This window comes from Mesorhizobium sp. P160187, assembly GCF_057766425.1.
In genome coordinates, this window is sequence record NZ_JBYMDX010000005.1 from 1 (window position 1) to 57,671 (window position 57,671).

A 57,671-nucleotide genomic window follows, 5' to 3' on the forward strand; every position below is an offset into this window, starting at 1 on the left:
GATTCGAACCACCGACACGCGGATTTTCAGTCCGCTGCTCTACCAACTGAGCTATCTGGGCCTCGCCGGCAAACGAGACATCGCCTGACCGGATTTCAGGAAAGCGCCGTGGGGCACCCCTTGAAAGCGCGTGGGTTATAGCACGGGAATCCGGCCTGTCCAGCGCCTAAGCGCTGATTTTCCGGGGCAATTGTCGCAGACAATACCGACGCCGGCAAAGCAGCAATCGCGTAAGGTCGGCGAAGTGGAATTGCGCGGCCGGCACCGCCCAAACCCTACTTCGGCTCGTCGCTCTCGTCCTCGTCATCCCGCGCGGTGATCACATAGGCGCCCTTCAGCCAGCGGTTGAGGTCGATGTCCTTGCAGCGCTTCGAGCAGAACGGATAGGTCTCGCGCGCCGACGGCTTGCCGCATTCGGGGCAGGGGCGCTTCGGGCGCAGTGGTGTGACCTTATCGTCCAGGCTCATGGCCGCGCGGTATGCCAGCTGGTGTGGACCTTGAAGCCTTCGCCCGAAAGCAGCGCCACCGTCTCGTAGAGCGGCAGGCCGACGATGTTGGTGTAGGAGCCGACCAGCTTGACGACGAACGACCCGGCGAGACCCTGGACGGCATAGCCGCCGGCCTTGCCGCGCCATTCGCCGGAGGCGACATAGGCGTCGATCTCCTCGCGCGGAAGCCGCTTGAAGCGTACCCTGGATTCAACCAGCCTTTGGCGCAGCTTGCCGCCCGGCGTAATCAGGCAGATGCCGGAATAGACCCGGTGCGAACGGCCCGAAAGCAGTCCAAGGCAATTGGCGGCGTCGTCCAGCGTCTCGGCCTTGGGCAGGATGCGGCGTCCGACCGCGACCACCGTATCGGCGGCCAGCACGAAACTTGGCGCATAGTCTTCCTCGCTTTTCAGCGAGGCCAGCGCCTTCTCGGCCTTTTCCTTCGACAGCCGCTTGGCCAGCGAGCGCGGATGTTCGGCGCGCAGCGGCGTTTCGTCGACATCGGCTGGCAGCACGCGGTCCGGCTCGATGCCGGCCTGTTGCAACAGTTCGATCCGGCGCGGCGAACCAGAGGCAAGCACGAGCTTCTGCAGGATGCTCATCGCGGTTCGCGCGGGACTGTTACTTGAAACGGTAGGTGATGCGGCCCTTGGTCAGGTCATAGGGCGTCATCTCGACCAGGACCTTGTCGCCGGTCAGCACACGGATGCGGTTCTTGCGCATGCGGCCAGCCGTATGGGCGATGATCTCGTGTTCGTTTTCGAGCTTCACCCGGAACATCGCGTTGGGCAACAATTCCGTCACGACACCCGGAAACTCGAGGACTTCTTCCTTCGGCATTCGATACCTTTGCTTGGATTGCAGTTCCGGCGCCCTGGAGCGCCCAGGCCGGAATTTCGGCGGAACCTATATGATAATCGTGCGCTTGTGAACACGCTTAGATCGCGTCATATGCGACGCGCTCCAAGCTTTCGTTTTATGCATGTCGTTGTCTCAAAACCGGGACCGCTTTTGAGCGACATGCATCAATCCGCCGCGTTTTTTACCTCCGGAAGCAGAAAACGTCGGCTGATGCGCGCTTTCAGCCGTTCTCTCACGTCGCGATAGCTGGCCATGATCTGCTCGCGCCTGCCGCCGACATCGGTCGGATCCGGCATCGGCCAGTATTCGACGTCGACGGCAAGCGAGCGGGTGAGTTCGAGCGCGGCGTGGTGGGCTTCCGGCGCCAGGGTGACGATCAGGTCGAAATAATCGTCCTCGAGATCGTCCATCGAGCGCGGCTGGCGCTCGCCCAGCGTCAGGCCTTCTTCGGCCAGCACCGCGTCGACGAACGGATCGCGCTCGCCCCTGTGCACGCCGGCAGAGGCGACGAAAGTGGCCGGCGGCAGCATGCGCCGCGCCAGCTGCTCGGCCATCGGTGAGCGCACGGCGTTCATGCCGCACAAAAACAGGATCGAGCGGGGCGCCCCAGTCAGGTCTAACCCCGCCAGTGCAGCACGCAGACCAGCGTGAACAGCCGCCGCGCCGTGTCGAAGTCGATGTCGATCTTGCCGGCCAGCCGGTCCATCAACGTCTGCGAGCCTTCATTGTGCAGGCCGCGCCGGCCCATGTCGATCGCCTCGATATGGCTCGGCGTCGAGGAGCGGATGGCGTCGTAATAGCTTTCGCAGATCAGGTAGTAGTCCTTGACGATGCGCCTGAGCGGCGTCAGCGACAGGATATGGGTGACGACATCAGCACCATCCTCTCGGGCGACCGCAAACACCAGCCGGGATTCGGCCAGCGACAGCTTCAGCCGATAAGGCCCGGCGCCGTCATCATTGACCGGCTGAAAGCTGTTCTCCTCGATCAGGTCGAAGATCGCCACCGCGCGCTCATGTTCGACATCGGGCGTCGAACGGCCGATCGACTCGTCGAGCTCGACATCGATCAGCCTTGCGCGGGTTTGATCGCCGTCCGCCATCGCCGCCTACATGTTCAGCCGGATGGCGACGGAGCGGCCATGCGCGTCGAGGCCTTCCGCCTTGGCCAGCGCAATCGCCGCCGGCGCAAGTGCTCTCAGCTGCTCCGGCCCGAGCTTCAGGATCGAGGTGCGCTTGACGAAATCGAGCACCGACAGGCCCGAAGAGAAGCGCGCCGAACGCGCCGTCGGCAGCACGTGGTTGGAGCCGCCGACATAGTCGCCGATGACTTCGGGCGTATGGCGTCCCAGAAACACAGCACCCGCATTGCGCATCCTGGCCAGGAAGCCTTCGGCATCGTCGATAGCAAGCTCGACATGTTCCGCGGCGATGCGGTCGACCAGCGGCAGCGAGGCCTCGATGGTCTCCACCAGGATCACCGCACCGAAATCGCGCCAGCTGGCAGCCGCCGTCTCGGCGCGCGGCATGCTCTGCAGCTGCCGCTCGACCGCCTGTTCGACGGCCTTGCCGAAGGCCGGATCGTCGGTGATCAGGATCGACTGCGCCGACACGTCATGCTCGGCCTGCGCCAGAAGATCAGCGGCGATCCAGTCGGGATCGTTGCTGCCGTCGGCCACCACCAGCACTTCAGACGGTCCGGCGATCATGTCGATGCCGACCGTGCCGAAAACCTGGCGCTTGGCGGCGGCGACATAGGCATTGCCGGGCCCGACGATCTTGGCGACCGGCCGGATCGTTTCGGTGCCATAGGCAAGGGCGGCAATCGCCTGCGCGCCGCCGACGCGGTAAATCTCTGAAACGCCTGATATATCGGCGGCCACCAGCACCAGCGGATTGATGATGCCGCCCGGCGCCGGCACGACGATGACGATGCGCTCGACGCCCGCCACCCTGGCCGGCACGGCGTTCATCAGCACCGAGCTTGGATAGCTTGCCGTGCCGCCCGGCACATAGAGCCCGACCGCCTCGATCGCCGTCCAGCGCGAACCCAACTCGACCCCGGCGGCATCGGTATAGTGATCGTCCTTGGGCATTTGTCGCTCGTGATGGGATCGGATGCGGTCACGGGCAAATTTCAGCGCCTCGACCGTCTGCGGATCGGCGTCTTTGTAGGCCTGCGCGATGTCGTCCTTCGACACGGCGATGCCGAGGCTATTGAGGTCGGCCTTGTCGAATTTCAGCGTGTAGTCGACCAGGGCAGCGTCGCCCTCGGCACGAACCCGCGCAATGATGGCGCGCACGGCAGTGTCGACGTCCTCCGATACCTCCCGCTTGGTGGTCAGGAAGGCGGCGAAACGCTGCGCGAAACCGGCATCGGACTGGATAAGCGTAATGGCCATCGGCTGCGTCTAGATCATGGTGAGATTTGGTTGAAATCTCATCATGATCTAGCCCTTTGTTGGAGCGTGATCTCTGGACAAACGATTCCCGTTTTGTCCAACAAAAACCGGCACCCACTTTTTGGGATCATGCTCTAGACCCTATGCACCGGACGCGAGGTGGCTTCCCAGGCGCCGCCTATGTCGGCAAGCCGTGCCTCGATGCATTCGACGTCGAGCATGATCGCGCCGCCGCCGGAAAAGACCAACTCGACGATGCCGGCCGGCTTGCTGATTTCGATAAAGCTGATTGCCAGAAGCGACAGCACCTCGGCCGGCCGATCGCGGGCAATGCCGCTGGTCTTGGCGCCGAGCACGCGGTCGAAATGCAACACCGCCTGGCGCCGCTCATTGTGCTTGCTGAACAGTCCGGATTTCGCCTCCCAGACGAAGCGGTTCATGGTCAATATGAAACGCTTGGCCGAAGGCAGGTATTCGAGGTCGGAGACCTTCATTACGGCGTCCTGGACGTGAGCCGAGACGATGCTCAGATCCTGATCGTCGAGCGCAATGAGTTTGAGGGCTGCCATGCCGAATGCACACCTGAAAGTTGGTTTCAGCCTTCTGTTAGGCGGTCTTTCCGGTCCGTGCAACCGCGACACAAATTCAACCCGAGGCTAGCGCCTCGGGTTTGAAGTGTTGGCGGTGAATGAAGGCAGCACCAGACGCCTGTCTGTCTGAAGCAACTGCCGTGCGGTTAAGCTGAAATCCGCTCGATCACCGCGCCGCAATTGGAGAGCTTTTCTTCCAGCCGCTCAAAACCGCGGTCGAGGTGGTAGACGCGGTTGACCGTCGTTTCGCCTTCGGCCGCCAGACCGGCGATGACCAGCGACACCGAGGCGCGCAGATCGGTCGCCATCACGGGTGCGCCCTTCAGCTTGGCGACGCCGTCGACGATCGCCGTTTGGCCGGACAGCGTGATGTGGGCGCCGAGCCGGGCCAGTTCCTGCACATGCATGAAGCGGTTTTCGAAGATGGTCTCGGTGATGCGCGACTTGCCCTTGGCCATGGTCATCAGGCCCATGAACTGCGCCTGCAGATCGGTCGGGAAGGCCGGAAAGGGCGCCGTCATGACGTCGACCGGCGAAATGCCGGCGCCGTTGCGCCGGACGCGAATGCCGGAATTGGTCGGCGTGATCTCGGTACCGGTCTGGGCAATCACATCCAACGCGGTCTGCAGCAGCTCGGGGCGGGCGCCTTCGAGCACGACATCACCGCCGGTCATGGCCACCGCCATGGCATAGGTGCCGGTCTCGATGCGGTCGGGGATGACGCGCACGCGCGCGCCCGACAGCGACTCGACGCCATCGATGGTGATAACAGGCGTGCCGGCGCCGGAAATTTTGGCGCCCATGGCGTTGAGGCATTCGGCGAGGTTGACGATTTCGGGCTCGCAGGCGGCGTTTTCCAGCACCGTCTCGCCCTTGGCGAGCGCTGCCGCCATCATCAGCACATGGGTGGCGCCGACGGAGACCTTCGGGAACACATAGCGATTGCCGACGAGGCGGCCATTCCTGGTCTTTGCCAGCACATAGCCGGTGTCGACATCGATGTCGGCGCCCAGCACCTGCAGACCTTCAAGGAACAGATCGACCGGCCGCGTGCCGATGGCGCAACCGCCGGGGAGCGACACTTTCGCCTCGCCCATGCGGGCCAGCAGCGGGCCGATCACCCAGAACGACGCCCGCATCTTCGACACCAGCTCGTAAGGCGCGGTCGTATCGACGATGTTGCGGGCCGAGAAATTGATGGTGCGCGAATAGCCCTCATTCTGCTTCTCGCGGCGGCCGTTGACCGAATAGTCGACGCCGTGATTGCCGAGAATGCGGATCAGCTGCTCTACATCGGCCAGATGCGGCACGTTTTCCAGCGTCAGCGTGTCGTCGGTGAGCAGCGAGGCGATCATCAGCGGCAAAGCGGCGTTTTTCGCGCCCGAAATCGGAATGCTTCCGGCGAGCTTATTGCCGCCGACAATTCTGATGCGATCCATGAGAGAATGTCCCCTCGGCCCGAAAGGCCGGTTTTCGTCAGTTTGCGTATCGGCCCGTCTAGACCATTGGCCGGCTTGGTTCAAGATTCCTGAGCCCGTTGGCCAAGTTGGCCGGCCAGTGTGGCCGATATCGGTCAGTCCTTGTGCATTTTTTCAGCAGCCGCCAGGCCTTCCGGGCGCTGGTCAGCGTCACCGGTGCGCCGCGAACGCGCTTGCGTCTTGCGCTTCATGAGATTGGCGCGCAACTGCTCGGCCAGACGGTCCTTGCGGTTAGTCCCGTCCTTTTTTGCCGGATCAGCCTTTTTCGGTGGAATTGTCTTGTCGTCCATCGTTCCGTCCCGCCCGCGACTGGCAGGGCCTGCCGTTCAAGGGATAGCTAGCATTGTGGCGCCGCCATGTCAGCGAAACTTGTCTGGCAAAGCCTTTCACAGACGCCTTGCGCTTGCCGGTTCTATATGGCAGAAGCCCCGCCATCAGCGGCTGCGGTAGCTCAGTGGTAGAGCACTCCCTTGGTAAGGGAGAGGTCGAGAGTTCAATCCTCTCTCGCAGCACCAGTTCATTCCTTCGATTTTAAAAAGATGCGTCGCGAAGTCGGGGTCTCGTTGCGGACCAAAAAAGCCGGCTGACGCAAAAGTGCCAATCCCGCGCATCCAACCGTGGCCCCCTCGCCCGGAAACATTGAGAGAAAGAGGCTCTACGGGCCGGACGACTGCTCAACAAGTCCGGACCTGTCAACTCATGAACAGGCCGGACTGGCCGTATCCGGCATGCTGAACACTACCGCTCGCACGCTGAAAGCCAGCCGCCTCGTACGCATGACAAGAACACAGCTCGCCCAAGGACTTGCCATCGGCCGGCCATCATGATGCCATCTCGCTTGCGGAAGATAGCGTCGGGTTTGGGGTAGAGAATGCTCTTTGGGCGAACAGCAGGTGCGACAGGGCGCATGTGCGCGGCACTTGCCGCGGCACTGGTGTGCCTATGCGCGTTTGGCCCCGCTTTGGCTGAAGAGCCGAAGGCGCTGAAAGGCGTCGCGCTCATCATCGGTCAGTCCGACTACCAGCATGTCGGCAAACTGCCCAATCCGGAAAACGACGCCCGCGCCATCGAGGAGATGTTCGACAGGCTCGGCTTCGAGACAAATGTCGCCACCAATCGCGACGCACGCAAATTGCGGCGCGATCTCGAAGGCTTCGTCGACGATGCCGAGGGCGCCGATGTCGCCATCATCTACTATTCCGGCCACGGCATCGAAGCCGGCGGCGAGAATTATCTGGTCCCTGTCGATGCCGATATCTCGGCGCTCGACAATGCCGGCGAAAAGCTGGTGCCGCTGTCGTCCATCGTCGCCGAACTGAAGGCCAAGGTGCCGGTCACCATCGTTCTGCTGGACGCCTGCCGCAACGATCCGTTCCCGCCGGGCACGCTCCTGAAGCTGGCGCCGGGCGACGAAGGCAAGCCGATCGGCGCCGGCGGTCTCGGCGAAACGCGCGGCGTGGTTTCCCTGAAAGGTGGCGCCGAGGCCAAGGGCTCGGTCGACGACAGCCTCGGCCAGGTCATCGCCTTTGCCGCCGAGCCCGGCAAGGTTGCGCTGGACGGTCCGGCCGATGGCAACAGCCCCTATGCGGCGGCGATCCTGCGCCACATCGACACGATGGGCGGCGAGGAATTCGGCACCGTTTTGCGCATGATCGGCGAGGAGGTCTATCTCAAGACCAACGGCCAGCAGCGGCCCTGGGTCAATGAGAGCCTGCGGCGGCTGCTCTATTTCGGTACCCCCGCCGAGGCGCCGAAAGGCGACGAGGGGGAAATCCTAAGGGAGCGGCGCCAGCTCCTGCTGACCATCTCGACGCTACCCGATCCGGAGCGCCGCCAGATCGAAACCATAGCGCGTGACGGCAAGGTGCCGATGGATGGGCTCTACGCCATGCTGAAGGCGCTCGGGGTCGACATACCCAAGGATCCGGCCGAACTCGACAAATTGCTGCGCGGCCAGACCGAACGGCTGAAACACGTGTTGGCTGAACGCGAGACTTTGAAAAACCCGGACCCCGAAATTGCCAGGCTATCGAAACTCGCCGAACAGGCGGTTCAGGAAGGCGCGCTCGAAGCGGCGCAGAAATTCAACGAGCAGGCCAAGGCCCGCATCGGCGAACTTTCGTCTACGGACGACCAGGCCGAGGCCGAGCTGAAGGCAAAGCGGCTGGAATTCGCAAAGGTCTTCGCCAGCAGTGCCAGGACTTATGAAATCTCCTTCAACTTCAAGGAGGCGGCGCAGGATTACGCCAAGGCCTTCGAGCAGGCTGCCAAATGGAGCGACGAAGACGCGTTCTACTACAAGGCGGCAGAGGCCAACGCTCTGTCGGAACAAGGGGACTTCTCCGGCGACAATGCGTATCTCGCCCAGGCCCTGACAGCCTATGAACAGGCATTGACCTATGTCACCCGCGAAAAGTTGCCGCTACTTTGGGCGGCCACCCAGAACAATATGGGCGCCACGCTTGCTACGTTGGGCGAACGGGAAGCCGGCCGCGAAAACCTCGACAAGGCAGCTGCCGCCTATGAGCAGGCGCTGACCGTCTATACGCATGACGCCTACCCTGACGACTGGGCATCGACCTATGGCAATCTGGGCACGGTCTACTGGCGGCTCGGCCAGCGCGAGAACGGGACGGCACTGCTTGAGCGGGCAGTCGCGGCCTTCCGCTCGGCGCTCGAGGTACAGTCGTCGAAAAAACTGCCGCTGGAATGGGCGGCGACGCAGAACAATGTCGGCATCGTGCTGTCCGAGATCGGCGAACGCCAGACCACATCGGACAGTTTTCGCGCCGCAATCGAAGCGCATCGTGCGGCGCTGACCGAATACAGCAGGGAGCGCGTACCGCTCGACTGGGCGCTGAGCCAGGTCAATCTGGGGGCCGCGCTCTACCGCCTCGGTGAGCGCGAAAAGGATATCGCGACCATGCAGCAGGCGGTTGCTGCCTATCAGGCGGCGACCGGCGAAATGACCAGGGAACGCGCGCCGGCGCAATGGGCGACAATCCAGAATAATCTGAGCACGGCGCTGGAATCGATCGGAACCATTAACGGCGATGTCGCCACGCTTGAGCAGGCGCGCGACGCCGCCCTTGCATCGCTTACGGTTTGGACGCGCGAGCACGCCGCGGCGAGCTGGGCCAACGGCCAGCTGACGCTCGGCAACGCCTTGCAGCGCCTCGGCGCCAAGCAGAAGAACAAGGAACTGCTGCTGCTGGCAGCCACCGCGTACCAGGCCGCTCTGTCCGAATATCCGCGTGAGAAACTGCCGCTCGACTGGGCTTCGCTGCAGCAGAATCTGGGATCGGTCAACGACACGCTCGGCGATCTCGATACGGGAACCGATTACTACATTCAGGCGGTGACCGCGTATCGTAAGGCATGGGAGGTCTATACCGCAACCGCCGCGCCGGGCGAGTTCGCTTCGATTGGTTACAGCCTTGCAGGCACGCTATCGAACTGGGGCGAACGCGCGGGGGACATCTCGACCCTGCGGCAGGCGATCGATGTCTACGGTCAGGTGCTCAGGGTTCGCACCCGCGACAAGGACCCAGCCAATTGGGCCAAGACGGAATTCCGCCTCGGCTGCGCGTTGATGATGTCAGGCAAGCTGGCCTCTGACGATCAACTGCTGCAGCAATCGGTCAACGCGCTGCGGGCGGCGCTCGACGGGCAGACGAAAGGCGGTGATGTCACGGAGATCGGCCAGACGCGGCGCGTGCTCGGCCAGACCCTGTCGATCCTGGGCGACAATACATCCAACCTGGACTTGCTGGCGCAAGCAGCCGACATGCTGGAAGCCGCGCTCCCCGCCTACTCCAAGGACGCCGACCCGGAGGAGTGGGCCAATATCAATTACGACCTCGGCTTTGCCCTCTACAGCCAGGGCCGGATTGGTGGCGACGCCACGTTCTACGCCAAGGCCGTGGAGAGCTTCGAGACGGCAGCGCGGATCTACGACGGTTTTCCCAACCGCATGCAATGGGCGCGCACCAAGGGCGATATCGGCAATGCCTTGCTGATGGCCGCGGACGGCAAGGACGTCGAGTTGCTCACCCGCGCGATTGCCGCCTATGACGCAGCGCTCAGCGTGGTAACGCGCGAGAATGCGCTGGCTGTCTGGGAGAACAATCAGAACAATCTCGCCGGCGGGCTGTCGAGTCTTGGTTACTGGGCGAACGATGTCGGCAAGCTGAAACGAGCCGCTCAGATCTACCGCGACCTCGCCACGGTGCGAACGATCGCCCGCGATCCCGATCTCTGGATCACCAACCAGACCAGTCTCGCGCAGACGCTGAGCATGATCGCGGCCCGCGAGCCTTCGGCTGAATTGTACGAGGAGACGATTGTCGTCAACCGGGCGCTTGCCGAGCAGCTCGGTCGCGACCGCGATCCCGAACGTTGGGCCAATGCGCGCAACGAGATGGGCTATGCCTTGACCATGGCCGGCCGCGCCGAAAACAATGTCGCGCATTTCGAGGAGGCGGTGTTGGTCCTGCGCGAGGCGATCGTGGCGCAAAAGAAGATCAATTCGGTGCCGGCTGTCGCCTTCACGCAGGACAGCCTGTGCGACGTGCTGGTTGATCTGGGCGCCGCCCACAAGGACAAGGCGATGGCACAGGAAGCGATCGCCGCATGCCAGGACGCGCTCGTCATCTTCCGTGACAAGAAGATGGACGATCTCGCCGCCGGTTCCGAAAAAAACCTCGCCGAGGCACAGGCGTTGCTGGCCGAGTTGCATTAATCCGAGCCCGCGCTCCCGGATGCGGGCGAATGGTGGGCACGCCAGCGTTCACGCTGTTGTGCAAGCAAATGTCACCGGCTCGCCATGGCATGACAGAGATGCGATGTGGCAGTATCGGCTTGTGCGCCGGTCGCCACCCGTCATTCAGGGCGACAGGTAATCATATTCCGTTGGAGCGCCAGATGACCCTATTCACCCGCCGCGGGCTTCTGAAAACGGCTGCGGTTGCCGGCGCTGGCGGCGTCGGGCTGGCAGCAATGACCAGGCTCAGCGGTTGGGCAGCTGTCACACCTGAGCCGGTGGTGCTCAAGACGGCAAAGATCCAGGCCAGGTTCATGGATGCGGGCGAGACCCGGGATGTCCTGACGTATGGTGAATCAGGCATGCCGCCTGTACTGCGGATGAAAAAAGGCGAGCCCTTTGCCGCGCGTCTCGTCAACGCCATCGACGACCCGACGACCATCCATTGGCACGGCATTCGCGTTCCAAACAAGATGGACGGTGTTCCCTTCCTGGTTCAGCCCTACGTCTACACCGGCGATCATTTCGACTACGCCTTCACCCCGCCCGACGCCGGCACGTTCTGGTATCACCCGCATTGCAACACGCTGGAGCAGATGGGCCACGGCCTGACGGGCGTGATCGTGGTCGAAAACCCGGGCGATCCGAAATTCGATGCGGAGGCAATCGTCAATCTGCGCGACTGGCGCCTCGGCGACGACGCGCAGTTCATCCAGCAATTCCGGCCGCGCGATGCCGCAAAAACCGGAACCTATGGCACGGTGCGCACCGCCAACTGGCTCGACCAGCCGCAATTCGACGCGCCGGCCGGCGGGTTGGTGCGGCTGCGGGTCGCCATCACCGATGTCACCCGCATCTACGCCTTTCGCGTCGAGCGTGGGGAGGCCGCGGTCATCGCGCTGGACGGCAATCCGGTGCCGCAGCGTTTTGCGCCCGATGCTTTGCTGCTCGGACCGGGGCAGCGCATGGAGCTCGCCATCCGCATGCCTGACCAGGAGGGCGCGATCGTCAGCCTGGGCGACATCAGAGGCACCAAACCCAAGGTCCTCGCCACCTTGCGCGCCACCGGCAGCTCGCTCAAGCGCGATTTGCGCGACCTCGCACCGCTGGAAGCCAACCCGGTGCCGGAGGTGGATCTCGCCAGCGCGAAACACATCGCGCTCTCGCTCAGCGCCACGGCGGAAAACGTGCCGAGCGACAGCATATGCGGCACGCTAGGCTACTCCTTCTGGGCCATCAACAAGGTACCGTGGCCGGGCGACACGCCGGACCCGACCGCGCCTTTGGCCGAGCTGAAGCTCGGCAAAAGCTATGTCATCGACATGGAGAATTTGACGCCGCAATCGCATCCGATGCATCTGCACGGCATGAGCTTCAAGGTGCTGTCGTCGTCGACACGCCAGGTTCAGCCGGTCATCTCCGACACCTATCTCATGCAGCCCAACGAGAAGGTTCAGCTCGGTTTCGTCGCGGACAATCCCGGCGACTGGCTGCTGCACTGCCACATCATCGAACATCAGAAAACCGGCATGACGAGCTATATCAGGGTGGTTTGACGCCGAGGCGGGTCAATCAGCCTCTACTGGGGTTGGCCTCACCTGCCGGGCCTGTTGCCGGAGAAATTGCCGCCGTCCGCTGGTTTCGTTGGCAAAGCGGGGCCGTTCCCTGCTATTCCCGCCTGCAATCAAGAAGCCGTGGACACGCTTGCATGACCAATGTCGCCCTGACCGGACTGGCCCGCGATCTCGCCAGGCGCGCCGCCGAGGGCCGCCCGGTGCGCATCGGCGTCATCGGCTCCGGCGAAATGGGCACCGACCTGGTCACGCAAGGCATGCTGATGCCCGGTATCGAGATCTGCGCCATCTCGACGCGGCGTCCGCACACGGCGCGCGACGCCATCCGCATCGCCTATGGCGACGAGGCGATGGCGGTCGAGGCCGACATGGGTTCGAAAGTCACCGCGGCGATCGAGGCCGGGAAAATCGCCATCACCTCGAACGAGATGCTGGTCACCAATCCGCTGATCGACGTCGTGATCGACGCCACCGGCAAGCCTGGTGTCGCCGCCGATTTCGACTTGAAGGCGATGGAGCACGGCAAGCATCTGGTGATGATGAATGTCGAGGCCGACGTCACGATCGGCTGCTACCTCAAGCAGCAGGCAGACCGGCTCGGCGTCGTCTATTCGGTCGGCGCCGGCGACGAGCCGTCGAGCTGCATGGAGCTGATCGAGTTTGCCTCCGCGCTCGGCTACACCATCGTCTCGGCTGGCAAGGGCAAGAACAACCCGCTCAACCACGATGCCGTTCCGGATGACTATCGCGAGGAAGCCCTTCGCCGCAACATGAACCCGCGCATGCTGGTCGAGTTCGTCGACGGCTCGAAAACCATGGTCGAGATGTGCGCCATCGCCAACGCCACCGGGCTGGTGCCCGATGTGCCGGGCATGCACGGGCCCAAGGCCGACCGCGACCAGCTGGCCAAGGTGCTGATACCGCGCGCCGATGGCGGCATCCTGTCGAAGAAGGGTGTTGTCGACTACACGATCGGCAAGGGTGTGGCGCCGGGCGTCTTCGTCATCGTCGAGGCGACGCATCCGCGCATCGTCGAGCGCATGGACGATCTGCATATCGGCCACGGCCCCTATTACAGCTTCTTCCGGCCCTACCATCTGACCTCGCTGGAAGTGCCGCTGACGGCAGCGCGTATCATGCTCTACGGCCGCCCCGACATGGTGCCGCTGCCGAAGCCGGTGGCCGAGGTCTGCGCGGTCGCCAAGCGCGATCTCGCCACGGGCGAGACCTTCGATGCCATCGGCGAGACTTGCTACCGCTCCTGGACCATGACCGTCGAAGAGGCGCGCGCCAATCTGGCAGTGCCGGTCGGCCTGCTCGAAGGCGGCAAGGTGCTGAAGCCGGTCAGGAAGGGCGAGCTCATCACCACCGACAACGCCACACCCGACCGCACGACCAGGCTGTTCGCTTTGCGCAAGCTGCAGGATGAGATGCTGCACGGGAGCTGAGATTGGATGACAGGCCAGTCGGGCTGGCCTTGTCATGACAACTCCCTATGTTGTAGTGGCACCGAACGGAGGCTTCCAGGATGAATCTCCAGATCAGAGACCCGCGCGCCCGTGACCCCGCCCGGCAGCTTGCCGAAAAGCGAAAGATTTCAATGACCGAGGCGGTGATCGAGGCGCTCGAATCCGAGCTTCAGCGCGAACGTGAACGAGTTCCGCTGGCTGAGCGGCTGGCCGCCATATCGAACGATCTGAAGGCCAAGGCGGGAAGCGGCGGCAGGGATTTGACTAAGGATGAGATCGACGAGATGTGGGGACATTCCTGATGTTCATCGACACCTCGGTGGTGATCGCTGTCCTCGCCGGAGAGGAAGACGCCGCCGATTGGAGCCGCCGGATCGGGCAGGCCTCGATACGGATAACATCTCCGCTGGTCGTGCTCGAAGCGGCGATGCGGCTTTCGTCGAAGTTGGTGGTGGAGCCGCTCTCGCCGAAAGGGCAATAGGAGACTTCCTGCTCGAAGCCGCGATCGAGGTGGTTCCGATCGAAAGAGGTGATGCCAAGCTCGCGATCCAGGCTTTTTCGAACTATGGCAAAGGTCGCGGCCACCCAGCTCAGCTCAATCTCGCTGACTGCCTGTCATATGCCTCGGCAAAAAGCCGTGGGATGCCCTCGCTCTACAGAGGGAAAGGCTTTTCCCACACCGATCTGGCCTGATCCTACTCCCCCAGTTCCACGATTCGGTCAGCAGCTTCGTCAGCCGCTCCCGCCCAGCAGGCCAAATGCTGCCGCGGTCGCGCCATGGGGCTGTTGACCTGCTCGCGCAACACGCCTGATCATCGCGCTCGTGCTGACGACGCAGACCATCGGCTGCCATTGTATGATCCATTCATATAGTCTGTCTTTTTGATCCGGGTTTTTCAAACGATGCCGAGATGCCAATCTCCGAACGATCAGTTGAACCCCATTGAGGTTGAAATCTTGCAAACCATTTGGACAAGACGCGAAACAATGAAAACCCTTCTGGCAACGGGCATGGTTGCCATGCTTCAGCCTCTGGCTTTTGCAGCCAAGGCCGCCGCCAAGCTGGAATGGACCTATTTTCAGGCTGACGAGGAGGGTTTCCGCCGCACGCCGGTGCTGCTGACCGGTGAGAAGGAAGCCATCCTCCTCGATGGCGGATTTACCCTGTCGGATGGCCGTGCGGTCGCGGATGCGATCAAGGCGACCGGCAAGACTCTGACCACGATCTACGTCAGCTGCAGCGACCCTGACTATTATTTCGGCCTGCGTCCCGTCGCGGATGCTTTCCCCGGCGCCAAGATCATCGCGGCCGCTGCGACGGTGGCGGCCATCAAAGCCAATGTGCAAGCCAAGCTGGATGTCTGGGGCCCGCAGCTCAAGGACAATGGACCGAAGGTCCTGGCGGATGTCGTCATTCCCGAGGCATCCGATATCACCTCACTTGAAATCGAAGGAAACAAGATCGAGATCGTCACCGTCGCCGATCTGAAAGACCGGCGGTATCTCTGGGTGCCCAGCCTTGAAGCGGTGTTCGGCGGCGTGCTGATCTCGTCGGGCGTACATGTCTGGGTTGCCGACGAGCCAACCGTAGACGACCGCAAGAAATGGATTGCCGCGCTCAACGAAATCGCGTCCCGCAAACCCAACATCGTGGTGCCGTCCCATCAGGTAGCCGGTGCACCGGACGGTCTGGCGGCCGTGGAATTCACCCGCGCCTACCTCGAAGCTTTCAATAAGGAAGCCGAAAAAGCGAAATCCAGCGTCGAGCTGATTGCAGCGATGAAGCGGCGCTATCCCGATCTTCTTGACGTCTCGTCCCTGGAACTGGGAGCAAAGGTTGCCAAGGGTGAAATGAAGTGGGGCTGATGAGGTTGGCCCGGGGCTAAGGCAGGAGCACACGGGCCACCTACAGCCCTGACGTATCGCGAACGGGTTACTTCCCCAATTCCACCGACCGCAGCCGTGCCGCTTCGACTGCTTCGGTCAGCAGCTTCGTCAGCCGGTCTTCGCCCATCAGCACGGCAAGGGCGGCTGCCGTGGTTCCGTTGGGGCTGGTCACCTGCTGGCGCAGGACGCCGGGCTCCTCGCCGCTTTCGGCAGCGAGTGCAGCAGCGCCATAGACGGTCTGCATGGCCAGCAGCCTGGCGGTCTCGGTCGGCAGCCCGGCCTTCTCGGCTGCAACCGTAAGCGCCTCGATGAAATGGAAGATGTAGGCCGGACCGGACCCCGAAACCGCCGTCACCGCGTCCATCAGGCTTTCGTCGTCGATCGTCGTCACCACACCGCTCGCCGACAGCAGCTCGGCAACGAAACGCCTGATGTCGTCGGTCACCAGCGGGTTGGAATAGACCACCATCATGCCCTTGCCGATCGCGGCCGGCGTGTTGGGCATGCAGCGGATAACAGGCGCGAGATGGCCGAGGATGTGCTCGAAGGTGGCGACCGGCGTGCCCGCGGCGATGCTGACGAAGGTGGCCCTGCCGTCGCCGAAGCGCTTGTAGGCGGCGGTGACGTCGCGGATCACCTGCGGCTTGACGGCGATGACGACGAGGTCGGGCTCTGCGTCGGCGGGGATGCCGTTCGCGCCCGCGGCGACACTGCAACCGAGGTGCTCGGCGCGCTTGCGCAATTCGGCATTGGGCTCGACCACGAACACGGCTTGCGGGGCAAGCTTGCCGGATTTCAGCCAGCCCGCAAGCATGGCGTAACCCATATTGCCGCAACCGGCGAGAACAAGCCTGATCGTCATTGAGAGCCCTCCGAGACAAGGGTTCTCCTTAGACGCTAGCGGGCAGACGGGAAAGCCCCTCAAGGGGTGCTGGATCAGGCCAGCCGGTCAAGGTCGCCGGCGTACCGCGATCGGCCGCAGCGACACTTGCCGCAAGCCAAGCACGCCGAGCACGAAGAACAGCCACACCGGGTCGCCGCGATGGAAGAAGAAGCTTTCCAGGAACGCGTTCAGCGCCGTGAACAGCACCACCATCATGAAGAAGTCACCGAGATAGATGTTCTCCTTGCGCGGCGGGATGCGCATGTAGTCGCGCAGCGGCGCGATCAGGAAAGTGTAGACGGCAACGCACAGCGCCGGGATGCCCATCAGCACCGCAATGTCGAGATAGCCGTCATGGCCATGCACGATCGTCCGGATGTCCCAGGCCCGGTCGAAGGGCTGGTCCTGGCTCAGCAGCAGCGGCGTGCCCCAGAAGCTTTCATAGCCGTAGCCGGTCCAAGGCTTCTTCGCCAGCATCTCGCCGGAGAACTCCCACAGCGTCGTGCGCCCGGTATAGGTGAGGTCGGGGAAATAGGTGGCCGCCAGCTCTTTCACCGGCGGGATGAAGACGATGCCTAAGGTACCGATGGCCGTCGCAATGATCGCCAGTGCAAACAGGATCGGCGTGCCGAACCGCATGCCGATCAGGCCCGGCAGCACGACGATCAGGATCGAGAACGGCACCAGGCCGGCCGTCGTCTTGGAGCCGGTGTGCAGCATGAAGATCATCGCCGCGCCGAAGATCGCCACGCCCCAGAACTTCTGGCCGCGCCGGAAGAGATAGAGGCCGGCGAAGCTGAAGCAGGCCATGATTGGTCCGGCAATGTTCTTGTGGGCGAACACACCACGCCACAGGCCGGCATGTTCGGGCTCCTGCGAATCGGCCGTATGCAGGGCCTCATGCGGAAAGACGATGAGGCCGATATAGGACAGGCCGATAACGACGATCGCGCAGAATATGATGACTTTCGAAAAACTGTCGGCGTCGCGCGGCAGCACCAGGACCGTCGCTATCGTCAGAACGCCAAGCAGCGTGAAGAAGGCCGCGCGCATGGCCGAGGACGGGTCGGTCGCGTTGATGACCGAAAGCATGAAAAAGCCGAGCATCAGGATCCAGGACGGGCTGAGCAGCGAGCGCACCATCTTGGGGTCGGCGAACGTCAGCAGTGAGAAGGTCGAAATGGCGCCGAGCGAACTGAAGCCGAGCTGGTTGACGATGTCGCCGCCGTTGCCGGTCAGTTCCGCGCCTGCCGGCTGAAACGGCCGGAACGACACGATGATGACGGCAAACAACAGCGCGGCAATGGCCGTCGCCACACTGTTGCGGGTGACGATGCCGCCCAGCAGCAGCTCGTCAGTTCTTCTCAGGCTGCCTGTATTGCTCATTGGCGTATCCGAATTCGGCAAGCACGCGGCCGAGCGAGACATAGACGGGGTAAAGCGCCGTCGACAGCGATCCTGTCCGCGCCAATTTGATTGCGCCGCGCACGGGCGAGGCTATCAGCAGCGCCAGGCTTTTTGCAAACACCTTGGCGCCGGCGAATGGCGTGCCGGCGCGCTTCTTCTTTTCGACCAGCGTCGAGATTACACCGTTGCGTAAGGATCGGGAGCGGATCCAGTCAGCCTCGATGCGCCGGGCTGGAACGCCTTCGCGCACCTTTGCCTCGGCGCACCAGCCAAGCACGAAACCTTTCTGCGCCGAGCGGCTGAGGAACTCGGTATCGCCGCCGCCCATGAAGTTGAACCGCAGGTCGAGGAAGGGTGGCCCCATGATGGTGAGCACATTGCGCCCGACCAGAAGGTTGCCAGAGGAATAGAGTGCGGCCACGCGCCCGGTCTGGCGATAGGGCGGCGCAAACACCGGGTGCTCGGCCCATTTGGCGTGAGCAGGATCGGTAAACACCGGCACTTGCGGGCCACCGACAATGTCGGCGCCAAGCGTCTCCGCCGTCCTGCACATGCGCTCCAGCCAGTCCGCGTCGGCGATCTCGTCATCGTCGATGACCAGCAGGTGGCGGAAATCCGGAAAATGCAGGATCGCCGTCTGCCAGCCAGCATTGTAGGCACTGCAATTGCCCCGCTCATGCGCGATGATGACCATGCCCTTCATATCGTCGCGTTCGAACAGCGGCACGGCCGCCTGGGCGCCCTCACGCGCCTCGGCCTCGTTTTCGATGACGATGACGGCGAAGCGCCGGCTGGTTTGCTGTGCCTTGAGCGACGCCAGCGTTTCGAGCAGCAGTTGCGGCCGCTTGAAGGTCGGCAGCGTGACGACGGCTTCCATCGTCTCTGCGGCAAGCCCCGGAGAGCGTCCCGCAATCGATACCGAACCGTCCGATGGCAAAGGGATCATCCGCTCCAGCCGCATGTTTTGAATCTGGCTTTCGATAACACCGCGACGATAACGTTTCGTTAATCACCTTTCGCAGCGGCGCCTGCCGGTCCGCGCCTTTCAGCCGTTGCGTTGCGTGATTTAATCAAGGGTTCACCCAGCTTTGCTAGTGGCTGACGCCTGGATAGGTGAGATGCATCTGCTGTTCGCCACATCGATCGTGCCCGACGGCGCTCTCGCTTCGGGCTATGAGATCGCCAACGCTGCGATCATCGCCGCCTTGCGGCGCGCCGGCGTGCGCGTCACCGTCATCGGCTTCATCTGGCCGGGCAAGGCGCCCAGCGACCCCGAAAACACCATCGTGCTCGGCGCCGTCGACGTGCGCACGGAACGCGCCTCGGCGCGGCAGAAGCTCGCCTGGCTTGGCAAGGCGGTGCTGTCAGGGCTCACCTTCGCTTCCGTGAAGCTGCGCGCGGTTTCCGACAGCGAAGTCCGTGCCGCGATCGAGCGCGCCGGTCCCTTCGACGGCTATGTCCTGAATTCGGTGCAGTTCGCCGGCGCCTTTGAAAAACTGTTCGCCGACCGTCCCTCGATTTTCGTCGCCCACAATGTCGAACATGGTTCGGCCAAAGAGAATGCGGCAGCAGCAAACAGTCGCTTCCAGCGCCTGCTGTTTGCCCGCGAGGCCAGGCTGCTCAAGACCATGGAGGAGCGGCTCTGCCGCCGGGCTCGCTTCGTCTTCACGCTGGCCGAGGAAGACCGCGCCGCACTCGGCCTTGCCAGCGACGACCGCTCGGCGGTGCTGCCGCTGGTGACCACTGCCACGGCCCCAAAGCCGGTCAAGCCGCGCCGCATCGATTGCGACGCGGCGCTGATCGGCACCTGGACCTGGCAGCCGAACCGCATCGGCCTCGACTGGTTCCTGGAAAAAGTCGTGCCGCATCTTCGCCGGAGTTTTCGCATCAGGGTCGCCGGCAACATGCCGTCGGATATCACCTCTGCCCATCCCGGTGTCGAATTTGTCGGCCGCGTGCCCGACGCCCAGGATTTCGTGCGCGGCGCCGCCGTCATTCCACTGATCAGCACCGCGGGCAGCGGCGTTCAGCTCAAGACCATCGAAACCTTCGAACTCGGCCTGCCGTCGGTCGCCACCAGCCGTTCGCTGCGCGGCATCGATCATCGCCCGGCAAATTGTTTCATCACCGACGATCCGGCCGCCTTCGCCGGCGCGCTGGAGGCAGCTGCGGCCGATGTCAGGGATGTCGATGGCAGCGCCTTCCATCGCCGGCAGATTAAGGCGCTGGATGCCGCCATCAGGCTCGGCCTGGAAAAGCTTGGGCCGGTGGGGAAGGAGGTGTTTGCATGAACATGCACACCGCCCGCGCCGCCTTCGGGCTCGATACGCTGAAGACGATCCTTGGCATTTCGGTCCTTGCCATCGGCTGGGATGACGCGATCGCGCTGCTCACTCGTCTGATCGCCGAGCGGCGCTTCACCAAGGTCAGTTTTCTCAACGCTCACAACGCCAACATCGCCTCTACCGATCCGGTCTTTGCCGAGGCGCTCGACGATTTCCTCATCCTGCCTGACGGCGTTGGCGTCGATCTGGCGGCAAAGCTGCTCTACGGCGCGCCGTTCCCGGACAATCTCAACGGCACTGATCTCATTCCGGCCTTTCTGCAGGCATCGGCGAGGCCGCTGACCGTCGGGTTGCTTGGCGCCACCCGCGCCAACGCCGAGGCGGCGTCGGTCAGGCTGGCCGCGCTGGCGGTGCAGCACGAATTCGTCGTCATCCATGACGGCTATTTCTCCCCCGCCGAAGAGCAGGCGATCGTCGATCGCATCGAGGCATTGCGGCCCGACGTGCTGCTTGTGGCCATGGGCGTGCCGCGCCAGGAATTGTGGATCGCCCGTCATATCGATGCCCGCCACTGCACGCTGCCGATCGCCGTCGGCGCGCTGCTCGATTTTCTCTCCGGCACGGTGCCGCGGGCGCCTCTGTGGATGCGCCAGCTGAGGCTCGAATGGTTGTTCCGTCTGTGCATCGAGCCCGGCCGGCTGTGGCGCCGCTACGTCGTCGGCAATCCGGTGTTCCTGCTGCGTGTCGTCAGGCAGAAATTCTCGCGTCGGCCCGAGCCCGCCGGAGAGTTGCGGTGAACAGCCGCGTCGTGCCGAGCCCTGCAGCCGAGACCGGTGCCCTGCCGCAAACGCCGACGGCGGCGGTGGTGACCGCCAGCTATGCGCCGGATTTCGAACGCTGCCGCCTGTTGTGCGAGACCCTCGACCGCCATGTCTCCGGCGTGGCGCATCATTACATTCTGGTCGAGCACCGCGACGTGGCGCTGTTTCGCCAGTTGGAAAACGACCGCCGCAGCGTTGTCGACGAGCGCGACCTGCTGCCGCGCTGGCTGCGTGTGTTCGACGATCCGATGAGCCTCTTTCGCCGTCGCATCTGGCTCAGTTTCAAGACCCAGCCGCTGCGCGGCTGGCATGTGCAGCAGCTGCGCCGCATCGCCATCGCTGCGCATGCTGGAGAAGACGTGCTGGTCTTCTGCGATTCCGACGGCGCCTTCCTCAAGCCATTCGATCTGAGCGCCTTCTGGCGCGACGGCAAGGTGCGGCTGTTCCGGCGCGACGGCGTGCTGTCGAGCGACGGTCACGACGAGCATCGCATCTGGTCGCGCAATGCGGCCTCGGCGATTGGTATCGATGCATCCGAGGTTTCGAACCACGACTATATTTCGACGCTGATCGCCTGGCGCCGTCAGACCGTGACGGCGATGTGCGCCGAGATCGAGAAGGTGCACGCGCGCGGCTGGGTCGAGGTCATCGCTTCAGTGCGCCGGTTCTCCGAATGCATGATCTATGGCCGCTATGTCGACGATGTGCTGAAGGGCGCTGGCCATTTCCACGGCTCGGAGGAATTCTGCCGCGTGCACTGGACCGGCGAGGCGCTGTCGGATGACGAATTCCGCAGCTTCGTCGCTGCCATGGCACCGGGGCAGGTGGCGATCGGCATGCAATCCTTCATCGGCACCGATATCGGCCGCATCCGCCGCTTGATCGGATTGGCTTAGACTGCCTTGGCGGGCTTGCGCAGCGCCGAATAGGTCAGCAGCGCCGAGGCGAGATAGAGCAGCAGGAAGACGACATTGAGCGATACGACAAGCATGGGCGTGTCGGCAATCGTGGTCAGCACATAGGTCAACAGCACCGCCTTCAGCCCCGCCAGCAGGCCGAGGTTGAGCGCCCTGAGCGCGGTCTGGCCGCGCGCGAACAGCAGCTCGGCCTGGTATTCGACCAGGTTGCGCAGTCCCGGCACGCCGATTGCCAACGCCACCAAGGGCGCCGCCTCGGCGACATTCCGGCCAAGTGCATTGGGGAAGAAATGCAGCACGATGCCGAGTGCGGCCAGCGCCAATGTCGACACCAGGAACACGCCGGCTTCGATACCGCTCTTGACCCGCAGTCGCGACAACAGCTCCGGCGCCCGCATCATCTTCTGCACCAACATCATCGAGAAGGTGCGGATCGGTATTGCCGTCAGGTCGACCAGCCGCATGATGATGGCATAGATACCGGCCAGATGCGGCCCGCCGATCGCCAGCACGAGCAGCTTGTCGAATTCCGACTGCAGGTAGAACAGCACTTCGGCTCCTGCAACATAGATCGAATCGGCAAGCCGCCTGAGATAGAGCTCGGTGCGCAGCCTCAGCCGCTGGCGTGGATAATAGAAGCCGAAGGCCAGCAGCAGCGAGGCGGCGTTGGCGCCGATGTAGAACAACGACCAGATCCAGACGCTGTGCTGGCCCGATAGCATGAACAGCACGGCGCCCAGCGCGCGGAACGCCGTGGCCACGATCGACAGCACGGCGGCGCGGCCGAATTTGCCGAGCCCGTTGTTGACGATCAGCACCACCTCGACCGGCCGCCACAAAAGCGCCTCTGCAAAGACGATTGCGGCAAAGACGGCCAGCGGAACGGTGCTGGCGAAGAAGATCAGGTAGACGCCCCACGAGGCGGCCGCCAGCAGCGGCAGGGACACGGCGCCAAGCAAAAGGAAGCCGGCGGTGAAGGTGCCGATCAGATTGGGGCGGATGGTGGCTGTGCGGTAAAGCGCCGAGATGAAGCCGAAGGCGAGGATGCGCGACAGCATGACGCCGGCCGCCGAGGCGGTGGCGAACATGCCGAACTCGGCAATCGACAGCGTGTTGGCAAGTGCAATGAAATAGGCGAGCGAGAACACCAGCCGCCCGCCGGCGCCGCTGATCGCTGAAAGATAGTCGCGAACCAGCCCCCGTCTTTCGGCGAGGAAGGTGCCGATGCGGGCGAGTGTCCGCCTTTGCGGTATGTCGCTGGCCTGCGTCATATCGAGGAAAGCCGTAGGCCGGAAAGCTTAACGTGCGGTTCTGACGCCATTTTACAGATCCCGGCAATGCGTGGCGAAGCGAGAAACTTTCACTTGCAGACTTCGGAAATTAACCTTTTGTTTCCCATGCCTGTTTAGCGTGACTTAACGATTGGCCGACCGCCGCTCCTGCGCCGTCGAAGGTAAAGTTTCGAGACAATGGTCGACAGGGAAAACCGTGAAGACTGGAGGCGCGAGCGCTCCCTCCTGGCGCTCGGCAAAGCCGTGCGCGGCGATGAGGCGGCGGATGCGTCGGCGGTCTCGATCGGTGACCGGGTGGATCCGTCATGGCGCGAGGACGCCGCCACGCGTCACCGCATAGCCCGCTCGCAACGCGAGGCGCGGTCGAATCCGGCGCCAACGTCACCGCCCGAGCCGCCGCAGTTCCAGGCCGACGGCGAACCCGTTTCGGCCGCCAGCGCGCGTGAGGAGCCTGTTTCCGGCCGGCGTCAGCAGCACGCCGCCTATGAGCTCCGCTCTTTCCACGAGCAGCGACCGGACCGCGACGACGATGACGGGCAGGAATGGAAGCCGCTGATCGATCCGCTCCAGGTCGTCCGCGGCATTAGTCGTTCCAAGTTGCTGATCGTCTCGACGACGATATTGGGCACGGTGCTCGGCGTCGCCGTCGCCGTTTCGACACCGAAGAAATACGAAGCCACCACACAGATGGTCATCGAGCCAGGCGACCTGAAGCTTTCCGACAACGATCTCACCCAACCGGTCGGGCAGCCCGATGCGGCGCTGGCTGTTGTCGAAACCCGCATCAAGATGGTGACATCCGGCAAGGTCCTCGACAAGGTCGTGGCCGATCTCAATCTCGTCGACGATCCGGAATTCAACGGACAGGGCTCTGGCGGCCTTGGCGTCCTGTCGCTCATTCGCTCGATACTGTCGCGCCAGGATGGCCCTGGCGGCGCCGGTGAAGTGCGCCGCCAGGCGCTGGCGGTCGGCAATCTGGCCAAGAGCCTGTCGGTTGAGCGCAGCGGCAAGAGCTTTGTCGTTTCCATCAGCGCCACCACTCAAAGCGCCGACAAATCGGCGAAGATAGCCAATACGACGAGGGACGTTTTCCAGCAGGAGGCGGCGCAATACCAGTTCGGGATGGCCGGGCGCGCGACGGACCAGCTGACGGCCAAGCTCGATGACCTGCGCAAGGATGTCGAGACAGCGGAGCGCAAGGTCGAGGATTTCAGGGCCACGCATGATCTCGTCGACGCGCAGGGCCATCTGATCAGCGACGACCAGATGCTGAAGCTCAACGAGCAGCTCTCAGTCACCCGGGCCCGCACGCTGGAACTCAATGCCCGGGCGGCGTCGGCGCGTTCGCTGGACGTCAATTCGGTCATCAACGGCACCTTGCCGGAAGAAATCAATTCCAACACGATGAGCGAACTGCGCGCGCAATATGCAGTTTTGAAGCAGGAGGCCGACCGCGCCGCCGTGCGTCTGGGACCGCGTCATCCCGAATACCGGGCGCTCAGTGCCCAACTCGACGGCTCGCGCGAGCGCATCGCAGGCGAACTGCGCCGCATCGCCTCGTCGCTGCAGGTCGACTTGAAGCGCTCGGTCCAGCTTGAGCAGGATCTCGCTTCCCGCCTGGCTCAGGCAAAGGTCCAGAGCGGCGACGTCAACAGCGATCTGGTCAGCCTGCGCGAACTGGAGCGTGATGCCACGGCGAAACGCTCCGTCTACGAACAGTACCTGCTGCGCGCCAAGGAGACCGGCGAACAGCAAAACATCAACACCACCAACATCAATCTGATGACCCCCGCGCAACCGCCGCTCGAACCCAACGGACCGTCGCGGGCTGTAATAGCGATGGCCGGCCTGCTGCTCGGGCTTGCTTCCGGCATCGGTGTCGGCGCCATGCGCGGCGCCTTTGCCAGCCTGCGCGGCGCTGCCAATTCGCGTTCGCGCGGCAGAATGGACGAGCGCCGCCCTCCGGTCGAGGACAAGGTCTATCGCGCGCCGCTGCCTGTGGCGCCGCCACCGGCAGCACCTCCGGTGTTGCCGACCGCGGCCGCTCCCGCCCGGAGCCCAGGTCTGTTCGACGGACTGTTCTCGGCGATGCGCAAAGCCGCGCCGGGTAGCGGGACGTCAGGCGAACCCGTCGAGACCTACCGCGCCCAACCAGCCGCCGAATATACAAGGCCGGTGCAGGAGCCTGTGGGCTATGGCCAGCCGGACTTCCGGAACGAGGTTCCGCACGCCAATTCCCCTGCGCAGCAGCCTGGCTACGCGCAGCCTCGTCAGCCGGCTGACTATGCCTATTCGCAGGCTCAGCCGATGCCCGCGGCGTCCGGGCCGTGGTCTTCTCCGCAGCCCGCTGGGGCGGCGCCGGAAGACCAGCAGGCGCAAATCGACGATATCCGCGCCAGCCTGCGCGAATTTCGCGAAGCGGTGCGCGAACTCACCGAAAGCCGTTCGCACCGCCGCTATTTCTGAGCAATTCCAGGAAAAGTGTGAAACGGTTTTCCCGGGAAAAGCGCGTAGCGCGCTTTCCCTTGGGAATTGCGTCAAAACAAGAAATAGAGCGGTTCAGCCTTTCCGTGAAAGGATGAGTCGCTCTGAGCCCGTCAGCACAGAATAAAAGCTGCCGGTTTCGAGTTTACGGCATGTGACGGCGCTTTGACGGGATTGCTTAGGCCAAATTTCGTGACAATGCCGCGCAGCATGGCGCCCAAAAAGCGCTGCCGTCGGGCTTTACCCGAATGGGCGGAACGTTTGGAACAACGACATGCACAAGCAACGTTCAAGGCGCGCGCCGCGCCTTGGCTGGATGATGTCGAGGATGGTTCATGGCCGAAGTGATTGACGGAAAGATCGTCGCCGCAGACGTGGTTCAGAAGGTCAAGGCCTTGACCGAGGACCTGGTCGCCAAGGGAAAGGCCCAGCCCGGCTTAGCGGTGGTCATCGTCGGCGAGGATCCGGCAAGCCAGGTCTATGTCGCGTCGAAGTCGCGCACCGCCAAGGAATGCGGCTTTCATTCGCTGCAGCACACGCTGCCGGCCGACACGTCCGAAGCGGCACTGCTGAAGATCATCGGCGAACTCAACGCCGATCCGGCCATCAACGGCATTCTGGTGCAGCTGCCGCTTCCCGCCCATATCGATGCCGGCAAGATCATCCAGGCCATCGCACCGCAAAAGGATGTCGACGGCTTTCATTTCATCAATGTCGGCAAGCTCGGCACCGGCGAACTCGAAACAGCCTTCGTGCCCTGCACGCCGGCCGGCTCCATGCTTTTGATCGAACGCGTGCGCGGCAAGGATCTTTCCGGCCTCAACGCGGTCGTCGTCGGCCGCTCCAACATCGTCGGCAAGCCGATGGCAAATCTGTTGCTTGCCGCCAACTGCACCGTCACCATCGCCCACAGCCGCACCAAGGATCTGCCGGCGCTGGCCCGCACAGCCGACATTCTGGTTGCCGCCGTCGGCCGGCCCGAAATGATCAAGGGCGACTGGGTCAAGCCCGGCGCCACCGTGATCGATGTCGGGATCAACCGCATTGCCGCACCCGAGAAGGGCGAGGGCAAAACCCGCCTCGTCGGCGATGTAGCCTATGCCGAAGCGGCCAAGGCCGCCGGCGCCATCACCCCCGTGCCCGGCGGTGTCGGACCGATGACCATTGCCATGCTGATGGCCAATACGTTAGCCTCAGCCTACCTTGCGGCCGGCTTGAAGCGGCCTTCCTTCTGACCCAGAAAGCAGCTTCTTTGCCGAACCTTACTATACCCTCTGAACGGCCGGTCGTGGATGATCCCGTTCAAGGGGGCCGGCAATTCGCGTTCCTGCTGGTCGACAAGTTTTCGATGTTTTCGCTGGCAGCGGCGATCGATACCTTCCGCTCGGCCAACCGCCTGCTCGGCCGCGATTTCTATGGCTGGACGACGGTCTCGGCCGACGGCGATCCCGTCATGGCCTCCAACGGCCTGCCGCTCAAGATCGACTATGCCGTCGCCGATTTGCCGCCCGTCGATATCCTATTCGCGTCGGTGGGCCTGTCGGTCGAGTTCCCCGGCAAGAGCAAGGTGCTGGCGGCGCTGCGCAGCTGGGGCCGGCGCGGCAATGCGCTCGGCGCGCTGTCGGTGGGCTCTTACCTCCTGGCCGAAGCCGGTCAGCTCGAAGGCTATCGCTGCACCATCCATTGGGAAAACCGCGCCGGCTTCGTCGAGCGCTTTCCCGACATCAATTGCACCGGCAACGTCTTCGAGATCGACCGCAAGCGCTACACCTGCGCCGGCGGCACCACCTCGATCGACCTGATGCTGGAGATCGTGCGTGGCGACTTCGGCTCGAACCTCGCCAACGGCGTTGCCAACCAGTTCCAGCATGAGCGCATCCGCTCCGCCGGCGACCGCCAGCGCGTCGGGCCGGAGCGCGACCTGACCGGCAAGTCGGAGAAGCTAAGGCGCATCGTCGAACTGATGGCCGACCATCTCGACGAGCCGCTATCAGCCGTGCAGCTTGCTAAATCGGCGGGCCTGTCGGTGCGCCAGGTCGAGCGCTTGTTCCTGCGCCATTTGAGCGTCACGCCCGGTCGTTACTACATGCGGCTCAGGCTTGAGCGGGCGCGCGAACTGCTGCGCCAGACCAACATGCCGATCCTCGACGTGGCCATTGCCACCGGCTTTACCTCGCACTCCTATTTCGCGCAGAGCTATCGGCTGCAGTTCGGCCGTCCGCCTTCCGAAGAGCGGCGCACCACCTACTGATTTCGTGCTACCAGCTCTGCCGGTGCCGATCCTGTTACACTGCAACCGTTAGAAGCATGATCCCAAAAAGTGGGTGCCGGTTTTTGGAAAAGATCGTGCTCCAACAAAGGGTTAGATCATGATGAGATTTCATCCAAATCTCATCATGATCTAGTAACCCGCTCCAGGCTTGTGTCCGGACGCGCTGTCAAATAGCTTCCGGCGCGGATCAGAGGGCGGCCTCAAGGAGATTTCGATGGCGGGACTTTTGCGGAGCGTCGCTGCGGCGCTGCTCCTTTTGTCGATGACTTCGCTCGGCTTTGCCGCCAATAGGGTTATCATCATTCTTGACGCTTCAGGCTCGATGTGGGCCCAGATCGACGGCAAGCCGAAGCTCGAGATCGCGCGCGAATCGCTGAGGACCGTACTGCAGTCGGTCCCGGGCGACGACGAGATCGGCTTAATGGCCTATGGCCACCGCGAAAAGGGCAGCTGCGACGACATTGAGCTGATCGTGCCGCCGCAAGCCGGCTCGGCTAGCGCCATTTCGGCCGCTGCCGACAGCCTGAAATTCCTCGGCAAGACGCCGCTGACCGCAGCCGTCAAGCAGGCGGCCGAAGCTCTGAAATACACCGAGGACAAGGCGACCGTGGTTCTCATCACCGATGGGCTTGAAACCTGCGAAGGTGACCCGTGCGCGCTGGGCAAGGAACTGGAGGCCTCAGGCGTCGATTTCACCGTCGACGTCGTCGGCTTCGGCCTGACCGCTGACGAGGGCAAGCAGATCGCCTGCCTTGCCGACAACACCGGCGGCAAATATATCCAGGCCTCGGACGAGAAGGCGCTGCAGGAAGCACTGGTCGAAACCGTCGCCGCGCCGGCTCCGGCGCCGGCACCCGAACCCGCTCCGGCGCCTGCCCCTGAACCGGCAAAGCCCGAATTCAATTTCATCCCGAGCGTGGTCATGGCGGAAGGCGGCGATCCGATCACCGACGGCAATGCCTGGGAGGTCTACAAGGCCAAGCCCGATGGCACGCGCGGCGAGGCCGTCACCACCCAGTACAACAACTACGAGGCCAATCTCGAGCCGGGCGACTATGTCGTCGTCGCGCGCGCCGACGAAGCTCGGGCGGAACAGAAGGTCAAGATCCAGGCGGGCCAGGTCTACAAGCCGCTCTTCACCTTGAACGCCGGCACCATGCTCATCCATCCGAAGCCAAGCCAGGGCGCCGAGATCAGTGACGAAGCCCATGTCGACTTCGCCTTCCCGGGCGGCAGCACCACCCACTATGGCGACACCAGGATCATCGTGCCGGCTGGTGAGCAGAAGGTGACGGTTGCGATCGGCAGCGGCTCGGTGACCGAGACCATCCAGCTCGCCGCCGGGCAGACTGTGGAAAAGGACATAGTCGTCGGCGTCGGCCATGCCGCCGTCAACGCCTACTACACCGCAGGCGGCGACAAGGCTGACTCCTCGGGCATCAGCGTCCAGATCGTCAAGGCCAAGAAAAAGATCGACGGCTCGCGTGACGATGTCGCTCACTCCTATGGGCCCGACAGCAAGTTCTGGCTGCCGCCGGACGACTATGTCGCGGTCACCTCGCTTGAGCTCGCAACCGTCGAGCAGCCTTTCAGCGTCAAGGTTGGCGACGTCAAGGACGTCAAGGTGACGCTCGATGCCGGCGTGCTGGTGATGTCGGCGCCGGGCGCCTATTCGATCGAGGTGCTGTCGTCGAAGAAGGATATCCAGGGCAACCGCAAAGCGCTCGGCCTGAACTATGGTGACACCTGGCAGCAGACTATCCCAGCCGGCGACTATGTCGTCCTCCGCCACATGTCCGATCAAGGCCATGACAAGGAAATGCCGGTGACGGTCAAGGCCGGCGAACGGAGCGAGATTACGGTTCAGCCGTAATCGCCATCCATCCCTCACCAAAGGGTGGCCTCAAACCGAGCTCGAGCCGCCCTTTTTACAAAATAGGCAATGATGCCTCAAGCCGTGCCGAAAGCACTGGCGCCGTGGTCGGCGCGGCCGACCAACTGGCGGAAACCAGCGAACAGCTCGCGGCCGAAACCGAACTCGTTGCCGATGAGATCGATGTCGGCCGTGCGGCGCAGCGCGAGCTCGGGCCCCGGCACCAGCACTTCCAGCGTGCCGGCATCGGCGTCGAGCCGGATGATGTCGCCGTCATGGATCCTGGCGATCGGCCCTTCCTCGACCGCTTCCGGCGTTACATGGATCGCCGCCGGCACCTTGCCGGAAGCGCCAGACATGCGCCCGTCCGTGACCAGCGCGACGCGCTGGCCACGATCCTGCAGGATGCCGAGCACGGTGGTCAGCTTGTGCAGTTCCGGCATGCCGTTTGCCTTCGGGCCCTGGAAGCGGATGACGGCGATGAAGTCGCCGGTCAGCGTGCCGGCCTTGAAGGCTTCGTTCAGTCCCTGCTGGCTGTCGAACACCTTGGCCGGCGCCTCGATGACGCGGCGTTCCGGCTTCACGGCGGACGTCTTGATGACGGCGTGGCCGAGATTGCCGGCGAGCACCTTCAGGCCGCCGGTCGGCTGGAAGGCTTTCTTGAACGGCGCCAGCACCTTCTCGTCGCCGCTCTGCAGCGGCGAGGCTTCACGCACGACGCCGCCATCTTCGCCGAGCCGGGCCTCGACCGCATAGGGCCTCAGGCCTTCGCCCCATACCGTCTGCACATCCTCATGCAGGATGCCTTCGTCGAGCAATTCGCGGATCAGGAAGCCAAGCCCGCCGGCGGCGTGGAAATGGTTCACGTCGGCAAGCCCGTTCGGATAGACGCGCGCGAGAAGCGGCACCGCTTCCGACAGGTCGGAAATGTCCTGCCAGGTCAGCGTGATGCCGGCCGCCGCGGCCATGGCGATGAGATGGATGGTGTGGTTGGTAGAGCCGCCGGTGGCGTGCAGGCCGACGACGCCATTGACGAAAGAGCGCTCGTCGATCATGCGGCCGACCGGCGTGTAGGCGTTGCCGAGCGCGGTGATCTCCAGGGCTCGCCTGGTCGCCTCGCGCGTCAGCGCGTCGCGCAGCGGCGTGCCTGGATTGACGAAGGACGCGCCGGGCGTATGCAGGCCCATGATCTCCATCAGCATCTGGTTGGAATTGGCGGTGCCATAGAAGGTGCAGGTGCCCGGCCCGTGATAGGATTTAGACTCCGCTTCGAGCAGTTCTGCGCGTCCGGCCTTGCCCTCGGCATAGAGCTGGCGAACCTTGGCCTTCTCGTCGTTGGGCAGGCCCGTCGTCATCGGCCCGGCCGGCACGAACACCGCCGGCAGATGGCCAAAGGTGAGAGCCGCGATCACAAGCCCCGGTACGATCTTGTCGCAGACGCCGAGATAGACGGCGGCGTCGAACATGTTGTGCGACAGGCCGATCGCCGCGGACATGGCGATCACGTCGCGCGAAAACAGCGAGAGCTCCATGCCGGGCTGTCCCTGGGTCACGCCATCGCACATGGCGGGCACGCCGCCGGCCACTTGCGCGATGCCGCCAACTTCCTTCGCGGCTTCCTTGATCAGCGCCGGGAAGGTTTCGAAGGGCTGATGCGCCGACAGCATGTCATTGTAGGAGGTAATGATGCCGAGGTTCGGCACCTTGTCGGCGCCGAGCGCAAGCTTTTCAGACGGGCTGCAGACGGCAAAGCCATGCGCGAGGTTGCCGCAAGACAGAACCCCCCGGTTGGCGGCGCGGCTGGAGGTCTCGGCGATGCGGCCGAGATAGCGCTCGCGGCCGGCTTTCGAGCGTTGGCGGATGCGTTCCGTGATGGCTTCGATGTCGCGTCTGGCTGTCATGGTCGGTCCTTTCGAGCCCCGGAAGAACGTCCTCCACCGTCTGCCGGGACTGCTTTGCGTGAAATCAGGGTGCCCAGAACACCTCTACCGGGGTGGGTGCCGCTTCGAGCACTTTGCGGATGGGCTTTTTCGCACCCGGTCCCATCGCACCGTCGAAGGCGGTGCGCTTGTCCTCGCCTTCTATATGCAGCGCGATGAAGCCGGCGTCGACGATCCGCGCCAGCGGCAGCGTCAACCGGGGTTCGCCGGCGCTTGCCGCGTGAACCGGCAGCACGATCCTTGATGAGGCCGGGTCGAGCAAATCGCCGAGATTCTCGGCGTCGGGAAAGAACGAGGCGGTGTGGCCGTCGCCGCCCATGCCGAGCACGACGACATCGAGGGGCCAGGGCAGAGCCTTCAGCGCCGCATCGTCGGCCGCCGCGGCGGTCTCGATGCTTGCCGCCTCATGGTAGAGCGGCACGAAGTGCGCGGCAGCCGCCTTGTTCTGCAGCAGGTTGGCCGCGACCAGCCCCGCATTCGAGCGCGGCGAGGAGGCCGGCACGAACCGTTCGTCGACCAGCGTCACCGTCACCTTGTTCCAGGCGATCGGAATGGCCGAAAGTGCTGCAAAGAACTTTGCCGGCGTGGTGCCGCCGGAAACGGCAAGCAGGGCCGTGCCGCGCTCGTCGATGGCCTTGGTCAGGCGCGCCGCGACATTGCCGGCAAGGGCTGCCGCCAGATCCTGGCGCCCGGCAAAGCCGTTCCAGTTATAGACGGGCTCGCTCAATTGCTTTCGTGCCATGTCCGCCCGTCGCGTTCGATCAGCGCAATCGAGGCCGAGGGACCCCATGTGCCGGCCGTATAGCCTTGCGCCTCCTGCCTGGCGCTTTCCCAGGCGTTCTGGATCGGGTCGATCCACTTCCATGCCGCCTCGACTTCGTCGCGGCGCATGAACAGCGTCTGGTTGCCGCGGATAACATCCATGATCAGCCGTTCATAGGCGTCCGGCGCGCGACCGTCGAAAGATGTTGCAAAGCTCATGTCGAGCGGGATCTGGCGCAGCCGCATGCCGCCCGGGCCTGGATCCTTGATCATGATGAACTGCTTGACGCCTTCGTCGGGCTGCAGCCGGATCACCAGTTGGTTGGCTGAGATCGGCCCGGCGCTGTCGCCGAAGATCGAATGCGGGATCGGCTTGAACTCGATGACGATTTCCGAAACGCGGGTCGCCAGCCTTTTGCCGGTCCGGAGATAGAACGGCACGCCGGCCCAGCGCCAATTGCCGATCTCGGCCTTGATGGCGACGAAGGTCTCGGTGGAGCTGTCTTTGCCGAGTTCCTCGACATAGCCTTTCACCGCGCCGCCTGCAGAGGCGCCGGCGCGGTACTGCCCGCGCACGGTGTGCTTGGGTGCCTCATTGCCGTTGATGCGCTTCAGCGCCCGCAGCACCTTCAGCTTCTCGTCGCGCACGGCATCGGCATCCATCGACGATGGCGCCTCCATGGCAACCAGGCAGAGCAGCTGGAGCATGTGGTTCTGCACCATGTCGCGCAGCGCGCCGGCCTTGTCGTAGTAGGTGACGCGGTCTTCAAGACCGACGGTCTCGGCCACCGTGATCTGCACATGGTCGATATGGGCAGAATTCCAAAGCGGCTCATAGAGCGCGTTGGCAAAGCGCAGCGCCATCAGATTCTGCACCGTCTCCTTTCCGAGATAGTGGTCGATGCGGAAGATCTGGTTTTCGTGAAAGTCGTCTCCAACCACGTCGTTGAGCTTGCGCGCCGAATCGAGGTCGCGGCCGATCGGCTTCTCCAGCACGATGCGCGAATTCGGCGTGATAAGATTGTGGGCTTTCAGCTGGTGCGAGATGTCGCCGAACAGCGCCGGCGCAACCGCCAGATAGAAAGCGCGAATGCGGTCGCTTTCGCCGATCGCCTTTTTCAGCTTGTCGAAGCCGGCACCCGTCGTCGCGTCGGCCGACACGTAGGACAGCCGGGCAAGGAATGTCTTGAGTTCCTCGGCGTCGATGTCGGCCGGCTTCACATGCTGGGAGATCGCCTGCTTAGCGAAAGCCTGGAATTCCTCGTCGCTCATTTTCGAGCGCGAGGTGCCGATGATGCGCGTCGGCTCGGAAAACTGATGGTCGCGCTGGCGGTGGTAGAGGGAGGGGAGCAGCTTGCGTTCCGACAGGTCGCCGGTGCCGCCGAAAATGATGAAGTCGAAAGGATCGACGGGAATGATCTGGCTGGTCATGGTGTGTCCGCTTTGACGCCGCTCGCTGTGACGCGGCTGGATATAATCTAATCGATTTAAATTATCCAGTGCCATGGTGTCACATCAAGGACAAATCACTGCATATTGATTCGGTCCAAATGTGCCTTGACACTGGCTGCCACCCGGAGGCTTTTCATCAAGCGATGGATCCGGGAGCCTTCGCGCCTGCAACATAAAGCGGGAATGTGACGAAAGCTAATGCGTGTCGCCCAGAAGTGCGAGGCGGTTCTGGGAGATAGACACGCATCGAACAAAAAGGAAAATGCGCTTGCGGGGTGGTCTTCAATGAGCGGGAAAAGCATGCGTCTTGAAAACAAGGTCGCCGTCATCACTGGTGCTGCCGCGGGCTTCGGCGAAGGCATGGCCAGGCGATTTGCCGAAGAGGGTGCAAAGGTCGTCGTCGCCGACCTCAACGCCAGGGGCGCCGAGCGCGTTGCCGCCGAAATCGGTGACGCCGCGATCTGGACCCAGACCGACGTTTCGCAGCGTTCCGAATTCGACGAGATGGTCTATGCCGCAAAAAGCGCCTTCGGCCGCATCGATATCATGGTCAACAATGCCGGCTACACCCATCGCAATGGCGACATGCTCGACGTCGACGAGGCGACCTTCGACCTGATCACTTCAGTCAACATGAAGGCGATCTACCACGCCGCACTTGCCGTGGTGCCTATCATGGAGCGGCAGGGCGGCGGCGTCATCCTGACCACGGCTTCGACCGCCGGTTTGCGGCCGCGTCCGGGGCTCACCTGGTACAATGCCTCGAAGGGCTGGGCGATCACCGCGACCAAGTCGATGGCGGTCGAACTCGCGCCCAAGAACATCCGCGTGAACTGCCTTTGCCCGGTCGCCGGCGAGACCGGTATGCTGGAGAAATTCATGGGCACTGACACGCCGGAGATCCGCGAGAAATTCCGTGCCTCGATACCGCTCGGCCGTCTGTCGACGCCGCTCGATATCGCCAACGCTGCGCTTTGGCTTGCGTCGGACGAAGCCGCCTTCATCACCGGTGTGGCGCTGGAGGTCGACGGCGGCCGCTGCATTTGAGCAATTCGGGAAGTACCTCGCTGTTCGCAATGCATGGCAGACAGAGCAACGTCGGCAAAAGTTCGCATCGGTGCGCCGGCCGGCCGAGGAACGAACAGTTGACGTCGTCACGCCGGACCCCAGTTTGACTTCTCGATCCCCCGAAAGGCATAACGGGATCGTGGATAGTGTTGGCGGGTGATGAAGATCAGGCAGCAGAAAAGTCGCTACGATCTGGGATGGCGGCTGCGGCTTTACCTGGCCACGCGTGCGCGGGCACAAAGCAAGGCGATTTTCATCGGCATTACCGGAAGCTCCGGCAAGACCACGGCGGGAAGCCTGCTTGGACACATCCTGGCCGGTCATGGTTCGGTCCATACACAGGTTCTGGCCAACACGATGAAACTATTGGTCTCGACGCTATCCAGGCGAATGGGAAAGGGCGGCAAAACCGACTACGTCGTCTTCGAGGCTGCTGCATTCGGCCCGGATACAATGAAGCCCATGGCCGAATTGCTTCGCCCCAACGTGGCTGTTGTCACAATGGTCCGGCTGGAGCATCGGGCCAGTTTCAAGACTGTGGAAAACGTCGCTCGAGAAAAGAGCGCCCTGGTCGCGGCGCTGGAGCCGGGCGGCTTCGCGATGCTCAATGCCGATGACCCTCTTGTGATGGGCATGGCCTCGGCGAGCGATTGCCGTTCCGTCACATTCGGCACTTCGGAGCAGGCGGATTATCGCGTCAGCGATATCGAGGCCGCCTATCCCAGGCCGTTGCGATTCTCGCTCCACTGGCGCGGCGGTGTGCTCGATATCGAGACGCCGTTCCCCGGCGAGCATTTCTGGCTGCCGACTTCAGCGGCGGTGGCAACTGCTCTTGAACTGGGCGTGCCTGCGCAGATGGTCAAGGACAGAACCGCGACGTTCCAGCCTCTGGAAAATCGCGGCCAGGTGCTCGTCCCCGCGGGCGGCCCCCACTTCATTGTGGATGCCGCAAAGGCGCCCTGGCATTCGCTGAGCCTTGCCTTCGACATGGTAGCCGGATCGACATTCGGGCGAAAACGTATCGTTCTTGGCCAGCTATCGGATTTTTCCGGCTCGAATAACAGATATGCCCAAGCCTACAGCAGCGCGCGCGAGATTGCAGACCAGGTGATTTATGCCGGCGATCATGCCCATCGCTCCAAGGCGAACCAGGCAGATCGCGACAGCGGCCGCTTCATCGAATTGCGCACGGCCAGGGAAGTGTCGGACTACATCGCCCAAGCCGCGCAGCCTGACGAGTTGATCCTGCTCAAGAGCTCGTCCAATCTGCACCTCGAGCGTGTCGCACTTGCCTGGACCCACGACGTCCAGTGCTGGGTTTCGGTATGCGGCAAAACCGAGGGATGCGAGCAATGCGGCCTCTATGAAGTGCCGTTTGAGCAGCACCGTGAGTTTGTGGCGCAGAGAAAATCGAAGCGCCGCAAGCACAGACTGCTGCGGCTCCTCGGTCGCTAGAATCTTTGGCTCAAGCACGCCAGCGCCCGTTTGACTCTGGAACTTGGCACGACGCATATTAGGCTGGGCTAAAAGCTGGCGGGGTGTGAAACTGGAATTGCTGAAAATTCGCAAGGACTTGGGCTGGGCGCTGCGACGGCTGCAGGCGCGCTGGGTGCGGGCGCGTAACAAGGCGACGTTCATCGGCATTACCGGCAGCTCCGGCAAATCCACATCCACCAGCCTGCTTGCACACATACTGGCCGCCCAAGGCAAGGTGCATCTACAGGCCCAGGCCAATACAATGCCTGCGCTCATCCGAACGCTTTACAAGCGCCTGAGGAAGGCCGGCAAAGTCGATTACGTCGTTTTCGAAGCCGGCGCTTCCGACTTCGGCACGATCAGCGCCATGGCGCAGATGCTGAAGCCGAGTGTGGCGGTGGTTACGATGATCCGTCTGGAGCATTTCGGCAAGTTCAAGACTCTGGAAGCTGTGGCGGGAGAGAAGCGGGCGCTGGTCGGGGCACTCCAACCTGATGGACTTGCGGTTCTCAATTGCGATGACCCACTGGTGATCGGCATGGCGTCTGGCGCGAAATGCCGGATTGCGACCTTCGGCCAGTCCGGCGAGGCAGACTACCGCGTGAGTGACGTGCATGCCGCGTATCCGGAATTGCTGCGGTTCACCCTTCATTGGCGCGGTGGCAGCCTGAATATTCAAGCGCCTTTTCCCGGCGAGCAATTCTGGCTGCCGACTGCAGCGGCTGTTGCCGCCGCCTTGGAACTTGGCGTCCCGCCAGAGCAAGTCGTAGCGAGAACGGCATCGTTTGCACCACTGCCCAACCGCTCTACGGTGCAAGAGGTATCCGCGGGTCCGAAATTCCTGGTCGATACGGCCAAAGCGCCCTGGCATTCGCTCAACATTGCCCTGGAGATGATTGCAAAGGCCAAGGGTGCTCGCAAGCGCATTGTGCTGGGGCAGATATCCGACTACGCCGGCTCGTCGAGGAAATACGGCGCCGCCTACAACATCGCGCGCGAAATCGCCGATGAGGTCATTTATACCGGCGACAATGCGCATCGCTCGCGCGCCAGCCAGGCCGACCGCGACAGCGGCCGTTTCATTGAGCTTCGCACTGCCAAGGAAGTTTCGGATCATATCAAACGGACGGCAGTCCCAGGAGAACTGATTCTGCTGAAAAGTTCGTCCAACCTTCATCTGGAAAGGATCGCGCTCGCCTGGACACACGACGTCAAATGCTGGGTCCCGCTATGCCGCAAGTCGGAAAGCTGCCAAATGTGCGGCCTCTATGAGGTGCCGTTCGAGGAACACCGGGATTTCCTGGCGAAGCGCAAACTTGCTCGCAGGAGACACCGTTTCAGGTGGTTGCTCGGCGGCTGACCAGATCTGGCGGCTTGCGTCTCAAACCCCGGTCTTGATGTAGCTCTTGTAAATCCAGCCGCGCTTGCCGTTGTAGACGATCTGGCACCATTTCTTGCAACTCATCACCTGCACCGACGACTTGGCGGGCACGGTCCCCATGGCGGCGGCGTTTTTCTGCGGACCGCTGCGCATTGTCACCGCCCTGAGGATGCGTCCGGTGCCGGCGGCAGCAGCCACCTTCTGTGGCTTGGCCTTGGCCTGGGTATCGTCCGTTGCGGCGGAAGATTGCTCGTCTGGAAGTTGCGGTTTTGGCGTCGGTATGGCGGCGGTCTCGGCGTCGTCGTCATTGGCGGGAGCAGCGACCTTTGACAGCTGCGTCGTGGCGTCGCTCTGCGCCGCCGGTTCTTCGAATGCCGCGGCATCGGACGGTTTGGCGGCAGCCTGCTCGGCAGGCGCCTGATCGGATGGCGTCGCGGCAGGGTCGCTGTTGGATTGCGCCGCAGTCCAGCGCGGATCGTTCGCCGACAGCGGCGGCATGGCAGCCCCACCGGCAGCGACCGTCGATGAAACTGCATCGCCCTTGCGCGCGGCTTGTGGCGCCGCTACCGCGGCGGCCGTGGCCGCGACCGGGGCAATCTTGGTCGTCTTGACCGGAAAAGTCGGAACGTTCTGCTGTGTGCTGGCGATCGCTTGCCGGTCGCTGGCCGGCAACGCCAGCCAAAGCGCTATGCCCGCCACGCCAAGCAGCGCTGCGGTGCCGACCGCGGCGATCACCAGATGCGAATTCGTGCGCACCCCCTGCCAGAAGGAGGGCCGCATGTCATAACCGAATTGCATGGCGAACCGCCGACGTTCCGGCGCGCCGAAACTGAAGGGCTCGTTCACTCTTGCCACCTCCAAAAGATGAGCCGGTGTTCTTTCGATCGGCGCCGGCAGCCCGGCATTCGATCGGCATCGGTCCCAACAACAAAGCGGGCAGGCCCGCAGAAATCCCCGTTCAATCGCCCAGAACCGGCATCCTTTGCCCTTGATTGTGGCATCAGTGCGCCGTCAGGGGAATTGTGCGCTCTTGTTAAGGATTCTGCAACGTCTCGCTGCGGCAACCAACAGCTCAATAGAATCAGCTCAGTACCAGCCACGGCTGATATGAGATACTTTCCCTATATTCGGTCCCTCAGGGCAAACCAGTTCAGTGCCAAGAACAATAATGGCGTTCTAAATCGCCGGCCGCCGGGAAAAGCCGGGATGTTCAGGTCCTCGATCAGCTTCAGTCTGTCGCGGTTGCCGGCGACGGTCTGGGCATAGAGCTTGCCGAAGAAGTTCGACAGCATCACGCCGTGGCCGGAATAGCCTCCGGCCGAGATCACATTGGGCATCACCTCGCGCACGAACGGTTTCCTGGGCATGGTGATGCCGACATAGCCGCCCCAGCCATGGGTGATCTCGACATCGCTCAGTTCCGGATACAGCTCGGCTATCTGCCGGCAGATATGGACATGGATGTCCTTCGGATCGTTGACGCCATAGACCTCGCGCCCGCCGAACAGCAGCCTTCCATCCCTGGATTTGCGGAAATAACGCACGACGAAACGCGAATCGTCGACCGCCTCGCCCCCCGGCAGCACTTTCGAATCGACGCCCAGCGGCACCGTCGCGCCGATGAAGGAACCGATGGGCATGATGTGCGCGGCACTCACCGGCTCGAGCGTGCCGCCATAGGCATTGACACCGATCAGGCATTTCTGGGCGGTGATGGTGCCTCTCGAAGTCGTCACCCTGACCTTGCCGCCGCTGGAGGTAACACCGGTCGATAGTGTCTGCTCGAACAGGTGCGCGCCGGCCGCTGCCGCGACCTTTGCCGTGCCGATCACCAGCTTCATCGGGTGGATGTGTCCGGTGCCGGTGTCGCGGGTGCCGCCGAAGTAGCGTGTGGAGCCCAGCCGTTCGGCCGTTTCCCTGGCATCCATGAAGGCGATGTGCGGATAATTGAAGCGGCCGGCCATGATCTCGGCATGCGCCTTGTAGTCGTCGAGATAACGCGGCTTGTGCGCCACGGACAACTGGCCGGGCATATAGTCGATGTCGATCTGGTTAACGGCGGCGAATTCGAGCAGGTGCGCTTTCGCCTCCTCGGCAAGGTCGAACAGCGCCTTGGCGCGGGAGAAGCCGTATTCGGCCTCCATCTCTTCGGCCCAGGCGCGCTGGCCCGTGCCGAGCTGGCCGCCATTGCGCCCTGAAGCGCCGTCGCCGAAGCGATGCGCCTCGATCAGAACGACGTCGGCTCCCGCCTTCGCCAAATGAGCGGCCGCCGACAGCCCGGTGAAGCCACCGCCGACGACGACGACGTCGCAGCTGCGGTCGCCGTCCAGGGCAGGGTACTCAGGGCGTGGTCCGGCTGTGTCTTCGTACCAGGAGCGACCGGGGGAGATAGGTGATTGGTAAGGCATGGGGACACCAGCCAATGGTGAATGGTGAATGGTGAATGGCTGCGAGACGCACGTCGTCTGCGCTCATCCATCCAATATGAAACTACTCACCATTCACTATTCACCATTCACACGACGAAGTCGCCGCTCACACGTTGAGCAACAGATACTCCCGCTCCCACGGGCTGATCACTTCCATGAAGGTCTCGAACTCCGCCCGCTTGATCGCTGCATAGGTTGCGGCAAAGGACTTGCCCAAAAGGGCGCACAGCTCCTCGTCGCCCTCGAACAGGTCGACGGCTTCGAGCAGGCCGCGCGGCAGGTCGATCTCATCGGCGTTTGCGGTGGTCAGCACCGGAGGCTCGGCCTTGATCTTGTTGGTGATGCCGATCAGCCCGCAGGCAAGTGAGGCCGCCAGCGCCAGATAGGGGTTGGCGTCGGAAGACGGGATGCGGTTTTCGACACGCCGCGCCGCCGGATCCGAGCGCGGCACGCGGAACGCCGTGGTGCGGTTGTCATAGCCCCATTTGTTGTTGACCGGCGCCGAGGCCGACTGCGTCAGCCGGCGGTAGGAATTGACGTAGGGAGCAAACATCACCAGTGCGTTCGGCACATGCTTCTGCATGCCGCCGATGAAATGGAAGAAGTCGTCGGTTTCCGAGCCGTCCTTCGCCGAAAAGATATTCAGCCCGGTCTTCTTGTCGATGATCGACTGGTGGATGTGCATGGCAGAACCTGGCTGGCCCTGGATCGGCTTGGCCATGAAGGTGGCATAGATCTCATGCTTCAGCGCTGCCTCGCGAATGGTGCGTTTGAACATGAACACCTGATCGGCGAGCTCGACCGGATCGCCGTGACGCAGATTGATCTCGAGCTGGCCGGCGCCTTCCTCGTGGATCAGCGTGTCGATCTCCAGGCCCTGGCTTTCGGAGAAATGGTAGATGTCGTCGATCAGTTCGTCGAACTCGTTGACGCCGGCGATCGAATAGCCGGCTCCGCCGCCGATTGGCCGCCCGGAACGCCCGACTGGTGGCGTCAATGGGTAATCCGGGTCGGGGTTCTTGCGCACCAGGTAGAATTCGATCTCGGGCGCCACCACCGGCTTCAGCCCGCGCTTGTCATAGGCTGCTACCACGCGCTTCAGGACGTTGCGCGGCGTGAACTCGACCGAACGGCCATCCTGATGGACGAGGTCGCAGATGACGGCGGCCGTCGGGTCTTCTTCCCACGGCACCACGGTCAACGTCGACAGATCCGGCATCAGCTTCAGGTCGCCATCATCCTCCGGATAGTGGAAACCGTTGCCGTCCTCGGGATAGCCGCCCGAAATCGTCGTCATGAACACTGCCGATGGCAGCGCCAGCGAGGTGTTGGAAGTGAATTTCTTTGACGGCATCATCTTGCCGCGCGCGACGCCAGCCTGATCAGGCGTGATGCATTCTATGTCTTCGATGCCGCGCCATTCCAGCCAGGCGCTGACTTCCTTCCAGTTCTTCACGCCGCGTTGATTTTTCACGAAGGCAGGCGTTCGGACGCGTCCTCCGCGGGTCGACGGACGGACTTCCTTTTTCGCAGGCGGCATCATTCACCAGTTTGGGTTGCAATTATCACAGTATAGCTGTTGCCGGTGATGGAAGGGAAGGGGAGCTGCCTGTCTTCGCCTTCCTGGTTGAAAATCGCGCCACGCAGATTAGGGTCAACCTCCCGCAGATCGAGCAGCAGAAGACACCGTATGCCAGGCAAATTGACCACGATCGGCTTCGACGCCGACGATACCCTATGGCAGAACGAACAGTTCTTCCGCCTGACCGAGAAGCATTTTGCAACCCTGCTCGCCGACCATGGCGATACCGAGCACATTTCGGCACGGCTGCTGGAGGCCGAGAAGCGCAACCTTGCCGTCTACGGCTTCGGCATCAAGGGCTTTACCTTGTCGATGATCGAGACGGCAATAGAAGTGACCGAGGGCCGTGTGCCGGGGTCGACCATTGCCGAAATCCTTGCCGCCGGCCGCGACATGCTGGGACATCCGGTCGAGGCTTTGCCGCATGCGCGTGAGACCGTGGAAAGGCTTGCCGGCGCCTACCATCTGGTGCTGATCACCAAGGGCGATCTGTTCGACCAGGAGCGCAAGCTGGCGGCGTCCGGCCTTGGCGACCTGTTCGATGCCGTCGAGATCGTCAGCGACAAGAGCGCCGCCACCTATGCCAGGATCTTTGGCCGCCACGGCAGCCCGCAGGACAGCATGATGGTCGGCAATTCGCTCAAGTCGGACGTGGTGCCGGCCATCGAGGCCGGGAGTTGGGGTGTGTATGTGCCGCACGAGCTGACCTGGGTGCTCGAACACGTCGAGCCGCCGGTCGAGGCACCGCGATTTCGTCAGCTTGTCGATCTTGGCGAACTGCCGGCTTTGATCGAGAGCATCGGCAAGGAAGGCTGACCGCCCCGCACGCGTTCGGGCGGATTGCGATCAGCCGCGCCCGAGACTGATCAGCCGGTCGACCACCGGCTGCAGCCTTTCGGTGGTGATCGGCTTGGTTACCACCACATCTACCACGCTCGACAGGCCCAGGCTGTCGGGCGTGCCGGTGTTGGTTGAAAGCAGGATCACCTTGGGGAGCGACCGCCCAGATGTCCGCCGCAAGGCGTCGATGGCCGCCATCAGCGCGCGGCAGTCCTCGTTGTCGGGGCCGCCATCGAGAACGACGGCGCCCGGAATGAGGGTTCGCAATGTCTTGGCCGCCATTTCGGGCGACTCGGAGATCGGCTTCAGTCCGGACTTCTCGACGATCTTCGACACCACCACCCGGTTGATCGGCGATTTTCCAACGACCAGCACGTGGGAGAAATCCGTTGATATCTCGGAGTTCGCGTCCCTGCTTGACGAATTCAGATGTTTGGCGGTGTCGGTCTCGCGGTTCACAGGGCACATGGGCGGGGCGGGCACTCGGCGCTGCTTCAATGCAGGGTTGAAATCCGAGAGCCAATTGGCGTGAGATCGCCCGCCATGTCAAGCTGAAATGACGGACCTGCGAAATATAGCCGGAAATATTAAACCCCGGAGACAAAGTCTGTTTTCGAACTGTAGTTAAGTTTACGCTCAAAAGCGAAAGTCACCCGCGCTGAAAACCCGCGGGTGACGTTGAAATCGGCCAGTGAGCGGCGGGGCCCATAAGTTCCACAAGCACAAAGCTTCCGTAAGGGAAAGATCAGCCGTGACTCTTCTGCGTGACGATCACCGGGATCAGCAGGTCGCCCCAATTGCCGTCGCCGCCATGATGCCGGGCCGAGCGCACCAGTTCCACCGAGACGCCGGCCTCGACTGCCTTCATCACCGATTGATTGAGCCTGTGCAGGTCGTTGGCCAGCATGCGGATGGTCGCCTGTTGGTCGACACTCATCGTGGTGGACTGCTCGTCTGCACGTTCCTTGACGCGGCTTATCGATGCCATTTTCTTCTCCCTTGCCCTTCGGGCGTTTCCTCTGTTGGTTATGTCGATCGGTTCATTCCGCTGCCGGCTTGAACTGGGCGTGCTCGGTGGATTCATGCATGGCGGTGGTCGAGGACTGGCCGCCGCTGATCGCCATCGACACGGCGTCGAAATAGCCGGTGCCGACCTCGCGCTGGTGCTTGGTCGCGGTGTAGCCGTGGACTTCCGCCGCGAACTCGGCTTCCTGCAGTTCGGAGTAAGCCGCCATTTGCCGCGCCTTGTAGCCGCGGGCCAGTTCGAACATGCCGAAGTTGAGCTGGTGGAACCCGGCCAATGTGATGAACTGGAACTTGTAGCCCATGGCGCCGAGCTCGCGCTGGAACTTGGCGATCGTCGCGTCGTCGAGGTTCTTCTTCCAGTTGAACGACGGCGAGCAATTATAGGCGAGCAGCTTGCCCGGATGATGCCTGCGCACGCCTTCGGCGAATTTCTTGGCCTGCGCCAGATCGGGGTTGGATGTTTCGCACCAGATCAGGTCGGCATGCGGCGCATAGGCAATGGCGCGCGCGATGCACGGTTCGATGCCGTTCCTGACCTGGTAGAAGCCTTCAACCGTGCGGCCGGCATCGTAGTCGACGAAAGGCTGGTCGCGCTCGTCAATGTCGGAGGTCAGAAGCTTTGCCGCTTCCGCATCGGTGCGTGCCACGACTAGCGTCGGCGTGCCCATCACGTCGGCCGCCAGACGCGCCGCGTTGAGGTTGCGGATATGCGCGGCGGTCGGGATCAGCACTTTGCCGCCGAGATGGCCGCACTTCTTCTCAGAGGCCAGCTGGTCCTCATAGTGGACGCCGGCAGCGCCCGCCTCGATGAACGCCTTCATGATCTCGAAGGCGTTGAGCGGTCCGCCGAAGCCGGCCTCGGCATCGGCGACGATCGGCGCGAACCAGGTGTCGACCGACAGGCCGTTGCCTTCCGAGGTCTCGATCTGATCGGCGCGCTGCAGCGTGCGGTTGATGCGCTTGACCAGTTCGGGCGCCGCATTGGCGGGATAGAGCGACTGGTCCGGATACATGGCCGACGCGGTGTTGGCGTCGGCGGCGACCTGCCAGCCCGAGAGATAGATTGCCTTCAGCCCGGCACGCACCTGCTGCATCGCCTGGTTGCCCGACATGGCGCCGAGTGCATTGACGAAGTCTTCCTCGTGGATGAGCTTCCACAGCCGGTTGGCGCCCATTTCGGCAAGACTCTGGCGTATCTGGACCGACCCGCGCAGCCGCTTCACATCGTCCGGCGAATAGGCTCGTTCGATGCCGTCGAAGCGGCCTTCGGGCGCGGATGGGACAAGATTGTAAAAATCAGTCATTGGTCACTCCAGATCAATCGATGCCAGTGTCTTGAAACGCCGCGCCCCTGGGATGGTGTGCGTCGTCTGTGTGTGACATCATTTACATTGCGCCGTGACGAGAGCGAGGAAAACCGCCATTTCCGGTAGAAAATAAGAGAAAACCTGTGTTGTGTTTGACTGCTTGCCGCTGTAAATCTGTCATGATTGTAAAAAGATAGTGCGCCGTTCATCGCTCGCAAGTCGTGTAAATTCCTGTCAAGGAAAGCCGGTGGCCGACCAGAAGATATTCGCCGGGCCGCGCATCCGCCGCATCCGCATCGCCAAAGGCCTGACCCAGACGGCGATGGCCGAGGGGCTCGGCATCTCGCCGTCCTATCTCAACCTGATCGAGCGCAACCAGCGGCCGCTGACGGTGCAACTGATCCTGAAGCTGGCCTCTGTCTACAAGGTCGACCCGCATGAATTGCAGGGTGAGGCGAGAGGGTCGATCTCGGCCTTGAAGGAAGTGTTCGGCGACCCGCTGCTTGCCGGTGAGCTGCCGGGCGACCAGGAACTGATCGAACTGGCCGAGGCAGCCCCCAACGCATCGGCTGCGATGATAAAACTGTTTCGCGCTTACCGCGAGCAGGCCGAGCGGCTGTCCGATCTCAACGAGCTTCTGGCGCGCGAGGGCCGCGCCACGGCGCTGTCCGGTGCGCGGCTGCCGATCGACGAAGTGCACGAGATTTTCGAGCGCCGGCCGAACCATTTTGCAGCACTGGAGGAAGAGGCCGAGGCCTTCACCTCGATGCTCGACCCCGGCGACGATCTGTTCGGCGCGCTGAAGGCGTGGCTGAAGCGCGAGTATGGCATCGTCGTCAAGGTTCTGCCGGTCGCCACCATGCCGAACTGGCGCCGCCGTTATGACCGTCATTCGCAGCGTCTTTTTCTATCGGAGCGGCTGTCGCCGTTCGACCAGTTGCGCGAAGTCGCCATGGAGGCCTGCCTGATCCGCATGACGGTCGCGATCGCCGGCGAAATTCAGGCGCTGAAGCTCGGTACGGACGAAGCCCGCCGGCTCGCCCGCTTCGAGTTCGGCCGCTACGCCGCCCATGCCTTGATGATGCCCTATCAGGCCTTTCATGCCGCCGCCGTGCGGGCTCGTTACGACATCGATGTGCTGCGCTCGCGTTTCGGCGTCTCCTTCGAACAGGCGGCGAACCGCCTGACCATGCTGCAGCGTCCTGGCTTGTCCGGAGTGCCGTTCTTCATGCTCGAGGTCGACAATGCCGGCAACCGCTTCCGCAAGGCCGGCGGCCAGGGCTTTCCGCAAAGCCGCTTTGGCGGCGGCTGCCCGAAACTGCCGGTCCATGCCGCTTTCGCTTCGCCTGGCCAGATCCTGGTCGAGGCGGTGGAAATGCCCGACGGCGCCGAGTTCCTCTGCATCGCACGCACGCTCGAGGGGCCGCAGGGTTCGTTCTCCGAGCGCCCGCGCCGCACCGCGCTGCTGTTGGGCTGCGATATCGGCTTTCGCGACGAGATCGTCTATGGCGCCGGGCTGCCGGCAAAGGCCGGACAGGGCGCCGCCACGCCGGTCGGTCCCGCTTGCCGGCTGTGCGAACGCATCGGCTGCCTCGCCCGCGCCGAGCCGCCGGTGACCCGTCCGCTGGGCCTGGACGAGATGGCGACGGGCCTGAGCGCCTTCGATTTCCAGTGATGCTTCTCGGGCAGGAGGTCGCGGAAGACCGCAGCTGTTTCCGCTAAGCAATAGAGCGCGGCCCGAACCATCGCCGAACCAAATATTGATTAAGCATCGGCGCTGCGCTATCGAAGGTGAGCTGCAGGGCAGCCAAGGGGGGACGGCTTATGAACAGGAAAGCTTTGTGGCTTGGCGTGGCGCTTGCCCTTTTGGCGGGGCCTGTTCTGGCAGAAAAATCCTCGGAATTCTTCAAGGACTATCAACAGTATAGTGACGACGGCAAGGCATTCCTGGACAAGATCGATCCAAAGACCGGCGCGGTCGACCTTCCCGAAGGCATCCATCTCGATCTCAAGGACAAGTTCTATTTTCTGGGCAAGAAGGACGCGACGTCCGTCCTGACCGAGGCCTGGGGCAATCCGGCTGATACCGCGTCCGAAGCAATCGGCATGATCTTCCCGGCCAAGTACGAGCCCATCGCCGGCAACGGTTGGGGCATCGAATTGCGCTATGAAAAGATCGGCCATGTCGATGACGCCGACGCCGCATCCATCGACTACACCGAATTGCTGAGCAGCATGCAGGCGGACACATTGTCGGCCAACGATCAGCGGGTGAAGGACGGCTTTCCCCCGATCAAGCTGATCGGCTGGGCCTCGCCGCCGGTCTATGATTTCGTCCACAAGCGGCTGCACTGGGCCAAGGAACTGCAGTTCGGAGACGATACCGTCCACACGCTCAATTACGACGTCCGTTTCCTCGGCCGGGAAGGCGTCTTCGTGATGAGCTACATCGCTACGGTTGAACAATTGCCGGAGATCAAGCAGAGCCTGGACGAAGTGCTGGGCGTGGCGGACTTCAACACCGGCAAGAAATACACCGATTTTCTGCCAGGCACCGACACGGTCGCCGCGGTTGGCATCGGCGGCCTCATCGCTGGAAAACTCGCGGCAAAGGCCGGCCTGATTGCGGTCGCGCTCATCGCCCTGAAAAAGTTCGGCATTCTGCTGCTGGTACCGTTGGCCGGTCTTTGGCGCTTTATCCGCGGCAACAAGGGCACGTCCTAGAAACGGCGGTGTTTGCCCGTATGGCTGCCGGTTGGCGGTGCGCCAAAGGGAATGCCGGGCTGGATCACCTCCGGCGGTAGCCTATGCGCTAGGCGAATGCGGCACGTTTCTGTCGTCCATTGTGCATCATGCCGCCCCGAGATAGCCGACAGTCGCACCCCATGACCGATACCGCATCTTCTCCAATCGCCGCATCGCCGATCGTCTCGCCGCGCGAAGAGCGGGTCGGCTTGCTGCTGGTGTTCCTGTCGGCGCTGATGTGGAGCTTTGGCGGCACCATCGCCCGCTTCATCGACACCGCTGACAGTTGGACGGTGGTGTTCTGGCGCTCGCTGTGGGCGGCTGTGTTCCTGATTTGCTTCATGGCCTGGCGCGACGGCTGGCGCGGCATGTTGCGGCTGTTTCGCGACATGGGCCTGCCCGGCCTTGCCGTGGCCGTCTGTTTCGCCACGGCGTCGACGTGCTTCGTTGTCGCGCTCGCCTACACCACCGTTGCCAATATCCTGTTGATGCAGGCCGGTGTGCCGCTGCTGGCGGCATTGCTTGCCTGGGTGCTGTTTCGCGAACGCGTCGCCGTCGCGACCTGGGTGGCGATCGCCGCCGTCATCGCCGGCGTCGCCATCATGGTGTCGGAATCGCTCGACGGCGCCGTATCGCCCATCGGCGACGGGCTGTCGCTGCTGATCGCCGTCATGTTCTCGATTGCCACCGTCATCACCCGGCGCTTCGCCCATGTGCGCATGACGCCGGCGACGTGCCTCGGCACGATGCTGGCAGCGGCTTTCGCCGCATCGCAAGCCACGCAGTTTGCCACGTCGGCCCACGACATGGCTTTCCTGTTTGCCTTCGGCGTCATCAATCTCGGCCTGGGCCTTGCCTTCTTCGCCACCGGCGCGAGGCTGGTTCCGGCGGCGATCGCAGCACTCCTCGGCACGTTCGAGCCGATCCTCGGACCGATCTGGGTCTGGCTCGTTCATGGCGAGGTGCCCTCGGTGCGCACCATCATCGGCGGCGCGGCGGTGGTCGCCGCGCTGCTCGTCCATATCGCGCTTGAATTCAAGCGCCAGGCGAGACCTGCACGGCCGGGGACCACCGGCCTGCCATCCCCTAATTGACCCGCCTTTCCCTTGGTTGAGCCCGTCTTCCCTATTACGCCCTTCTTTCCCCAATTAGCGAAGCCGCACGCCCTATTGACCGAGCTTCCCCGCGCGGGCCATTGACAACCTTGCTGCGGCACGGGCAGGCTGGGGCACGGCAACAACAAGACAGGCTTATCTTGCCAAGTGTCCCCGCCGGTCGGACCAAGACCGGACCACAGCGTCGTATCCCTGCCAGCGCCGCGGCGAAAGCCTCTGACGGCGTCAGCGCGCCCGCCATGCGGGCACACAGAGCCATCATCTGCCGCTCGTCGAACCGCCCGGACGGCGCTGGCAGTTCATGCTTGTGGCTGCCCGGAAAGCTCAATACTCTGAAGCAAATGCCCAATCGCGCTCGAACAGCGACGACTTGGCGAAGGAACACTCATCAAAGGAGAACAGCATGATCCGCAAAGCGCTCTGGCTTTCGGCAACCTCGGCATTTCTGACGCTTTTCGCCGTTGGCGGCCATGCCGAGGATCGCGTCGTCAACGTCTTCAACTGGTCGGATTACATCGACAGTTCGATCATTGACGACTTCACTAAGGAGACCGGCATCAAGGTCGTCTACGACACCTTCGATTCCAATGAAATCCTCGAAACCAAGCTGCTTGCCGGCGGCAGCGGCTATGACGTCGTCGTGCCCAGCGGCAACTTCCTGGCCCGCCAGATCCAGGCCGGCGTGTTCCAGAAGCTCGACAAGTCGAAGCTGCCCAACATTTCCAACATGTGGGACACGGTTTCGGAGCGCACCGCCAAATACGATCCCGGCAATGAATACTCGATCAATTACATGTGGGGCACCGTCGGCATCGGCTACAACATCAAGAAGGTGCAGGCAGCACTCGGCACCGACAAGATCGACAGCTGGGATGTGTTCTTCAATCCCGACAGCCTGGCCAAGCTGAAGGACTGCGGCGTCTATGTGCTGGACTCGCCGGCCGACATCATCCCGGCGGCGCTCAAATACCTCGGCCTCGATCCGAACAGCACCTCACCTGACGACATCGCAAAGGCCGAGGAGACGTTGCTGAAGGTGCGTCCGTATATCCGCAAATTCCATTCGTCCGAATACATCAACGCGCTCGCCAACGGCGACATCTGCCTGGCGGTCGGCTGGTCGGGTGACGTCTTCCAGGCGCGCAACCGCGCGGTCGAGGCCAAGCAAGGCGTCGAGATCGGCTATTCCGTGCCCAAGGAAGGCGCCCAGATGTGGTTCGACCAGATGGCGATTCCCGCCGATGCGCCGCATGCCGCCGAGGCACTCGAATTTCTCAACTACATGATGAAGCCGGAAGTGATCGCCAAGTCGTCCAACTATGTGCTGTACGCCAACGGCAACAAGGCTTCGCAGCAGTTCGTCGACAAGGCGCTGCTGGATGATCCGGCGGTCTATCCGGACGCCGAGACCTTGAAAAAGCTCTATACGGTCCAGCCCTACGATCCCAAGACCCAGCGCCTGATCACGCGCAGCTGGACCAAGATCGTCACCGGCCAGTAAGCAATGCGACATGGTCCCGGCAGCCACCTGCCGGGACCATTCTTCTCTGGGGCAAGAAGCAAAAAAATAGGACGGAGTGGGACATGAAATCGCTTGGCAGCATCCGCAGGGATTTCGCGCCATGGAACGACCCGAACGCCAAGCCATATATCCAATTCGAGAACGTCACCAAGAAGTTCGGTGACTTCACCGCCGTCAACAATCTGTCGCTGACCATTTTCGAGCGCGAGTTCTTCGCCCTGCTCGGCGCGTCGGGCTGCGGAAAGTCGACGTTGCTGCGGATGCTTGCCGGCTTCGAGGAGCCCACCGCCGGCCGTATCCTTCTCGACGGCCAGGACTTGCGCGGCATCCCGCCCTACCGCCGCCCGGTCAACATGATGTTCCAGTCCTATGCGCTGTTCCCGCATATGAGCGTGGAAAAGAACATTGCCTTCGGCCTCAAGCAGGAAGGCATGCCGGGACCGGATATCGAAAAGCGCGTCGCCGAGATGCTGAAGCTGGTGAAGCTAGAGCAGTTCGCCAAGCGCAAGCCGCACCAATTGTCGGGCGGCCAGCGCCAGCGCGTCGCGCTCGCCCGCTCGGTTGCCAAGCGGCCAAAAGTCTTGCTGCTCGATGAGCCGCTCGGCGCGCTCGACAAGAAGCTGCGCGAGGAAACGCAGTTCGAGCTGATGGACCTGCAGCAAAATCTCGGCCTTACCTTCGTCGTCGTCACCCACGACCAGGAAGAGGCGATGACCATGGCCGACCGCATCGCCATCATCGACAAGGGCGAGGTGATGCAGGTGGCGACGCCGGCGGAAGTCTATGAGGCGCCGAGCTCACGCTTCGTTGCCCACTTCGTCGGCAATGTGAACATGTTCGAAGGCAAGGTCGCCGAGCGTGCGGCAAACACCACGCGCATTACCGGCGCGACAGGGGCCCAGATCGTCGTCGAAAACAGCACCGATACAAAGGCCGGTTCCGACATCGTCTTCGCCATCAGGCCGGAGAAGATCAAGGTGTCGTCGAAGAAACCGGCCGACGCAGTCAATGCGCTTGAGGGCGAGGTCTACGACGTTGCCTATCTCGGCGACATGACCGTCTACCACATCCGGCTGGATGACGGGCAGATCATCAGGGCAAGCGCGCTCAACGCGGCGCGAGTCACCGAGGACCCGCTGACCTGGAACGACCGCGCCTGGGTCTCCTTCCGGCCGGATGCCGGCGTCGTGCTGACGCGGTAGGGGGCGGGCATGTCCAACATCGCCATCACCGGCACCGGCCCATCGACAGCGGCCAAACCGTTTCTGACACGGCTCGGCGCCGGCTTCGTCAGCCGGCTCGTCATCATCGTGCCCTATCTTTGGCTGCTGTTCTTCTTCCTCATCCCGTTCATCATCGTTTTCAAGATCTCGCTGTCGCAGACGGCGATCGCCATGCCTCCCTACACGCCCGTGCTCGATTTCAGGGACGGCATGTCCGGTTTCTTCGCCGGCTTCCGCGAACTCAACTTCGACAATTATACCTTGCTGGCGCAGGACGCGCTTTACTTCAAAGCCTATGTGACCAGCGTTATCATCGCCGCGATATCGACGGTCCTTACGCTGCTCGTCGGCTACCCGATCGCCTATGGCATGGCGCGTGCGCCGGCAACGATCCGCCCGACCTTGATGATGCTGGTGATCCTGCCGTTCTGGACGTCGTTCCTGATCCGCGTCTACGCCTGGATTGGCATCCTCAAACCTGAAGGCCTGCTCAACCAGCTGCTGCTCGCCACCGGCATCATCGACGAACGCTTGATCATTCTCAACACCTACTATGCGATCTTCATCGGCATCGTCTATTCCTACCTGCCATTCATGGTGCTGCCGCTCTATTCCTCGCTGGAAAAAATGGATTATTCGCTGATCGAGGCGGCCAAGGATCTCGGCTGCCCGCCGACATCAGCCTTCTGGAAAATCACCTTCCCGCTGTCGCTGCCCGGTGTCATTGCCGGCTGCCTGTTGGTGTTCATTCCCGCGGTCGGCGAGTTCGTCATTCCCGACCTGCTCGGCGGATCGCAGACGCTGATGATCGGCAAGACGCTCTGGAACGAATTCAACAGCAACCGCGACTGGCCAGTATCATCGGCGGTGGCGGTGATCCTGCTATTGCTGCTGATCGTGCCGATCATGCTATTCCAGCGAGCCCAGGCGCGCGCCCAGGAGCAAGACAAATGAACACCAGCTGGAGCCGCTTCAACGTCACCTCGGTCGTGCTGGGCTTTGCCTTCCTCTATCTGCCCATCGTGCTGCTCGTCATCTTCTCCTTCAACGAGTCGAAGCTGGTCACCGTCTGGGGCGGCTTCTCGACCAAATGGTATGCCTCGCTGTTCCACAATCAGGGGCTGATGGACGCCACCTGGGTGACCGCGCGTGTGGCTGTCATCTCCGCCACTGTGGCAACCGTGCTCGGCACGCTGGCGGCACTGACCTTGACCCGCTACACCCGCTTCCGCGGCCGCATCCTGTTTTCCGGCATGGTGTTTGCGCCGCTGGTCATGCCGGAAGTCATCACCGGCCTGTCGCTGTTGCTGCTGTTCGTTGCCGTCGGTCTCGACCGTGGCTTCCTGACCGTGACGCTTGCTCACATCACCTTGACCATGTGCTTCGTGGCTGTCGTCGTGCAGTCGCGCCTGGTGTCGTTCGATCGTTCGCTGGAAGAAGCTGCCTTGGACCTCGGCGCAACGCCGGTAAAGACCTTCTTTCAGATCACGCTGCCGGTGATCATGCCGGCCATCGTCTCCGGCTGGATGCTGGCCTTCACCTTGTCGCTTGACGATCTGGTGATCGCCTCCTTCACCTCGGGGCCTGGCGCCACCACGCTGCCGATGAAGATCTACAGCCAGGTGCGTCTCGGCGTGACGCCGGAAATCAACGCCGCCTGCACCATCCTGATCGCCGTCGTGGCGGTAGGCGTCATCATCGCTTCGGTCGCCAACAAGCGGCGTGAGGTGCAGCGCCAGCTCGACGAACAGGCCGCGCAGCGCGGTTGATTGCGTCAAACGAGGGATAGGGCGGTCCCGGTAAGGGTCCGCCTATTCGCCTGAGACGCCGCGGCTGATCGGCGAGATGAACGGCGTGCTCCAGGTGCCGCCGACGAAGAATGACGACTGGTTGGATCCCTGCTGGCCATTGACCGGTGCCGCTGCCGGGTCGGCCTGGGTGACACCCCCCGAAAGCGCCAGCCCGCGTCCGCCGTAAGAGGCGATGCCGGACAGCCAGACCTTGTATTTCGCCGAATTGGCCTCGGCCTTGTCCAGCCTTGCCACACCCTTCGAGATGGTGGCCTTGAGCTCGGCGCCGTCCATCGGCAGTGTCCCGTCCGAGACGTCGTCGAGCGCGAAGAAGCCGCCCTGTTCCGTGTGCTTCAGAAATGCCGGCAAATTGAGCCCGCTCAGCGCGCCCGGCCCGAACGTCGCAGAGACCGAGCCGTCGGCGTTCTCGAAGATCGAGTCCCAGGATTTGCCCGGCCCTTTGAGAATGACCGAGACAGTGCCGGTGCTGGCCGGCACCAGCCGCGTCATTCCGGCCGCGGTGCCGAAAGCGGCGCCGTCAATGTCGGAGGCGAGCAGCCGGATCTCGACCTGCGAGCCCTCCGGTTTGCGGTCGAAACGCAGGCTGCTCTGCACGTTGCCGCCAAAGGCCGACGCATCGGAGATATCGAAGACGGCAAGCCCGTTCTTCACCTGCGCCGTGGCGGCGACGTCGGCAAGCTGGATTGCGCCGGCCGAGGCATGTGCCGCTGACAGCCTCAGATCGAGATTGATCCGGTCGGCGAAGCTGGTGTCGATTTCGCCGGGACCGGTCTCGCCGGTCGGCGCCAGCGGCGTGAAGGCCGAAAACAGCGACCTGAGGTCGAGCGTATCGAAGGCGAGTGTGCCTGATATCACCGGCAAGGCGTCGCCGAACGAAAAATCCAGCGCCCCCATTCCCGGGTTGCTGTCGAGCGTCACCGCGGTGTTTTCGAATTTGACGCGGCCGGCGGTCGCCGTGATCTTGCTCGAAATCGAGACCGAACCGATCGCCGTACCAGGGGCAATGCCGGCCTGCGACCATTCCAGCACGCGCCGCAGCGAGGGCGCGGCGAATTTCGCCTGGCCATCGAAATAGGCGTTTTGCGACATGCTGGCCGTGCCGTCGAACGAGAAGCTGGCCGGCGCTGCCTTGAACGAAAACGTGACCGGTGCGGCGCCGCCGGCAAACAGCACCAGCGGCTTGGGCGAGGCGGCATCGACGGTGACGCTCTCGCCGCGCCAGATTCCGGTCGCCGACAAGGTCGCGTTGCTGTTCATCGCTGCCCAGCTCGCCTGGCCGGACAGGCTGGTCAGCAATTCGACGTCCTTGCCGCCGACGGAGGCGACCATGCGGCCGTCCCTGAATTCCACGGTGCCGAACGGATCGGCGGGCAGCTTGCTCAGATCCGGCTTCGTCGGATCGGCGTTGACCACGCCGCGCGCCGTGTCGATGGAGCGGGTGATGCGTCCGCCCGTTGGTATGGCGGGCAGGAATATGCCGTTTGCGGCGCGCTGGACCCGGATCGTCGGCCGCACCAGCCGCGCCGTCGAAAACACCACATCGCCCTGCAGCGCCGCCATGGCCGACAGGTCGACCTCGACCCGTTCGGCCTCGATCACCGGCGGCGCGTCGGTCTCGGTCCACTGGGACAGCGTGACGTCGCTCAATATGGCGCGGAACTTCGGCCACACCTCGATGCGCGGCGAACCGGCGATGGTGACCCTGAAACCGCTCCACGCGCTCATCTCCCAGGCGATGCGATCGCGCACGATCCGGGTCGAGGCAAACAGCGGCAGAGCGGCGACGACCAGCGCGATGACGAGCACGGCAACGCCGATCGCCCATATTCCGCGCCGGATCAAAGGTGATGGCATATTGCCCCGGTTGCTTTCATTCCGATAAACGCCTGACGGGTGTAACCGCCAGTCGTCACCACGCCTTCCAGCCGTCACTACGACTTAGGGCTGAGGCATTTCAAGTCTTTATGGCCCGGCGATGGCAATTGCGCACATATGGCCGAGTTTAGCGGAACAAAATCTTGCTCTGCCGCACGGTGGTAGGCATAAGCGATGCAGCTTCAGCCTGTTACGAGGCGCGGCGTTTTTGGGACAGCGGCGCCTGTAAAGCTGAGGCTAGTGCATGTCGCCCGGAAGAGTGCAGCGGTTCCGGGACAACGACGTGCATCAAAACAAAAGCATATCTATCTTGCGACGCCGACCGGCTTCAAGGAGGATCGATCATGGCTGCCGAAGCACCGCTCTGGACTCCGACGCAAGAGCAGATCGACGCAGCACCACTGACCGCGTTCATGAAGGCAGCAGCGGCCAAAAGCGGCACATCCTTCACCTCCTACGCCGAACTGCACCGCTGGTCGGTCGAGGATCGCGAAGGCTTCTGGAGCCTGCTGTGGGACTTTTGCGGCATTGTCGGCGACAAAGGGACCGATGGGACGGTGCTCGTCGATGGCGACAAGATGCCCGGCGCATCGTTCTTTCCCGATGCGACGCTGAACTTCGCCGAGAACCTGCTGAAGAAGACCGGTTCCGGTGACGCGATCGTCTTTCGCGGCGAGGGCAAGATCGAGCGGCGGCTGTCGTGGAACGAACTGCACCAGCTGACTTCGCGCTTTCAGCAGCTTTTCCTGTCGCTCAAGGTAAAAAAGGGCGACCGCATCGCGGCGATGATGCCCAACATGCCGGAAACCGTCGCCGCCATGCTGGGGGCCGCCTCGATCGGCGCGGTCTGGTCGTCCTGTTCCCCCGATTTCGGCGAGCAGGGCGTGCTCGACCGTTTCGGCCAGATCGAGCCGGTCATATTCATTGCGCCGGACGGCTATTGGTACAACGGCAAGGCAATCGAGGTAGCCGACAAGATCGCTGCCGTTGCGGCGAAGCTCGAAACCGTCCGCAAGGTCCTGATCGTCGACTATCTCGGTACCTCGCGCGATATCGCAGCGATCATCGACAAGGCCGTGGCGCTCGAAGAGGCGGTGTTACCCTTTACCGCCAAAGCGGTCACGTTCGAGCGGCTGCCGTTCGCGCATCCGCTCTACATCCTGTTCTCGTCAGGTACCACTGGCATTCCCAAATGCATCGTCCATTCGGCCGGCGGCACGCTGGTCCAGCATGTCAAGGAACACCGGCTGCATGCCGGACTCATCGAAGGCGACCGCTTCTTCTACTTCACCACCTGCGGCTGGATGATGTGGAACTGGCTGGTGTCGGGCCTGGCCTCGGGCGCCACGCTGCTGCTCTATGACGGCTCGCCCTTCCACCCCGACGGCAATGTGCTGTTCAGCTTCGCAGATGCCGAGAAGATGACCTTTTTCGGCACCTCGGCCAAATTCATCGATTCCGTACGCAAGGCCGGGCTCAAGCCGATCCGCAGCCATGATCTGTCGAGTGTGCGGGCTATTTCCTCCACCGGCTCACCGTTGTCGCCGGAGGATTTCCGCTTCGTCTATGACGGCATCAAGAAGGACGTACATCTCGCCTCGGTTTCCGGCGGCACCGACATCGTCTCCTGTTTCGTGCTCGGCGTACCGACGCAACCGGTCTGGACCGGCGAGATCCAGGGTCCCGGCCTCGGCCTTGCCGTCGATGTATGGGACGATGACGGCAAGCCGATCCGCGAGCAAAAGGGTGAGCTGGTCTGCACAAAAGCGTTCCCGTCGATGCCGATCGGCTTCTGGAACGATCCTGACGGCAAGAAATACCAGGCCGCCTATTTCGAGCGCTTCGACAATGTTTGGTGCCACGGCGACTTCGCCGAATGGACCGCGCATGGCGGCATGATCATCCACGGCCGTTCCGACGCGACGCTCAATCCGGGCGGTGTGCGCATCGGCACGGCGGAGATCTACAATCAGGTCGAACAGATGCCGGAAATCCTTGAGGCGCTGTGCATCGGCCAGGATTTCGACAATGACGTGCGCGTCGTGCTGTTCGTGCGGCTGGCCGCCGGCGTGACGCTGGACGAGGATCTGGAAAAGCGCATTCGTTCCAAGATCCGCAGCGGCGCCAGCCCGCGCCACGTGCCGGCAAGGATCGTCGCCGTCAGCGACATTCCGCGCACCAAATCGGGCAAGATCACCGAGCTTGCAGTGCGCGACGTGGTGCATGGCCGCGCCATCAAGAACAAGGAAGCGTTGGCCAATCCAGAGGCGCTGGAGCTGTTCAGGAACCTGCCGCAGCTGGCTGAGTGACGCAGCCGGGATGGTTAACCAGATATGTCGGTCGAATTTACCTAGATTTCATGAGTGGTACACA

At 62.9% G+C, this 57,671-nt stretch carries 49 protein-coding genes and 1 tRNA gene; 27 read left to right on the forward strand and 23 right to left on the reverse strand.

What is annotated here, in order from left to right; translation table 11 throughout:
- Positions 1-275 precede the first annotated feature (275 nt).
- The 9 genes from yacG to AC3CCE_RS24825 all read right to left on the reverse strand — a co-directional run bounded on the left by yacG (position 276) and on the right by AC3CCE_RS24825 (position 6,108).
- On the reverse strand, positions 276-467 hold the full coding sequence (yacG, locus tag AC3CCE_RS24785; RefSeq protein WP_023669280.1) for a DNA gyrase inhibitor YacG: 192 nt from the start codon (positions 465-467) through the stop codon (positions 276-278).
- Positions 464-1,090, reverse strand: a complete 627-nt coding sequence (locus AC3CCE_RS24790) for a Maf-like protein (RefSeq protein ID WP_023681911.1) — start codon at positions 1,088-1,090, stop codon at positions 464-466. Before AC3CCE_RS24790 ends, yacG begins: the two co-directional genes overlap by 4 nt.
- A 19-nt stretch (positions 1,091-1,109) precedes the next feature.
- Entirely contained in the window at positions 1,110-1,328 is a 219-nt protein-coding gene (gene infA, locus AC3CCE_RS24795) for a translation initiation factor IF-1 (protein WP_006200926.1), read from the reverse strand.
- 185 nt (positions 1,329-1,513) lie between these two features.
- Complete coding sequence (locus AC3CCE_RS24800; protein WP_081725519.1) at positions 1,514-1,978, reverse strand: arsenate-mycothiol transferase ArsC; 465 nt, start codon at positions 1,976-1,978, stop codon at positions 1,514-1,516.
- Positions 1,966-2,451, reverse strand: coding sequence for a UPF0262 family protein (locus tag AC3CCE_RS24805; RefSeq protein WP_023669283.1), 486 nt, complete (start codon positions 2,449-2,451; stop codon positions 1,966-1,968). Before AC3CCE_RS24805 ends, AC3CCE_RS24800 begins: the two co-directional genes overlap by 13 nt.
- Positions 2,452-2,457: 6 nt before the next feature.
- On the reverse strand, positions 2,458-3,750 hold the full coding sequence (gene hisD, locus AC3CCE_RS24810) for a histidinol dehydrogenase (RefSeq protein ID WP_352626294.1): 1,293 nt from the start codon (positions 3,748-3,750) through the stop codon (positions 2,458-2,460).
- Positions 3,751-3,884: 134 nt separating this feature from the next.
- Positions 3,885-4,319, reverse strand: a complete 435-nt coding sequence (locus tag AC3CCE_RS24815) for a DUF2948 family protein (RefSeq protein ID WP_023681909.1) — start codon at positions 4,317-4,319, stop codon at positions 3,885-3,887.
- A gap of 167 nt (positions 4,320-4,486) precedes the next feature.
- Positions 4,487-5,779 (reverse strand): UDP-N-acetylglucosamine 1-carboxyvinyltransferase, encoded by a 1,293-nt coding sequence (murA, locus tag AC3CCE_RS24820; protein ID WP_352513176.1) that lies wholly within the window; start codon positions 5,777-5,779, stop codon positions 4,487-4,489.
- A gap of 134 nt (positions 5,780-5,913) precedes the next feature.
- The gene (locus AC3CCE_RS24825; protein WP_023729050.1) at positions 5,914-6,108 is read right to left on the reverse strand and encodes a hypothetical protein; all 195 of its coding nucleotides are present in this window, start codon (positions 6,106-6,108) and stop codon (positions 5,914-5,916) included.
- A 150-nt stretch (positions 6,109-6,258) separates the two neighbouring features.
- Here AC3CCE_RS24825 and AC3CCE_RS24830 point away from each other — a divergent pair.
- From AC3CCE_RS24830 to AC3CCE_RS24865, 8 genes are all read left to right on the forward strand, one after another.
- A tRNA-Thr gene (locus AC3CCE_RS24830) sits at positions 6,259-6,333 on the forward strand.
- Between the two features lie 392 nt (positions 6,334-6,725).
- Complete coding sequence (locus AC3CCE_RS24835; RefSeq protein ID WP_352626295.1) at positions 6,726-10,559, forward strand: caspase family protein; 3,834 nt, start codon at positions 6,726-6,728, stop codon at positions 10,557-10,559.
- A gap of 182 nt (positions 10,560-10,741) precedes the next feature.
- Positions 10,742-12,136, forward strand: coding sequence for a multicopper oxidase family protein (locus tag AC3CCE_RS24840; protein WP_352626296.1), 1,395 nt, complete (start codon positions 10,742-10,744; stop codon positions 12,134-12,136).
- A 152-nt stretch (positions 12,137-12,288) separates the two neighbouring features.
- Complete coding sequence (locus AC3CCE_RS24845; RefSeq protein WP_352626297.1) at positions 12,289-13,602, forward strand: NAD(P)H-dependent oxidoreductase; 1,314 nt, start codon at positions 12,289-12,291, stop codon at positions 13,600-13,602.
- Between the two features lie 80 nt (positions 13,603-13,682).
- Complete coding sequence (locus AC3CCE_RS24850; protein ID WP_352626298.1) at positions 13,683-13,925, forward strand: type II toxin-antitoxin system VapB family antitoxin; 243 nt, start codon at positions 13,683-13,685, stop codon at positions 13,923-13,925.
- Positions 13,925-14,104, forward strand: a complete 180-nt coding sequence (locus AC3CCE_RS24855) for a type II toxin-antitoxin system VapC family toxin (protein WP_245261319.1) — start codon at positions 13,925-13,927, stop codon at positions 14,102-14,104. Before AC3CCE_RS24850 ends, AC3CCE_RS24855 begins: the two co-directional genes overlap by 1 nt.
- 29 nt (positions 14,105-14,133) lie before the next feature.
- Positions 14,134-14,316 (forward strand): PIN domain-containing protein, encoded by a 183-nt coding sequence (locus AC3CCE_RS24860; protein WP_280940042.1) that lies wholly within the window; start codon positions 14,134-14,136, stop codon positions 14,314-14,316.
- Positions 14,317-14,589: 273 nt separating this feature from the next.
- A complete protein-coding gene (locus tag AC3CCE_RS24865) occupies positions 14,590-15,489 on the forward strand; it encodes an MBL fold metallo-hydrolase (RefSeq protein WP_352626321.1) in 900 nt (299 codons plus the stop codon).
- Positions 15,490-15,556: 67 nt separating this feature from the next.
- Here AC3CCE_RS24865 and proC read toward each other — a convergent pair whose 3' ends face one another.
- From proC to AC3CCE_RS24880, 3 genes are all read right to left on the reverse strand, one after another.
- Positions 15,557-16,372: a pyrroline-5-carboxylate reductase gene (gene proC, locus AC3CCE_RS24870; protein ID WP_352626299.1), complete on the reverse strand. Its 816-nt coding sequence runs from the start codon at positions 16,370-16,372 to the stop codon at positions 15,557-15,559.
- Between the two features lie 87 nt (positions 16,373-16,459).
- Positions 16,460-17,779 (reverse strand): O-antigen ligase family protein, encoded by a 1,320-nt coding sequence (locus AC3CCE_RS24875; RefSeq protein WP_352626300.1) that lies wholly within the window; start codon positions 17,777-17,779, stop codon positions 16,460-16,462.
- Positions 17,748-18,746, reverse strand: a complete 999-nt coding sequence (locus AC3CCE_RS24880; protein ID WP_352626301.1) for a glycosyltransferase family 2 protein — start codon at positions 18,744-18,746, stop codon at positions 17,748-17,750. Before AC3CCE_RS24880 ends, AC3CCE_RS24875 begins: the two co-directional genes overlap by 32 nt.
- 172 nt (positions 18,747-18,918) lie before the next feature.
- Between AC3CCE_RS24880 and AC3CCE_RS24885 the strand changes: the two genes are divergently transcribed.
- The 3 genes from AC3CCE_RS24885 to AC3CCE_RS24895 are packed head-to-tail and all read left to right on the forward strand — an operon-like array spanning position 18,919 to position 21,802.
- Positions 18,919-20,091: a glycosyltransferase gene (locus AC3CCE_RS24885; protein ID WP_352626302.1), complete on the forward strand. Its 1,173-nt coding sequence runs from the start codon at positions 18,919-18,921 to the stop codon at positions 20,089-20,091.
- Positions 20,088-20,882: a WecB/TagA/CpsF family glycosyltransferase gene (locus AC3CCE_RS24890; protein WP_023715617.1), complete on the forward strand. Its 795-nt coding sequence runs from the start codon at positions 20,088-20,090 to the stop codon at positions 20,880-20,882. Before AC3CCE_RS24885 ends, AC3CCE_RS24890 begins: the two co-directional genes overlap by 4 nt.
- The gene (locus AC3CCE_RS24895; RefSeq protein WP_352626303.1) at positions 20,879-21,802 is read left to right on the forward strand and encodes a DUF6492 family protein; all 924 of its coding nucleotides are present in this window, start codon (positions 20,879-20,881) and stop codon (positions 21,800-21,802) included. The genes AC3CCE_RS24890 and AC3CCE_RS24895 overlap by 4 nt, the downstream gene beginning before the upstream one ends.
- Here AC3CCE_RS24895 and AC3CCE_RS24900 read toward each other — a convergent pair.
- Complete coding sequence (locus tag AC3CCE_RS24900) at positions 21,799-23,094, reverse strand: lipopolysaccharide biosynthesis protein (RefSeq protein WP_352626304.1); 1,296 nt, start codon at positions 23,092-23,094, stop codon at positions 21,799-21,801. The two genes, AC3CCE_RS24895 and AC3CCE_RS24900, sit on opposite strands and share 4 nt — an antisense overlap.
- Before the next feature lie 198 nt (positions 23,095-23,292).
- On the opposite strand from AC3CCE_RS24900, the gene AC3CCE_RS24905 reads away from it, so the two are divergent.
- From AC3CCE_RS24905 to AC3CCE_RS24920, 4 genes are all read left to right on the forward strand, one after another.
- Positions 23,293-25,581, forward strand: coding sequence for a GumC family protein (locus tag AC3CCE_RS24905; protein WP_352626305.1), 2,289 nt, complete (start codon positions 23,293-23,295; stop codon positions 25,579-25,581).
- 353 nt (positions 25,582-25,934) lie between these two features.
- A complete protein-coding gene (gene folD / locus AC3CCE_RS24910) occupies positions 25,935-26,834 on the forward strand; it encodes a bifunctional methylenetetrahydrofolate dehydrogenase/methenyltetrahydrofolate cyclohydrolase FolD (RefSeq protein WP_023669302.1) in 900 nt (299 codons plus the stop codon).
- A gap of 17 nt (positions 26,835-26,851) precedes the next feature.
- Positions 26,852-27,850, forward strand: a complete 999-nt coding sequence (locus AC3CCE_RS24915) for a GlxA family transcriptional regulator (protein ID WP_352626306.1) — start codon at positions 26,852-26,854, stop codon at positions 27,848-27,850.
- Positions 27,851-28,085: 235 nt separating this feature from the next.
- The gene (locus AC3CCE_RS24920; protein ID WP_352626307.1) at positions 28,086-29,744 is read left to right on the forward strand and encodes a vWA domain-containing protein; all 1,659 of its coding nucleotides are present in this window, start codon (positions 28,086-28,088) and stop codon (positions 29,742-29,744) included.
- Between the two features lie 77 nt (positions 29,745-29,821).
- On the opposite strand, the gene edd is transcribed toward AC3CCE_RS24920, so the two are convergent.
- From edd to zwf, 3 genes are all read right to left on the reverse strand, one after another.
- Positions 29,822-31,645: a phosphogluconate dehydratase gene (gene edd / locus AC3CCE_RS24925; protein ID WP_352498574.1), complete on the reverse strand. Its 1,824-nt coding sequence runs from the start codon at positions 31,643-31,645 to the stop codon at positions 29,822-29,824.
- A 64-nt stretch (positions 31,646-31,709) separates the two neighbouring features.
- On the reverse strand, positions 31,710-32,426 hold the full coding sequence (gene pgl, locus AC3CCE_RS24930; RefSeq protein ID WP_023669306.1) for a 6-phosphogluconolactonase: 717 nt from the start codon (positions 32,424-32,426) through the stop codon (positions 31,710-31,712).
- On the reverse strand, positions 32,408-33,877 hold the full coding sequence (gene zwf / locus AC3CCE_RS24935) for a glucose-6-phosphate dehydrogenase (protein WP_352626308.1): 1,470 nt from the start codon (positions 33,875-33,877) through the stop codon (positions 32,408-32,410). Before zwf ends, pgl begins: the two co-directional genes overlap by 19 nt.
- Positions 33,878-34,198: 321 nt before the next feature.
- Here zwf and AC3CCE_RS24940 point away from each other — a divergent pair, with 321 nt between their 5' ends.
- From AC3CCE_RS24940 to AC3CCE_RS24950, 3 genes are all read left to right on the forward strand, one after another.
- Positions 34,199-34,945 carry an SDR family oxidoreductase gene (locus AC3CCE_RS24940; protein WP_031245848.1) on the forward strand — a complete coding sequence of 249 codons (747 nt, stop codon included), beginning with the start codon at positions 34,199-34,201 and terminating at the stop codon, positions 34,943-34,945.
- A gap of 180 nt (positions 34,946-35,125) precedes the next feature.
- Entirely contained in the window at positions 35,126-36,421 is a 1,296-nt protein-coding gene (locus AC3CCE_RS24945; protein WP_352626309.1) for a Mur ligase family protein, read from the forward strand.
- An 85-nt stretch (positions 36,422-36,506) separates the two neighbouring features.
- A complete protein-coding gene (locus AC3CCE_RS24950) occupies positions 36,507-37,802 on the forward strand; it encodes a Mur ligase family protein (protein WP_352626310.1) in 1,296 nt (431 codons plus the stop codon).
- A 21-nt stretch (positions 37,803-37,823) separates the two neighbouring features.
- On the opposite strand, the gene AC3CCE_RS24955 is transcribed toward AC3CCE_RS24950, so the two are convergent.
- From AC3CCE_RS24955 to AC3CCE_RS24965, 3 genes are all read right to left on the reverse strand, one after another.
- Positions 37,824-38,669, reverse strand: coding sequence for an SH3 domain-containing protein (locus AC3CCE_RS24955; protein ID WP_352626311.1), 846 nt, complete (start codon positions 38,667-38,669; stop codon positions 37,824-37,826).
- 275 nt (positions 38,670-38,944) lie between these two features.
- Positions 38,945-40,231 (reverse strand): NAD(P)/FAD-dependent oxidoreductase, encoded by a 1,287-nt coding sequence (locus AC3CCE_RS24960; RefSeq protein WP_352626312.1) that lies wholly within the window; start codon positions 40,229-40,231, stop codon positions 38,945-38,947.
- Between the two features lie 127 nt (positions 40,232-40,358).
- Entirely contained in the window at positions 40,359-41,795 is a 1,437-nt protein-coding gene (locus AC3CCE_RS24965) for a glutamine synthetase family protein (protein ID WP_023681878.1), read from the reverse strand.
- Positions 41,796-41,942: 147 nt separating this feature from the next.
- On the opposite strand from AC3CCE_RS24965, the gene AC3CCE_RS24970 reads away from it, so the two are divergent.
- A complete protein-coding gene (locus AC3CCE_RS24970) occupies positions 41,943-42,650 on the forward strand; it encodes an HAD family hydrolase (protein WP_352513155.1) in 708 nt (235 codons plus the stop codon).
- A gap of 30 nt (positions 42,651-42,680) precedes the next feature.
- Here the strand turns inward: AC3CCE_RS24970 and AC3CCE_RS24975 are convergent, their stop codons facing one another.
- From AC3CCE_RS24975 to aceA, 3 genes are all read right to left on the reverse strand, one after another.
- On the reverse strand, positions 42,681-43,142 hold the full coding sequence (locus AC3CCE_RS24975; RefSeq protein ID WP_352513180.1) for a response regulator: 462 nt from the start codon (positions 43,140-43,142) through the stop codon (positions 42,681-42,683).
- Positions 43,143-43,419: 277 nt separating this feature from the next.
- Positions 43,420-43,662: an SMc00767 family acetate metabolism repressor gene (locus AC3CCE_RS24980; RefSeq protein WP_352513154.1), complete on the reverse strand. Its 243-nt coding sequence runs from the start codon at positions 43,660-43,662 to the stop codon at positions 43,420-43,422.
- A gap of 52 nt (positions 43,663-43,714) precedes the next feature.
- Positions 43,715-45,004, reverse strand: coding sequence for an isocitrate lyase (aceA, locus tag AC3CCE_RS24985; protein ID WP_352626313.1), 1,290 nt, complete (start codon positions 45,002-45,004; stop codon positions 43,715-43,717).
- 250 nt (positions 45,005-45,254) lie between these two features.
- Here aceA and AC3CCE_RS24990 point away from each other — a divergent pair, with 250 nt between their 5' ends.
- The 7 genes from AC3CCE_RS24990 (at position 45,255) to AC3CCE_RS25020 (ending at position 53,381) form a co-directional block, all read left to right on the forward strand.
- Positions 45,255-46,682: a helix-turn-helix domain-containing protein gene (locus AC3CCE_RS24990; protein ID WP_023727761.1), complete on the forward strand. Its 1,428-nt coding sequence runs from the start codon at positions 45,255-45,257 to the stop codon at positions 46,680-46,682.
- Positions 46,683-46,831: 149 nt separating this feature from the next.
- Positions 46,832-47,731 (forward strand): DUF2167 domain-containing protein, encoded by a 900-nt coding sequence (locus tag AC3CCE_RS24995; protein ID WP_031193251.1) that lies wholly within the window; start codon positions 46,832-46,834, stop codon positions 47,729-47,731.
- A 161-nt stretch (positions 47,732-47,892) separates the two neighbouring features.
- The gene (locus AC3CCE_RS25000; RefSeq protein WP_352513152.1) at positions 47,893-48,846 is read left to right on the forward strand and encodes a DMT family transporter; all 954 of its coding nucleotides are present in this window, start codon (positions 47,893-47,895) and stop codon (positions 48,844-48,846) included.
- Between the two features lie 424 nt (positions 48,847-49,270).
- The gene (locus AC3CCE_RS25005; RefSeq protein ID WP_023669323.1) at positions 49,271-50,368 is read left to right on the forward strand and encodes a polyamine ABC transporter substrate-binding protein; all 1,098 of its coding nucleotides are present in this window, start codon (positions 49,271-49,273) and stop codon (positions 50,366-50,368) included.
- Between the two features lie 83 nt (positions 50,369-50,451).
- Positions 50,452-51,591 carry an ABC transporter ATP-binding protein gene (locus AC3CCE_RS25010; RefSeq protein ID WP_023697298.1) on the forward strand — a complete coding sequence of 380 codons (1,140 nt, stop codon included), beginning with the start codon at positions 50,452-50,454 and terminating at the stop codon, positions 51,589-51,591.
- A gap of 9 nt (positions 51,592-51,600) precedes the next feature.
- On the forward strand, positions 51,601-52,566 hold the full coding sequence (locus AC3CCE_RS25015) for an ABC transporter permease subunit (RefSeq protein ID WP_352513151.1): 966 nt from the start codon (positions 51,601-51,603) through the stop codon (positions 52,564-52,566).
- Positions 52,563-53,381 carry an ABC transporter permease gene (locus tag AC3CCE_RS25020; RefSeq protein WP_352513149.1) on the forward strand — a complete coding sequence of 273 codons (819 nt, stop codon included), beginning with the start codon at positions 52,563-52,565 and terminating at the stop codon, positions 53,379-53,381. The genes AC3CCE_RS25015 and AC3CCE_RS25020 overlap by 4 nt, the downstream gene beginning before the upstream one ends.
- Positions 53,382-53,423: 42 nt before the next feature.
- Here the strand turns inward: AC3CCE_RS25020 and AC3CCE_RS25025 are convergent, their stop codons facing one another.
- Positions 53,424-55,277 carry an AsmA family protein gene (locus tag AC3CCE_RS25025; protein WP_352626314.1) on the reverse strand — a complete coding sequence of 618 codons (1,854 nt, stop codon included), beginning with the start codon at positions 55,275-55,277 and terminating at the stop codon, positions 53,424-53,426.
- A 365-nt stretch (positions 55,278-55,642) separates the two neighbouring features.
- Between AC3CCE_RS25025 and AC3CCE_RS25030 the strand changes: the two genes are divergently transcribed.
- Positions 55,643-57,607 (forward strand): acetoacetate--CoA ligase, encoded by a 1,965-nt coding sequence (locus AC3CCE_RS25030; RefSeq protein ID WP_352626315.1) that lies wholly within the window; start codon positions 55,643-55,645, stop codon positions 57,605-57,607.
- Positions 57,608-57,671 lie beyond the last annotated feature (64 nt).

Excerpts from the sequence above, each read along its gene's own strand:
- AC3CCE_RS24850 (WP_352626298.1), top strand. The coding sequence starts at position 13,683 with ATGAATCTCCAGATCAGAGACCCGCGCGCCCGTGACCCCGCCCGGCAG.
- AC3CCE_RS24835 (WP_352626295.1), top strand. The coding sequence starts at position 6,726 with ATGTGCGCGGCACTTGCCGCGGCACTGGTGTGCCTATGCGCGTTTGGC.
- AC3CCE_RS24790 (WP_023681911.1), bottom strand. The coding sequence starts at position 1,090 with ATGAGCATCCTGCAGAAGCTCGTGCTTGCCTCTGGTTCGCCGCGCCGG.
- AC3CCE_RS25005 (WP_023669323.1), top strand. The coding sequence starts at position 49,271 with ATGATCCGCAAAGCGCTCTGGCTTTCGGCAACCTCGGCATTTCTGACG.
- AC3CCE_RS24980 (WP_352513154.1), bottom strand. The coding sequence starts at position 43,662 with ATGGCATCGATAAGCCGCGTCAAGGAACGTGCAGACGAGCAGTCCACC.
- AC3CCE_RS24905 (WP_352626305.1), top strand. The coding sequence starts at position 23,293 with ATGGTCGACAGGGAAAACCGTGAAGACTGGAGGCGCGAGCGCTCCCTC.
- proC (WP_352626299.1), bottom strand. The coding sequence starts at position 16,372 with ATGACGATCAGGCTTGTTCTCGCCGGTTGCGGCAATATGGGTTACGCC.
- AC3CCE_RS24960 (WP_352626312.1), bottom strand. The coding sequence starts at position 40,231 with ATGCCTTACCAATCACCTATCTCCCCCGGTCGCTCCTGGTACGAAGAC.
- aceA (WP_352626313.1), bottom strand. The coding sequence starts at position 45,004 with ATGACTGATTTTTACAATCTTGTCCCATCCGCGCCCGAAGGCCGCTTC.
- folD (WP_023669302.1), top strand. The coding sequence starts at position 25,935 with ATGGCCGAAGTGATTGACGGAAAGATCGTCGCCGCAGACGTGGTTCAG.
- AC3CCE_RS24945 (WP_352626309.1), top strand. The coding sequence starts at position 35,126 with ATGAAGATCAGGCAGCAGAAAAGTCGCTACGATCTGGGATGGCGGCTG.
- AC3CCE_RS24855 (WP_245261319.1), top strand. The coding sequence starts at position 13,925 with ATGTTCATCGACACCTCGGTGGTGATCGCTGTCCTCGCCGGAGAGGAA.
- AC3CCE_RS25020 (WP_352513149.1), top strand. The coding sequence starts at position 52,563 with ATGAACACCAGCTGGAGCCGCTTCAACGTCACCTCGGTCGTGCTGGGC.
- yacG (WP_023669280.1), bottom strand. The coding sequence starts at position 467 with ATGAGCCTGGACGATAAGGTCACACCACTGCGCCCGAAGCGCCCCTGC.
- AC3CCE_RS24825 (WP_023729050.1), bottom strand. The coding sequence starts at position 6,108 with ATGGACGACAAGACAATTCCACCGAAAAAGGCTGATCCGGCAAAAAAG.
- AC3CCE_RS24975 (WP_352513180.1), bottom strand. The coding sequence starts at position 43,142 with ATGTGCCCTGTGAACCGCGAGACCGACACCGCCAAACATCTGAATTCG.
- AC3CCE_RS24900 (WP_352626304.1), bottom strand. The coding sequence starts at position 23,094 with ATGACGCAGGCCAGCGACATACCGCAAAGGCGGACACTCGCCCGCATC.
- AC3CCE_RS24970 (WP_352513155.1), top strand. The coding sequence starts at position 41,943 with ATGCCAGGCAAATTGACCACGATCGGCTTCGACGCCGACGATACCCTA.
- hisD (WP_352626294.1), bottom strand. The coding sequence starts at position 3,750 with ATGGCCATTACGCTTATCCAGTCCGATGCCGGTTTCGCGCAGCGTTTC.
- AC3CCE_RS24845 (WP_352626297.1), top strand. The coding sequence starts at position 12,289 with ATGACCAATGTCGCCCTGACCGGACTGGCCCGCGATCTCGCCAGGCGC.
- AC3CCE_RS24920 (WP_352626307.1), top strand. The coding sequence starts at position 28,086 with ATGGCGGGACTTTTGCGGAGCGTCGCTGCGGCGCTGCTCCTTTTGTCG.
- AC3CCE_RS25030 (WP_352626315.1), top strand. The coding sequence starts at position 55,643 with ATGGCTGCCGAAGCACCGCTCTGGACTCCGACGCAAGAGCAGATCGAC.
- murA (WP_352513176.1), bottom strand. The coding sequence starts at position 5,779 with ATGGATCGCATCAGAATTGTCGGCGGCAATAAGCTCGCCGGAAGCATT.
- AC3CCE_RS24880 (WP_352626301.1), bottom strand. The coding sequence starts at position 18,746 with ATGATCCCTTTGCCATCGGACGGTTCGGTATCGATTGCGGGACGCTCT.
- AC3CCE_RS25010 (WP_023697298.1), top strand. The coding sequence starts at position 50,452 with ATGAAATCGCTTGGCAGCATCCGCAGGGATTTCGCGCCATGGAACGAC.
- pgl (WP_023669306.1), bottom strand. The coding sequence starts at position 32,426 with ATGGCACGAAAGCAATTGAGCGAGCCCGTCTATAACTGGAACGGCTTT.
- AC3CCE_RS24890 (WP_023715617.1), top strand. The coding sequence starts at position 20,088 with ATGAACATGCACACCGCCCGCGCCGCCTTCGGGCTCGATACGCTGAAG.
- AC3CCE_RS25025 (WP_352626314.1), bottom strand. The coding sequence starts at position 55,277 with ATGCCATCACCTTTGATCCGGCGCGGAATATGGGCGATCGGCGTTGCC.
- AC3CCE_RS24940 (WP_031245848.1), top strand. The coding sequence starts at position 34,199 with ATGCGTCTTGAAAACAAGGTCGCCGTCATCACTGGTGCTGCCGCGGGC.
- AC3CCE_RS24805 (WP_023669283.1), bottom strand. The coding sequence starts at position 2,451 with ATGGCGGACGGCGATCAAACCCGCGCAAGGCTGATCGATGTCGAGCTC.
- AC3CCE_RS24875 (WP_352626300.1), bottom strand. The coding sequence starts at position 17,779 with ATGAGCAATACAGGCAGCCTGAGAAGAACTGACGAGCTGCTGCTGGGC.
- AC3CCE_RS25000 (WP_352513152.1), top strand. The coding sequence starts at position 47,893 with ATGACCGATACCGCATCTTCTCCAATCGCCGCATCGCCGATCGTCTCG.
- AC3CCE_RS24965 (WP_023681878.1), bottom strand. The coding sequence starts at position 41,795 with ATGATGCCGCCTGCGAAAAAGGAAGTCCGTCCGTCGACCCGCGGAGGA.
- zwf (WP_352626308.1), bottom strand. The coding sequence starts at position 33,877 with ATGACCAGCCAGATCATTCCCGTCGATCCTTTCGACTTCATCATTTTC.
- AC3CCE_RS24885 (WP_352626302.1), top strand. The coding sequence starts at position 18,919 with ATGCATCTGCTGTTCGCCACATCGATCGTGCCCGACGGCGCTCTCGCT.
- AC3CCE_RS25015 (WP_352513151.1), top strand. The coding sequence starts at position 51,601 with ATGTCCAACATCGCCATCACCGGCACCGGCCCATCGACAGCGGCCAAA.
- AC3CCE_RS24840 (WP_352626296.1), top strand. The coding sequence starts at position 10,742 with ATGACCCTATTCACCCGCCGCGGGCTTCTGAAAACGGCTGCGGTTGCC.
- AC3CCE_RS24995 (WP_031193251.1), top strand. The coding sequence starts at position 46,832 with ATGAACAGGAAAGCTTTGTGGCTTGGCGTGGCGCTTGCCCTTTTGGCG.
- AC3CCE_RS24815 (WP_023681909.1), bottom strand. The coding sequence starts at position 4,319 with ATGGCAGCCCTCAAACTCATTGCGCTCGACGATCAGGATCTGAGCATC.
- edd (WP_352498574.1), bottom strand. The coding sequence starts at position 31,645 with ATGACAGCCAGACGCGACATCGAAGCCATCACGGAACGCATCCGCCAA.
- infA (WP_006200926.1), bottom strand. The coding sequence starts at position 1,328 with ATGCCGAAGGAAGAAGTCCTCGAGTTTCCGGGTGTCGTGACGGAATTG.